The sequence below is a fragment of the Aquimarina megaterium XH134 genome (genome assembly GCF_000520975.1).
GTDB lineage: Bacteria > Bacteroidota > Bacteroidia > Flavobacteriales > Flavobacteriaceae > Aquimarina > Aquimarina megaterium.
On record NZ_JACB01000006.1, the window covers coordinates 57,672 to 115,342 of the forward strand.

The 57,671-nt window shown below is 33.3% G+C and carries 55 protein-coding genes (2 of these 55 cut by a window edge); 34 read left to right on the forward strand and 21 right to left on the reverse strand.

The window, feature by feature from the left end; all coding sequences use genetic code 11:
• From Z053_RS0107075 to Z053_RS0107090, 4 genes are all read right to left on the reverse strand, one after another.
• A protein-coding gene (locus tag Z053_RS0107075; RefSeq protein WP_025664345.1) for a universal stress protein crosses the window boundary here: on the reverse strand, positions 1-557 show its 5' portion. It extends 292 nt beyond the left edge of the window; only the first 557 of its 849 coding nucleotides appear in the window; its start codon is at positions 555-557; its stop codon lies off the left edge, out of view.
• Between the two features lie 85 nt (positions 558-642).
• Positions 643-1,497 carry a universal stress protein gene (locus tag Z053_RS0107080; RefSeq protein WP_025664346.1) on the reverse strand — a complete coding sequence of 285 codons (855 nt, stop codon included), beginning with the start codon at positions 1,495-1,497 and terminating at the stop codon, positions 643-645.
• A gap of 40 nt (positions 1,498-1,537) precedes the next feature.
• Entirely contained in the window at positions 1,538-2,389 is an 852-nt protein-coding gene (locus tag Z053_RS0107085; protein ID WP_025664347.1) for a universal stress protein, read from the reverse strand.
• 12 nt (positions 2,390-2,401) lie between these two features.
• Positions 2,402-3,250, reverse strand: a complete 849-nt coding sequence (locus tag Z053_RS0107090) for a universal stress protein (RefSeq protein WP_025664348.1) — start codon at positions 3,248-3,250, stop codon at positions 2,402-2,404.
• 140 nt (positions 3,251-3,390) lie between these two features.
• Between Z053_RS0107090 and Z053_RS0107095 the strand changes: the two genes are divergently transcribed.
• From Z053_RS0107095 to dsrP, 9 genes are all read left to right on the forward strand, one after another.
• Positions 3,391-5,787 (forward strand): heavy metal translocating P-type ATPase, encoded by a 2,397-nt coding sequence (locus Z053_RS0107095; RefSeq protein WP_025664349.1) that lies wholly within the window; start codon positions 3,391-3,393, stop codon positions 5,785-5,787.
• The gene (pdxH, locus tag Z053_RS28055; protein WP_025664350.1) at positions 5,787-6,395 is read left to right on the forward strand and encodes a pyridoxamine 5'-phosphate oxidase; all 609 of its coding nucleotides are present in this window, start codon (positions 5,787-5,789) and stop codon (positions 6,393-6,395) included. The genes Z053_RS0107095 and pdxH overlap by 1 nt, the downstream gene beginning before the upstream one ends.
• A 552-nt stretch (positions 6,396-6,947) precedes the next feature.
• Positions 6,948-8,213, forward strand: a complete 1,266-nt coding sequence (locus tag Z053_RS0107105; protein WP_025664351.1) for an alginate export family protein — start codon at positions 6,948-6,950, stop codon at positions 8,211-8,213.
• 4 nt (positions 8,214-8,217) lie between these two features.
• Positions 8,218-8,457: a hypothetical protein gene (locus Z053_RS0107110; RefSeq protein WP_025664352.1), complete on the forward strand. Its 240-nt coding sequence runs from the start codon at positions 8,218-8,220 to the stop codon at positions 8,455-8,457.
• A 4-nt stretch (positions 8,458-8,461) separates the two neighbouring features.
• Positions 8,462-10,786, forward strand: coding sequence for a molybdopterin-dependent oxidoreductase (locus Z053_RS0107115; protein ID WP_025664353.1), 2,325 nt, complete (start codon positions 8,462-8,464; stop codon positions 10,784-10,786).
• A gap of 3 nt (positions 10,787-10,789) precedes the next feature.
• A complete protein-coding gene (locus Z053_RS0107120; protein WP_025664354.1) occupies positions 10,790-11,488 on the forward strand; it encodes a nitrate reductase cytochrome c-type subunit in 699 nt (232 codons plus the stop codon).
• Positions 11,481-12,107: a cytochrome c3 family protein gene (locus Z053_RS0107125; protein WP_025664355.1), complete on the forward strand. Its 627-nt coding sequence runs from the start codon at positions 11,481-11,483 to the stop codon at positions 12,105-12,107. Before Z053_RS0107120 ends, Z053_RS0107125 begins: the two co-directional genes overlap by 8 nt.
• Before the next feature lie 44 nt (positions 12,108-12,151).
• Entirely contained in the window at positions 12,152-13,273 is a 1,122-nt protein-coding gene (locus tag Z053_RS0107130) for a 4Fe-4S dicluster domain-containing protein (RefSeq protein WP_025664356.1), read from the forward strand.
• 139 nt (positions 13,274-13,412) lie between these two features.
• Positions 13,413-14,633: a sulfate reduction electron transfer complex DsrMKJOP subunit DsrP gene (dsrP, locus tag Z053_RS0107135; protein WP_025664357.1), complete on the forward strand. Its 1,221-nt coding sequence runs from the start codon at positions 13,413-13,415 to the stop codon at positions 14,631-14,633.
• Between the two features lie 55 nt (positions 14,634-14,688).
• On the opposite strand, the gene Z053_RS32065 is transcribed toward dsrP, so the two are convergent.
• Positions 14,689-14,823, reverse strand: coding sequence for a hypothetical protein (locus Z053_RS32065; RefSeq protein WP_255518921.1), 135 nt, complete (start codon positions 14,821-14,823; stop codon positions 14,689-14,691).
• Positions 14,824-15,167: 344 nt separating this feature from the next.
• Positions 15,168-15,347, reverse strand: a complete 180-nt coding sequence (locus Z053_RS28060) for a hypothetical protein (RefSeq protein ID WP_035095421.1) — start codon at positions 15,345-15,347, stop codon at positions 15,168-15,170.
• 286 nt (positions 15,348-15,633) lie between these two features.
• On the opposite strand from Z053_RS28060, the gene ccoS reads away from it, so the two are divergent.
• From ccoS to Z053_RS0107190, 11 genes are all read left to right on the forward strand, one after another.
• The gene (gene ccoS, locus Z053_RS0107140; protein ID WP_024768150.1) at positions 15,634-15,828 is read left to right on the forward strand and encodes a cbb3-type cytochrome oxidase assembly protein CcoS; all 195 of its coding nucleotides are present in this window, start codon (positions 15,634-15,636) and stop codon (positions 15,826-15,828) included.
• A gap of 1 nt (position 15,829) precedes the next feature.
• Positions 15,830-18,031, forward strand: coding sequence for a cytochrome-c oxidase, cbb3-type subunit I (gene ccoN, locus Z053_RS0107145; RefSeq protein WP_025664358.1), 2,202 nt, complete (start codon positions 15,830-15,832; stop codon positions 18,029-18,031).
• A gap of 5 nt (positions 18,032-18,036) precedes the next feature.
• On the forward strand, positions 18,037-18,222 hold the full coding sequence (locus Z053_RS0107150) for a CcoQ/FixQ family Cbb3-type cytochrome c oxidase assembly chaperone (protein ID WP_024768152.1): 186 nt from the start codon (positions 18,037-18,039) through the stop codon (positions 18,220-18,222).
• Positions 18,219-19,109: a cbb3-type cytochrome c oxidase N-terminal domain-containing protein gene (locus Z053_RS0107155; protein WP_025664359.1), complete on the forward strand. Its 891-nt coding sequence runs from the start codon at positions 18,219-18,221 to the stop codon at positions 19,107-19,109. Before Z053_RS0107150 ends, Z053_RS0107155 begins: the two co-directional genes overlap by 4 nt.
• A 76-nt stretch (positions 19,110-19,185) precedes the next feature.
• The gene (ccoG, locus tag Z053_RS0107160; protein ID WP_025664360.1) at positions 19,186-20,607 is read left to right on the forward strand and encodes a cytochrome c oxidase accessory protein CcoG; all 1,422 of its coding nucleotides are present in this window, start codon (positions 19,186-19,188) and stop codon (positions 20,605-20,607) included.
• Between the two features lie 122 nt (positions 20,608-20,729).
• On the forward strand, positions 20,730-21,176 hold the full coding sequence (locus Z053_RS0107165; protein ID WP_025664361.1) for a FixH family protein: 447 nt from the start codon (positions 20,730-20,732) through the stop codon (positions 21,174-21,176).
• A 3-nt stretch (positions 21,177-21,179) separates the two neighbouring features.
• Positions 21,180-21,881 carry a sulfite exporter TauE/SafE family protein gene (locus Z053_RS0107170; RefSeq protein ID WP_025664362.1) on the forward strand — a complete coding sequence of 234 codons (702 nt, stop codon included), beginning with the start codon at positions 21,180-21,182 and terminating at the stop codon, positions 21,879-21,881.
• 182 nt (positions 21,882-22,063) lie between these two features.
• The gene (locus tag Z053_RS0107175; RefSeq protein WP_025664363.1) at positions 22,064-23,284 is read left to right on the forward strand and encodes a sulfite oxidase; all 1,221 of its coding nucleotides are present in this window, start codon (positions 22,064-22,066) and stop codon (positions 23,282-23,284) included.
• Positions 23,285-23,761: a hypothetical protein gene (locus Z053_RS0107180; protein ID WP_025664364.1), complete on the forward strand. Its 477-nt coding sequence runs from the start codon at positions 23,285-23,287 to the stop codon at positions 23,759-23,761. It begins immediately after the preceding gene.
• Positions 23,745-24,716 (forward strand): sulfurtransferase, encoded by a 972-nt coding sequence (locus tag Z053_RS29925; RefSeq protein WP_025664365.1) that lies wholly within the window; start codon positions 23,745-23,747, stop codon positions 24,714-24,716. The genes Z053_RS0107180 and Z053_RS29925 overlap by 17 nt, the downstream gene beginning before the upstream one ends.
• A gap of 2 nt (positions 24,717-24,718) precedes the next feature.
• Positions 24,719-25,603, forward strand: a complete 885-nt coding sequence (locus tag Z053_RS0107190; RefSeq protein WP_025664366.1) for a sterol desaturase family protein — start codon at positions 24,719-24,721, stop codon at positions 25,601-25,603.
• 21 nt (positions 25,604-25,624) lie between these two features.
• Here Z053_RS0107190 and hemN read toward each other — a convergent pair whose 3' ends face one another.
• The 4 genes from hemN to Z053_RS0107210 all read right to left on the reverse strand — a co-directional run bounded on the left by hemN (position 25,625) and on the right by Z053_RS0107210 (position 30,304).
• Positions 25,625-26,989 (reverse strand): oxygen-independent coproporphyrinogen III oxidase, encoded by a 1,365-nt coding sequence (gene hemN / locus Z053_RS0107195; protein ID WP_025664367.1) that lies wholly within the window; start codon positions 26,987-26,989, stop codon positions 25,625-25,627.
• A gap of 97 nt (positions 26,990-27,086) precedes the next feature.
• The gene (locus Z053_RS0107200; protein WP_025664368.1) at positions 27,087-27,923 is read right to left on the reverse strand and encodes a universal stress protein; all 837 of its coding nucleotides are present in this window, start codon (positions 27,921-27,923) and stop codon (positions 27,087-27,089) included.
• An 84-nt stretch (positions 27,924-28,007) separates the two neighbouring features.
• Entirely contained in the window at positions 28,008-29,072 is a 1,065-nt protein-coding gene (locus Z053_RS0107205; RefSeq protein ID WP_025664369.1) for a response regulator, read from the reverse strand.
• Entirely contained in the window at positions 29,069-30,304 is a 1,236-nt protein-coding gene (locus tag Z053_RS0107210; RefSeq protein WP_025664370.1) for a PAS domain-containing sensor histidine kinase, read from the reverse strand. Before Z053_RS0107210 ends, Z053_RS0107205 begins: the two co-directional genes overlap by 4 nt.
• Before the next feature lie 107 nt (positions 30,305-30,411).
• Between Z053_RS0107210 and Z053_RS0107215 the strand changes: the two genes are divergently transcribed.
• The 7 genes from Z053_RS0107215 (at position 30,412) to deoD (ending at position 34,830) form a co-directional block, all read left to right on the forward strand.
• The gene (locus tag Z053_RS0107215; protein ID WP_025664371.1) at positions 30,412-30,819 is read left to right on the forward strand and encodes a hypothetical protein; all 408 of its coding nucleotides are present in this window, start codon (positions 30,412-30,414) and stop codon (positions 30,817-30,819) included.
• Positions 30,820-30,837: 18 nt separating this feature from the next.
• The gene (locus Z053_RS0107220; RefSeq protein WP_025664372.1) at positions 30,838-31,722 is read left to right on the forward strand and encodes a DnaJ C-terminal domain-containing protein; all 885 of its coding nucleotides are present in this window, start codon (positions 30,838-30,840) and stop codon (positions 31,720-31,722) included.
• Between the two features lie 10 nt (positions 31,723-31,732).
• Complete coding sequence (locus Z053_RS0107225) at positions 31,733-32,026, forward strand: chaperone modulator CbpM (protein ID WP_025664373.1); 294 nt, start codon at positions 31,733-31,735, stop codon at positions 32,024-32,026.
• A gap of 204 nt (positions 32,027-32,230) precedes the next feature.
• The gene (locus Z053_RS0107230; RefSeq protein WP_025664374.1) at positions 32,231-33,118 is read left to right on the forward strand and encodes an RsiV family protein; all 888 of its coding nucleotides are present in this window, start codon (positions 32,231-32,233) and stop codon (positions 33,116-33,118) included.
• A 60-nt stretch (positions 33,119-33,178) separates the two neighbouring features.
• Positions 33,179-33,478: a thioredoxin gene (gene trxA / locus Z053_RS0107235; protein ID WP_025664375.1), complete on the forward strand. Its 300-nt coding sequence runs from the start codon at positions 33,179-33,181 to the stop codon at positions 33,476-33,478.
• A 2-nt stretch (positions 33,479-33,480) separates the two neighbouring features.
• Positions 33,481-34,125, forward strand: coding sequence for a deoxyribose-phosphate aldolase (gene deoC, locus Z053_RS0107240; RefSeq protein ID WP_025664376.1), 645 nt, complete (start codon positions 33,481-33,483; stop codon positions 34,123-34,125).
• 6 nt (positions 34,126-34,131) lie between these two features.
• The gene (gene deoD / locus Z053_RS0107245; protein ID WP_025664377.1) at positions 34,132-34,830 is read left to right on the forward strand and encodes a purine-nucleoside phosphorylase; all 699 of its coding nucleotides are present in this window, start codon (positions 34,132-34,134) and stop codon (positions 34,828-34,830) included.
• A gap of 62 nt (positions 34,831-34,892) precedes the next feature.
• Here the strand turns inward: deoD and Z053_RS0107250 are convergent, their stop codons facing one another.
• Positions 34,893-35,732 (reverse strand): universal stress protein, encoded by an 840-nt coding sequence (locus tag Z053_RS0107250; RefSeq protein ID WP_025664378.1) that lies wholly within the window; start codon positions 35,730-35,732, stop codon positions 34,893-34,895.
• A 131-nt stretch (positions 35,733-35,863) separates the two neighbouring features.
• On the opposite strand from Z053_RS0107250, the gene Z053_RS0107255 reads away from it, so the two are divergent.
• Positions 35,864-36,136 carry an acylphosphatase gene (locus Z053_RS0107255; protein ID WP_025664379.1) on the forward strand — a complete coding sequence of 91 codons (273 nt, stop codon included), beginning with the start codon at positions 35,864-35,866 and terminating at the stop codon, positions 36,134-36,136.
• A 170-nt stretch (positions 36,137-36,306) separates the two neighbouring features.
• On the opposite strand, the gene Z053_RS0107260 is transcribed toward Z053_RS0107255, so the two are convergent.
• From Z053_RS0107260 to Z053_RS0107280, 5 genes are all read right to left on the reverse strand, one after another.
• Positions 36,307-36,756, reverse strand: coding sequence for a YHS domain-containing (seleno)protein (locus Z053_RS0107260; RefSeq protein ID WP_025664380.1), 450 nt, complete (start codon positions 36,754-36,756; stop codon positions 36,307-36,309).
• 87 nt (positions 36,757-36,843) lie between these two features.
• Positions 36,844-37,362, reverse strand: a complete 519-nt coding sequence (locus Z053_RS0107265; RefSeq protein ID WP_025664381.1) for a DUF350 domain-containing protein — start codon at positions 37,360-37,362, stop codon at positions 36,844-36,846.
• 5 nt (positions 37,363-37,367) lie between these two features.
• Positions 37,368-38,387: a hypothetical protein gene (locus Z053_RS0107270; protein ID WP_025664382.1), complete on the reverse strand. Its 1,020-nt coding sequence runs from the start codon at positions 38,385-38,387 to the stop codon at positions 37,368-37,370.
• A 2-nt stretch (positions 38,388-38,389) separates the two neighbouring features.
• Positions 38,390-39,370, reverse strand: a complete 981-nt coding sequence (locus tag Z053_RS0107275; protein WP_025664384.1) for a LuxE/PaaK family acyltransferase — start codon at positions 39,368-39,370, stop codon at positions 38,390-38,392.
• 116 nt (positions 39,371-39,486) lie between these two features.
• Positions 39,487-39,834 (reverse strand): T9SS type A sorting domain-containing protein, encoded by a 348-nt coding sequence (locus Z053_RS0107280; RefSeq protein WP_025664385.1) that lies wholly within the window; start codon positions 39,832-39,834, stop codon positions 39,487-39,489.
• Positions 39,835-40,286: 452 nt separating this feature from the next.
• On the opposite strand from Z053_RS0107280, the gene Z053_RS0107285 reads away from it, so the two are divergent.
• Entirely contained in the window at positions 40,287-41,693 is a 1,407-nt protein-coding gene (locus Z053_RS0107285; protein ID WP_025664386.1) for an MATE family efflux transporter, read from the forward strand.
• 82 nt (positions 41,694-41,775) lie between these two features.
• Here the strand turns inward: Z053_RS0107285 and Z053_RS0107290 are convergent, their stop codons facing one another.
• The 5 genes from Z053_RS0107290 to Z053_RS0107310 all read right to left on the reverse strand — a co-directional run bounded on the left by Z053_RS0107290 (position 41,776) and on the right by Z053_RS0107310 (position 51,298).
• Positions 41,776-42,993, reverse strand: coding sequence for a hypothetical protein (locus tag Z053_RS0107290; protein ID WP_025664387.1), 1,218 nt, complete (start codon positions 42,991-42,993; stop codon positions 41,776-41,778).
• A gap of 135 nt (positions 42,994-43,128) precedes the next feature.
• Positions 43,129-45,894 carry a TonB-dependent receptor gene (locus tag Z053_RS0107295; protein WP_025664388.1) on the reverse strand — a complete coding sequence of 922 codons (2,766 nt, stop codon included), beginning with the start codon at positions 45,892-45,894 and terminating at the stop codon, positions 43,129-43,131.
• A 518-nt stretch (positions 45,895-46,412) separates the two neighbouring features.
• Positions 46,413-47,717: a hypothetical protein gene (locus Z053_RS0107300; RefSeq protein ID WP_025664389.1), complete on the reverse strand. Its 1,305-nt coding sequence runs from the start codon at positions 47,715-47,717 to the stop codon at positions 46,413-46,415.
• Between the two features lie 41 nt (positions 47,718-47,758).
• Positions 47,759-50,557, reverse strand: coding sequence for a TonB-dependent receptor (locus tag Z053_RS0107305; RefSeq protein WP_025664390.1), 2,799 nt, complete (start codon positions 50,555-50,557; stop codon positions 47,759-47,761).
• 381 nt (positions 50,558-50,938) lie between these two features.
• Positions 50,939-51,298 (reverse strand): toxin-antitoxin system YwqK family antitoxin, encoded by a 360-nt coding sequence (locus Z053_RS0107310; RefSeq protein ID WP_025664391.1) that lies wholly within the window; start codon positions 51,296-51,298, stop codon positions 50,939-50,941.
• Between the two features lie 270 nt (positions 51,299-51,568).
• On the opposite strand from Z053_RS0107310, the gene chrA reads away from it, so the two are divergent.
• The 5 genes from chrA to Z053_RS0107335 all read left to right on the forward strand — a co-directional run.
• Positions 51,569-52,699 (forward strand): chromate efflux transporter, encoded by a 1,131-nt coding sequence (gene chrA, locus Z053_RS0107315; protein WP_025664392.1) that lies wholly within the window; start codon positions 51,569-51,571, stop codon positions 52,697-52,699.
• Between the two features lie 283 nt (positions 52,700-52,982).
• Positions 52,983-54,182 carry a porin gene (locus tag Z053_RS0107320; protein WP_025664393.1) on the forward strand — a complete coding sequence of 400 codons (1,200 nt, stop codon included), beginning with the start codon at positions 52,983-52,985 and terminating at the stop codon, positions 54,180-54,182.
• A gap of 77 nt (positions 54,183-54,259) precedes the next feature.
• Positions 54,260-56,647 (forward strand): inorganic phosphate transporter, encoded by a 2,388-nt coding sequence (locus tag Z053_RS0107325; RefSeq protein ID WP_025664394.1) that lies wholly within the window; start codon positions 54,260-54,262, stop codon positions 56,645-56,647.
• Positions 56,648-56,873: 226 nt separating this feature from the next.
• Positions 56,874-57,557, forward strand: coding sequence for a response regulator transcription factor (locus Z053_RS0107330; RefSeq protein ID WP_025664395.1), 684 nt, complete (start codon positions 56,874-56,876; stop codon positions 57,555-57,557).
• On the forward strand, positions 57,557-57,671 hold the 5' portion of the coding sequence (locus tag Z053_RS0107335) for a sensor histidine kinase (RefSeq protein ID WP_025664396.1). 965 nt of this gene lie beyond the right edge of the window; 115 of the gene's 1,080 nt are visible here — the first part of the coding sequence; the start codon lies at positions 57,557-57,559; its stop codon lies off the right edge, out of view. Before Z053_RS0107330 ends, Z053_RS0107335 begins: the two co-directional genes overlap by 1 nt.

The window sequence follows — 57,671 nt, forward strand, 5'->3', positions numbered from 1 at the left end:
TTTGAAGAAAATACCGTAACAATATCTAGAAGAGGTTTTAGAGACTCTATGTTATAGAGGCATTTAAAATCTGTAGCAAAAGCAATCTCTGTAGGTTTTTTAAAATCAAATTCATCTGGCACCGCCAGTATCGTGCAATCCTTAATATTATTAATGACTTTAACCGTATTACTTCCTATAAGAACTTCTTTAGCACCACTGGCTCCCTTAGTTCCCATAACAACAAGATCGATATTTTTACTTTTTATGGTTTTGTTAATGGTATCGGTAAGTTTTTTGGAAACAGAAATGGTCTCAAACGTATGTTTAAAATCTTCTGTATCCCTAACTATAGAATGAAGTGTTTCGGTAAGCTTTTCTTGAGACTCATTACTTAATTCCTGATATAACAAATCTCCTTTGGTAGTATTAATTCTACTCGTTAAAACCGGAGTATCTACATCAAAAGTATTTAAAATATAGAATTGACATTCCTGATCTTGAAATAATCGGGTGGCATAAAAAAGTGCACCATAGGCATTATTAGAAAAATCTGTGGGAACAAGTATCCTTTTCATTTCTTTTCAGTTTTACAAATTATATCATAAAACTAGCTTTATAATAGCAAGAATACTATGACAAATCTCATGTCTGTACAAACTCTTAAATCGCAGTATCAGCCGGGATCACTAAAAAAGGAATTATAGTATTAAATGTCATTTTTTTGATGATCGGTTCTTTTATTATTCTTTCTACAAAACTATGCTCATAATTAATCATTACCAGAATATCGATTTCTAGTTCTTCAATAAATTCCTGAATAGCATGTTCTACAGTTGAAAAATCAGGCATGACATGAAAATCATATTTTACACGTTTAAAATAATGTTCTAATGAACTAGAATTATAATGTTGAGAAGGATCTAATTCGGGTTTATCATATATATGAATCATCCTTACAGTTGCATTCTGACTTTTGGCAAATTCTAGTATTGGAGCGATCTCTGCCTTATGATACATTCGCTCAAAATCTGTTGCAAAAGCTATTGCCGAAATTTCTTTAAAATATGAATCATCAGGAATGATAAGGATAGGACAATGCGATACATTCTTAACTACTTTCTGCGTGGTACTCCCCAAAAAAAGATTTTTACTCCCGGTTGTTCCTTTGGTACCAATAATGATCATTCCAAAAGTGCTATCTTCTAAAAGCTTGTTCATGTTTTGAACCAAAGATCCTTTCTTACTTATGGTTTTAAAAGTATGATGCAACCCCGGTTTAGAGTTATGGATATCTTCTAAAGTCATTTTCAGTCCTTGCTCAGATTCCATCTTAATCGCTTCATAAAGATGACCAATACGCTGAGAACTCACGACACTTATAAGTTGTATTGGTTCTAGATCATACGTGTTTAACAAATAAAACTCACAAGGAACATTTCTATATAACTCTATAGCATACAATATAGTATTCCAAGCATTATCAGAAAAATCTGTTGGGATTAGAATTTGTTTCATTTGTCTATATTTATCAGACCGGCAAGGTCTAGAGTTAATATCACGCTATCCTTTCTATAGAAGGGATTACCAAAAAAGGAATATTGGTATGATAGGCTACTTGATTAATTACTGGTTTGAATAAAAGATTTTCAAAGAAAGAGTGTTTATTGTGAATCATGATCAATAAATCGATCTTGTACTTTTTCTGAAAATCTTCTACAGCTTCTAGTACATCCACTCCTTCTGCAATGTGAAAAATATGAGTGATATTTTTAAAATACTTATCCAATTCTTCCTTAACCTTATGTTGTTCAGGCCCTAAAGCAACTCCATAATAAGCATTTAAAATATTAAGTCTACAAATATATTTATCACAAATTTCTTTTACTAAAGGTAAATATTTATTATCAATACTAAGATTATAATCTGTTGGGAACAAAACATCTTTTGGTTTTTCAAATTCAAAACCGGAAGGAACTGCAATAACAGGACAATTCACTTTTTTTATCGTATACATAGTATGTGTCCCAATAAAAACTTCTTTGGCACCAGTAGCTCCTTTGGTACCCATTACTATGAGATCAATATTGTATTTTTCGACAACCGATTTGATTTCTCCTATCAGAGTATTAAAAACTGATAATCTAACAAAACTGTGTTTCGGGTTATCAAATTCTTCTTTGATTTTTTCTTCTGTTCGTTCGATATCACGTTTAGAATTTATCATTGCAATATCTTCCATGCCATACGGTGCAGGGTTCTCGATAAGATACCCTGTGTGATAGGATACTGGCGTAAATGTATTGAGTAAATAAAAAGTAGTTTCTTCCTCTCTAAACAAATTTAAAGCATATCTAATCGCATTAAATGCATTATCAGAGAAATCGGTAGGTAATAAAATTCGTTTCATCTCTATATAATTTTAATATCGTTGTAAGTTTTGCATCACTAAAAAAGGAATCCTAATATGTAGTCCTATTTTATCAATTGTAGATCGATCTAAAAGATTTTCTAAATAAGAGCGCCTTGAGTTTACCATTACCAAAAAGTCTATTTCATTACGTTCTATAAACTGATTTATAGCATGGGTAAGATCCTCTGCTATCTCTTGATGAAATATTAATTCTGCATTAGGTAATGATTCTTTTAAGAAATGCTTATTATCTTCTTGTCTGATAGAAAGTTTGTCAAAGTTCGAGATATATAAAAAATTAATAATAGATCTGAAGCTTTTAGTTAATGTACTAAACAATTTTAGTTCTCTTCGCTTAAATGGCAATTGATAATTTGTAGGAAATAGAATATTTTTTGGCGAATTGTAACTACAATCACTTGGGATTGCCAATACAGGACATTTTACATATTTAAGAACCTGTAGGGTATTGCTCCCAAAGGTAAGCTTTCGATCATTAGTTTCTCCTCTTGTTCCCATAATCAGAATATCCATATTTTCTTTATCTACCAGATCATTAGCCTCATCGGTTAGACTCCCAAACATGGATAGTAATTTATACTCATGTCTAGGATTAGGTGAAATATTCTTTATTTCTGAAAGCACTTTCTCTAGTGCCATATTAGAGCTTTTGTATACTTTTTCTTTTAGTTCATCAAAAATTTCGCGAGAAACTACGGTGTTATGATCGTATACCTCATCGGCATAAGCATGTAGAATAAAGAAATCACACCGCTCATATTTAAAAAGTTCAACAGCATATCGTAAAGCATTCATGGCATTTTCTGAAAAATCTGTAGGAATCAATATTTTTCTCATCGTTTGCTTTTTTTGATATGTTATACTCAAAACTAGGTAATTGCAGATGCAAAAACTATGATTTTTGTCAGTTGAAGAATCATGACATTTGTCATATTATATAAATGCATACTTTTTCATATTTGTAGCAAACAAATTCTATGTCAGAGCATACTTGTTTTCACTGTGGAGATGATTGTAGTAAGACGGTAATCAAATTTGATCAAAAAACATTCTGCTGTAATGGGTGCAAAACTGTATTTGAAATTTTTTCGACTCATGATTTATCCTGTTATTATGACTTACAGTCTGCTCCTGGCGCCATTCCTGAAGAAATTCAAGGAAAATACGATTATCTCGACACTCCTTCTATTGCTGAAAAACTAATAGAATTTAATGATGGTAATACTCAAATCATCACACTATATATTCCACACATGCATTGTAGTTCCTGCATTTGGATATTAGAAAATCTACATAAGCTTCAACCAGCGATTACAGCATCTCAGGTTAATTTCCCTAAAAAAACAGTTCGTATTACCTTTAATAGTGATCGTGTTTCCCTCAAGGCATTGGTCATTTTACTTAATTCTATAGGCTATGAACCCTATATTAGCCTGGATGACTACTCTACAGGAGAGACACAAATAAATCGAAGTTTGATTTATAAACTTGGTATTGCTGGTTTTGCTTTCGGAAATGTAATGTTTTTATCGTTTCCAGAATATTTTGAAGTGTCAGAATACTGGTTAGAACAATACAAACACGTTTTTCGTTGGTTAATGTTTACTTTTTCATTGCCCGTTGTATTTTATGCTGCACAAGACTACTTTATTTCTGCCTATAAAGGATTACGGTCTAAAATATTAAATATTGATATTCCCATCGCTTTGGGGATTCTGGTTCTTTTTTTAAGAAGTACTACAGAAATAATTTTTGATTGGGGTACTGGTTTCTTTGACAGCCTCACCGGACTGGTATTTTTTCTGTTGCTAGGAAAATTTTTCCAGCAAAAAACCTATTCCTTTTTATCTTTCGAAAGAGATTATAAATCTTATTTCCCAATTGCGGTAACAAGAATTGCCTTTACACAACACAAAAAAGAAAGAAAAGAAGAAAATATACAAGTTTACGATATTAAAAAAGGTGATCGACTATTGATCAGAAATGGCGAATTAATCCCTGTAGATGCAATTCTTATCGAAGGTGATGCTCAAATTGATTACAGTTTTGTAACTGGCGAAAGTGAATCGGTTACCAAACAATCGGGCGATACTCTTTTTGCCGGAGGCAGACAACTTTATGGAGCTATAGAAATCGAAGTTTTAAAATCTGTAGAACAAAGCTATCTTACCCAATTATGGAGTAATGATGTATTTAATAAAGATAAAACAGCTTCATTTACCAATCTTACCGATGCAATAAGTAAATATTTCACGATTACAATCCTATGTATTGCCGTACTCGCTACTTCTTTTTGGTTATTTGTTGATCCCTCAAAAGCAGCACAGGTATTCACAGCTGTACTTATTATCGCTTGTCCATGTGCATTAGCATTAGCAAGACCGTTTGCCTTGGGTAATATCCTTCGCATCTTCGGAAAAAACAAATTCTATCTTAAAAATGCAGATGTTATAGAACGATTAGCCAGGGTAGATACCATGATTTTTGACAAAACCGGTACCATAACTACTACAATTACAAGCGAAGTGACTTATGAAGGAATGAAACTAACACCCGAAGAAGAATCCTTGCTTAAAAACACCTTACGAGCATCAAATCACCCTCTTAGCAGAACACTTTATAATATATTAGCAGAACACGATATTCTAACCTTAGATGAATATCATGAACATATCGGAAAAGGAATTGAGGGTAAACTTGAAGAAGACACTATCAAAATAGGGTCTGCAAATTTTGTAGGACAGGACATTAATTCTGAAATCACAAACACTACGGTTCATATTAGTACTAATGAACAATATAAAGGCCATTACGTTTTTCACAATCAATATAGAAAGGGAGTTAAAAAAGTATTTGATCAATTATCTAAAGATTACAAACTCGCTATTTTATCAGGAGACAATAAAGGAGAAAAAGAGTATTTAAAAAAACTACTCCCTAAAAACACTTCTTTACTTTTTGATCAAAAACCAAACGATAAGCTAAACTATATCAAATCATTACAACAACATAATCAAAACGTCATCATGGTTGGAGATGGATTAAATGATGCCGGAGCTTTAGCCCAAAGTGATGTAGGTATTGCTGTTTCAGAAAATGTAAATGTATTTTCTCCTGCATGTGATGCCATTCTTGATGCTTCAAAATTTGATACTATATCCGTTTATCTTAACCTATCAAAAAAAGCGATTGCGATTATTAAATCAAGTTTCGTTCTATCATTTTTATATAATATTATAGGTCTATACTTTGCTGTTACCGGTCAACTCTCTCCTGTTATAGCAGCAATACTAATGCCATTAAGTTCTATCTCTATTGTTGCATATGTTACCTTGCTTACAAACTGGTCCGGAAGAAAATTAATATCAAAATAATGATGAATACTTCTGATGACCATAATCCAATTCAACATTTTCAGCAATGGTTTTATGAGGTAGATAAAGCTCATCCCGAGGATGAAGCTAATGCAATGTTACTCTCCACCATCGGGGTAGATGGTTTTCCCAAAAGTAGAATTGTATTATTAAAACGCTTCACCTGGGAGGGTTTTATCTTTTTTACTAACTATAACAGTGAGAAAGGAAAGGCCATAGCGCAAAACAATAAAGTTTCTATCGCCTTTAATTGGACAGCAGCAAAAAAGAAAGTCTTAATTGAAGGAGAAACAGAAAAAATTGCCAGCAACTTATCAGAAGGATATTTCGAATCACGACCAGAAGGTAGTAAATTAGGAGCCTGGGCTTCTGATCAAAGTAAAGTAGTTTCTTCGCGCAAAATACTTGAAGACCAACTAAAACACTACGAAACCAAATTCAAGAATCAAATTATTCCAAAGCCAGAACATTGGGGAGGATACTTAATTAGACCCAATAGGTTTAAATTTATAGAATATAATCAGATAGAAAGGTTTATCCATACCACAACATATAAACTTCTACCAGATTATAAGTGGTTTAAGGATATAGGATACACTCATAAATAGATATTAGTAGTCGTTCATTATAATCATATTAGAAATATAAACTTCTGAGTGTTTCACTTTAATTTCCAAAAAATTGAATCTATACAACCACTATTTTGGAAAATATCTAATGCCAAAATTAATTTTTCTAACAAAGTCTGTTTTACATAAAACCATCTATAATTAAACGACTTTTTTAGCTATAATATTAGTTCACCGCAAATTAGACGTGCTTTCAAAAAAGAAAGAAGTTCATCCTCTAAATTCTATTCTTATTTAGATTGAATTAATATATAAGCTTTATGACAATTATCATGCTTTAAGATCCTATTTGAGAATAGTTTTATCCGTATATTATAAGGTGAAAAAAGACATCTAACTATTTGTTTATTCTCTAATCTTAGAAAAATAAATAGCATTACTCAGAGTATTTAAAAATGAGAATGATGGTTGATTTTGAGCCTTGTATTTAATCAGTTTTTACATTAAAAAAACTAAACCTGATTGATATCATTGCATGCAATAATAAATGAACCAATATTTACCGTAGTTAATTTATAATCAAATCTTACTATGAAACTCGTTAAACTTAGTACCCTCATTTTTTTCACATTATTTATTACAACTATTAATGCTCAATTAAAAATCGATGCCGAAGTACGACCACGATTCGAATACAGGCATGGATTTAAAACACTATTCCCAGATGATGCAGATCCCGCAGCATTTGTATCTCAGCGTACACGATTAAATGCTGGATATAAAATGGAGAAATTAAATTTTTATGTAAGCCTGCAGGATGTAAGGGTATGGGGAGATGTACCCCAACTCAACACAGCAGATAAAAATGGTTTTAGTGTTCAACAGGCTTGGGGAGAAATTCTTTTCAATCCTAACATTTCATTAAAATTAGGTCGCCAGGAAATTGCATATGACGATCAGCGTATTTTTGGAAATGTTGGTTGGGCACAGCAAGCTAGAAGCCATGATGCTGCTCTTATAAGATACAATAAAGATAGTTTTAAGTTTGATCTGGGTTTTGCATTTAACCAGGGAGAAGAATCCCTAACAGAAACTACACTTACAACACCAAATACGTATAAAAGTATCCAATACGCTTGGTTGCACAAAGATTGGGAAAATTTTTCGGGAAGCTTTCTTTTTCTTAACAACGGATTACAGTATACAGATGCTACCAATTCAGATAATAATGAAACTAGGTACAGTCAAACTGTAGGAACTCATTTAAAATACAAAAAAGGAAAATTTGGTCTTACTTCTAATCTTTATTATCAATTCGGAAATGATTTGGGTGATAATGACCTAAGCGCATATTTATTAGGGCTAGAGGCAGATTATAAAGTATCAGAACAATGGAAAATAGTACTTGGTGGAGAACTACAAAGTGGTAATGATAATGGAGCACCTGCAAACGGAGATAATGAAGCTTTTACCCCTTTTTATGGTACCAATCACAAGTTTAATGGATTAATGGATTATTTCTATGTTGGAAACCATATCGGAAATGTAGGGCTAATCGACTTGTATCTAAAAGCTAATGTGAAATTTAATCAAAAATCTACATTAAATGTGGCTGCTCACAATTTTATGGCTGCCGCAGATTTACCCGCAGATGAATCTAAACAACTGGGTACAGAAATAGACCTGGTATATTCATATAATTTACAAAAAAATGTAAATATCAAAGCTGGATATTCTCATCTCTTTGCTTCAGACGGAATGGAGATACTGAAAAATAATTTTGATGGGAATACCAATAATTGGGGATGGGTCATGGTGACAATTAAACCAACTCTATTCACAACCAACAAACAATAAAACTATGCCAATTAAGAGTTATTTAGCCCATCCGCAAAAAGGAGAAAAAAATGAGCTTATCAATGCACTATCTTCAATAGAGCAATGTGAAGTCATGCCAGCCAATAATAAGGATGTACTCATCTTAATTACAGAAACCGAAAATGAAACCGAAGAAGCAATTCTAAAAGAAAAACTAGATACTATAGAAAGTCTAAAATTATTGGCTATGGTTTCTGGATTTAATACACCACAAAACAATTAGTATTATGTATACCTCTCTCACAAATAGAAGAAAATTCATAAAAAAGATGGCTATGTTGTCTGCGATGACTGCCGCAGCAACTATGTTTCCGGGAATCTTATTTGCAGACGAACAGGAAAAAGGGTTACCAAGTGGTGATATCAATTGGACAAAGGCTCCATGTAGATTTTGTGGTGTAGGATGCGGAGTGCTTATAGGAACAGAAAACGGAAAAGCTGTAGCTGTAAAAGGAGACCCTAAGAGCAGTGTTAATAAAGGGCTACTTTGTGTAAAAGGATATCATCAAATCATGTGTATTCAATCAAAAGATAGACTAACTCATGCTTTGGTAAAGAAAAACGGTCAATACGTTAAAACTCCAATCAATGAAGCTTTAGACATTGTTGCCAACAAGATGAAGGACACTATTAAAAAGCATGGTAAAGATAGTGTAGCCATGTACACTTCTGGTCAATCTACAATTCCTGAAGGATATGTTGCTTCAAAATTAATGAAAGGTGCGATTGGCACAAATAACTTAGATTGTAATGCTCGTTTATGTATGGCGAGTGCAGTAGCTGGTTTTTTAACCACTTTTGGTGCTGATGAACCTATGGGCTGTTATGAAGATATCGATCATGCCGACTATTTTATTACATGGGGTAATAATATGGCAGAAATGCATCCGGTATTGTTCTCCAGAATGCTAGAACAAAAAAATAGAAGAGGCGCTAAGATTATTGATTTTGCAACACGTACAACACGTTCTAGTACTGCATCTGATAGATCTATATTATTTGAGCCTCAAACCGACTTGGCCGTTGCCAATGCGATTTGTTATGAAATTATCAATAATGGATGGGTAAATAAATCTTTTGTAGAAAAACATTGCAATTTTAGCAAAGGACTAACCAATATGGGATATGGTCTGGAAGATAATTACAAATTTAAAGATAAGCCACAAAAAATAGATTTTGAAGCTTATAAAAAATTCCTGAACGATTATACTCCAGAAAAAGTAGCTAAGTATTCAAAAGTATCTGCAAAAGATATTAAGTATTTAGCCTCTATTTATGGAGATCCAAATAAAAAGGTAGTTTCTTATTGGTGCATGGGAATGAACCAGCATACAAGAGGAACGTGGATGAACAACTTAGTCTATAACATCCATTTACTTACCGGAAAAATTTCACAACCAGGAAATGGCCCATTTTCGCTAACCGGACAACCATCTGCCTGTGGTACTGCAAGAGAAGTAGGTACTTTTACTCATAAATTGCCTAAAGGAGTCGTGACGAATGAAAAACATAGACGTCTGGCTGCAAAAATTTGGAAAGTGCCTTATGAACGTATACCTTCTAAACCAACCTATCACGCTACAGAAATGTTTAGAGCAATTGATCGTGGGGATATTAAATTTATTTGGACACAAGTAACTAATCCATTGGTTTCAATGCCAAAAACAAGCAGGTATCGACCAGGTATGGAGAAAGACTCCTGTTTTGTTGTCGTTTCTGATGTTTTTCCTACACCAACATCTGATGTAGCAGATGTAATTCTACCAGCATCATGGCATATAGAAAAAAGTGGATTGTATGGAAACTCTGAACGAAGAACGCAACATTGGGATAAAATGGTAGACGGTCCCGGAGAAACCACTCCTGATGCATGGATGACTATTGAAATTGCAAAACGATTGGGGTATGGTGACTTATTTCCGTATAGTGAAGAAAATCATGTCGAGGAAATTTATAATGAATATCGGCAGTTTCATGAAGGAGCAAAACATGGGATGGCGCCTTTAGAAGTTCTGAAAAAAGAATCTGGTGTAATATGGCCATATGTAAACGGAAAATCTACACAATGGCGTTTCAATTCAAAATATGATCCAGCTTGTTCTAATGGTGAAGATTTTCATTTTTATGGAAAACCAGACGGAAAAGCAATTATATGGCAACGTCCTTATGAACCGGCTCCAGAAGAACCCGATAATGAATATCCATTTTGGTTAAATACCGGAAGAGTTGTTGAGCATTGGCATACAGGCTCTATGACACGCAGGATTCCTGTTTTACATAAAGCGATGCCAAGTGCCTATGTAGAGTTTCATCCAGAAGATGCAAAAGCATTAGGAATTAAGGATGGTGAAAATATAAAAGTAACATCACGTAGAGGTTCGTGTATATTACCTGCATCGATAAATAAAAGAGGGTTGCCTACCAAAGGCCAGGTCTTTGTGCCATTTTTTGATGAAAATATGCTAATTAATGACGTTACTTTGGATGCTTTTTGCCCGATTTCTAAAGAACCTGACTATAAAAAATGTGCCGTTAAAGTTGAAAAAGCATAGGCTATGAAAAAGAGACTCGGAATCATATCACTTTTTTTAGTATTGTTCATAGCCTTTATTACTATTTGGAATTATAGTTATCAAGAAGGTTTGGAAGAAAGTTATATCCCTATTGAGGAAAGCTCGACCGAAACATTTATTCCGTTAGAGAGTGGTGTGTTCAAACGTTCTGGATTGGCATTAGAGTATGCAAATATGCCTGTCGATGAAGAACATCAAAGATCACTAGACACTTATTATGATAATAGGGCATATCCTGGGGCACCACCCAGTATCCCACATCCTGTTAAGGAAGAAATGAGCTTAGGAGCAAATACCTGTTTGCAATGTCATGAAAATGGAGGTTTCGTTACCAAATTTAATGCATATGCACCAGTTACACCCCATCCAGAAATGGTTAATTGCAGGCAATGCCATGTAGTACAAAACACCAAAACTCTCTTTACCGAAAATGGTTTTGCAAAGGCTCATGCCCCAAAAGTTGGGATAAATAATGCTTTACCTGGGAGTCCGCCAATGATCCCGCATCAAATACAAATGAGAGAAAATTGTTTGTCTTGTCATGCCGGACCCGCAGCTCCAAAAGAGATCAGAGTATCTCATCCCGAGCGTATAAATTGTAGGCAATGTCATGTTTCTAAAGATAAAACAGTAACAGATATTGAAGTTTTCACAAGAGCTAATAGTATTGAAAATGAATAGATATAATAACATACATATTCTGATGTATACTTTCCTTACCGTTATATTATTTTCTTGTAAACACGGTGAAGGTGAATACCATAATATTACGGATAAAATAGAAGCCAAGAGCAAAAATTATCACGGTACTTCTATTTCTTCAGAACAGTATTTAGAAGGTATAAAAACAATCAAAGTCACAGAAGGAGAACACACATTTTTGATTCCTGAACGTAAAAGCGAAATCAAATCATACGCCTGTACAGAATGTCATACCAAACCACTAGAAGAATTAAAAAGTGAAAATCCTTCAAAAAAAGCGCATTGGGATATTAAGCTGGCTCATGCAGATCTAAATACTATGAACTGTATTACTTGCCATAACGGTAATGATATGGACAACTTAACTAGTTTAACAGGTACAGACATTGATTTTAACAGGAGTTATACATTATGTAGCCAATGCCATAACAAACAGTTTAAAGATTGGAAAGGTGGTGCGCATGGTAAAAAACTAGGAGGATGGGCTCCTCCCAGAGCATCAATGACCTGTGTAAATTGCCATAACCCACACAAGCCAGGTTTTGAAACCAGGTGGCCTGCAGGGTATAATACTCAAAAAGTAAAAGAACGAGAATAGTTTAGCTATCACACTTTCATGTAATACCTCTTAACAATTTAACAATGAGCGACAATACTAAAAAATGGTTTTCTCTAAACCTAAATAGCAAAAAGAAACAAAATACAGGTTCTTGCGGTTGTGGAAAAACATCTGGTGGATGCGGCTCTCATACTAAAGATCAAATTAGTGATAAAGAATTTGATGCTGCGGTAGATGCAGCTATTGGTGACGAACGCAAAAAAGATGGTTTTGACCAGGTTTTTGATGTACAAATGGATCGTCGAACTGCTTTTAGGAAATTAACCGCTAGTCTAGTTATCGGGGCCGGAGCAGTAAGTACATCTTGTAATCTGACTTCTGGAGAAGAAACCAAAGAAAAAGCACAAATCGATTGGGAAGAACAGTTTAAAGGCAATTACAAATTAATGACCGATGAGGAAAAAAAAGCCACTGTTGACCGATTAGTACGTTCCTATCAATTACGAAAAGGGAAAAATATAAGTATGTCTTCTAAAAATGCCGAGAAAGATGTGCTTTTTGGATATGCTTTTAACATCTCTAAATGCCAAGGGTACATGGATTGTGTAAGTGCATGCGTTGAGGAAAATAATCAGGATCGAAATTCGCAGATGGAGTATATTCGAATTCATGAAATGAAAGACGGAAAAGGTCTTAAGTTTGATGAAGCCGATGACAATTATTACCATGAAGTCCCGGCAGAAGGCCATTTTTATATGGGAACACAATGTTTTCATTGTGACAATCCCCCATGTGTAGAAGTTTGCCCTGTGCAAGCTACATGGCGTGAAGAAGATGGATTAGTAGTTGTAGATTATGACTGGTGTGTGGGCTGTAGGTATTGTATGGCAGCTTGCCCATATGATGGTCGACGATTTAACTGGAGTACTCCCGAAGTTCCCGAAAATGAGATTAACAAAAATCAACATTACTTAGGAAATCGTATGCGTAAAAAAGGGGTTATGGAAAAATGTACTTTCTGTGTACAACGTTCACGAGCTGGTAAAAATCCCGCTTGTGTAGAAGCTTGCCCAACAGGAGCACGAATTTTTGGAAACTTATTAGACCCTGACAGCACAATACGATGGGTTCTCAATAATAAAAAAGTATTTAGACTAAAAGAAGATCTTGGGACAGAACCTAAGTTCTGGTATTTTATGGATTAATAAAATTGCGTGAGGGATTGAAACGGCATCCTTTTCTGTTACTTCGAGTTGTCATTCGGAGCTTGCCGAAGGACGAGAAGTAAGTTAGAAAAGATATAGTGAAAAGCCCGACCCTATGGGCACGCCAAAAAAACAACACATGAAACGACTTAAAGTTTTTGGAAGTTTAGTTAAAGATAGCTTAGATACTACTACTCAAGGCTCAAAAAAATACCACATCTGGATGGCATTTTTGACTTTTGTTATGCTCATTGGGATGTATTGTTATTCTTTACAAATAGAACACGGCCTAAGTGTCACAGGAATGAACGACAGAGTAAGTTGGGGGCTGTATATTTCTAATTTTACATTTCTGGTTGGTGTTGCTGCAGCTGCAGTAATGCTGGTTATGCCAACTTACGTACTAAAAGATATTGATTTTAAACAAGCTGTACTTATTGGCGAGGGACTGGCCGTAGCTGCATTGATTATGTGCTTGGCTTTTGTTGTAGCCGATATGGGTGGGCCATCTGTATTGTGGCATATGATACCGGGAATCGGAGTCTTTAATTTTCCAGCTTCGATGTTAACCTGGGATGTTATTGTACTTAACGGATATTTATTTTTAAATATCTCGATCCCGTTTTACATTTTGTTCACACGCTATCAAGGAAAAGTGCCTAATCCAAAAATCTATGTGCCAGGAGCAATTTTATCTGTATTTTGGGCGGTAGCTATTCATTTGGTAACTGCATTTCTATATCAAGGCTTACAAGCTCGTCCTTTTTGGAATAATGCATTATTAGGGCCTCGATTCCTGGCATCTGCCTTTGCTGCCGGACCTGCCTTGATTATCCTTGTTTTGGCAATCATTAGAACATTTACCGAATTTAAAATAGAAGATAAAACAATCAAAAAAATTGGTATGATTGTTACTGTAGCAGCCCAAATCAACCTGATCATGTTAGTGTCTGAGTTGTTTAAAGAATTTTATGCCCCAACACATCATAGTGAAAGTGCATATTATCTATTCTTTGGTTTACACGGTAAAACAGCATTATTACCTTGGATATGGACAGCGATTCCTCTAAATGTTTTAGCAACTGTATTGCTAACTTTTGGTAAACTGCGTAACAATTTAAAGGTGTTATATTTTTGTTGTTTTATTCTCTTTATAGCCATCTGGATAGAAAAAGGGTTCGGTTTGATCGTTCCTGGTTTTATCCCAGGACCTTATGGAAAAATTTCGGAATATACTCCTACAGGAATAGAAATTGGAGTAACTCTTGGCATTTGGGCTTTAGGAGCTTTCATTTTTACCATACTTGCAAAAACTGCAATCAAAATAGAAACAGGGAAATTACAGTTTAGGAAAAAATAAATAAGGCCGAATTTTTAATAAAAATTCGGCCTTTTAGCATCTAATAACTCGTAGTTTAATGTGCGTAGCGCCTAACTCCGGTGAACAAAGTATCTTCATAATTATAAAGCTTTGGTACACAATCCAAAAACATATTTTGTTTTTGTGTTGCTATTTTTAGTTGTTTTCTAATATTTCGTAAAGTTCTCATGATGATTAGTTTTTGATCCCAAGGTATTGGGATGGATTGATAAATATATGTTATCTATATCGCCTTTTTGAATTCCAGGTATATCCGATAGGAGCGTTTAATTTTCTTGTGATTCTGTTACTGTTTATAGTTCTCATGATTTTTGTTTTTTGATTGATGTATAAATTGTTATATTTTTCTAATAGTTGTGCTTAAAATTATCTGTATCGTCTTTTCGAATTCCAGGTATATCCAATAGGAGCGTTTAATTTTCTTGTGATTCTGTTACTGTCTATAGTTCTCATGATTTTTGTTTTTTGATTGATGTATAAATTGTTATATTTTTCTAATAGTTGTATTTAAAATTATCTGTATCGTCTTTTCGAATTCCAGGTATATCCAATTGGTGCATTTAATTTTCTTGTGATTCTGTTACTGTCTATAGTTCTCATAATTTCTGTTTTTTTTGATTGATGTATAAATTGTTGATTTTTTAAATAATTGTGCTTAAAATTATCTGTAACGTCTTTTTGAATTCCAAACATAACCTTTGGTTGCTGTTAATTTTTTAGTGATTTGATTGTTGTCTAAAGTTCTCATAATTTCTGTTTTTATAATTGATGTATACCTACTAGACGTCGATAAATCATTTTTGTTACAGTACTATGTATAAAAAGGTACTATTTTAACAATTATTAACATTATAGAGCCATAAAAGCACTAATAAATTGGATATTCTCGCTAAGAATAGCCTTAATTAATAAAACCTGATAAATGTCATTTTTTTAGAAAATGTTCGCGCATACTTTTGACTCATAATCAAAAGTAAGTATGGGTGTAATCTATATACTCTTAACGATTAGTATTATCGTTGCCATCGTCTTTTTTATTAGCTTCATTATATCGGTCAGAAATGGTCAGTATGATGATGTCTATACTCCTTCTGTTAGGATGCTTTTTGATGATGAACTTATAAAGGAAAGTAAAGAAAAATCTTCGGAATCCACTAAAACTAAACAATCTTAATATGGAAATGGAACAATTCTATTACGATAATAAAATCGTAAAAAAATTCTTATATGCCACTCTATTATGGGGTATTGTTGGGATGTCTGTAGGCTTACTACTGGCGTTTCTATTTTTATTCCCTAATCTAACAGATGGAATCTCATGGTTAAGCTTTGGGAGATTAAGACCATTGCATACCAATGCTGTTATTTTTGCATTTGTTGGTAATGCTATTTTTGCAGGAGTATACTACTCTACCCAACGTTTGCTAAAAACCCGTATGTTTAATGATACACTTAGTAACGTTAACTTTTGGGCATGGCAATTGATCATTGTTGGTGCGGCTATTACACTTCCATTAGGGTATACCACTTCAAAAGAATATGCCGAGTTAGAATGGCCTTTTGATATTGCCATAGCTATTGTTTGGGTAGCTTTTGGATGGAATCTTATTGGAACCATTTTAAAAAGAAGACAACGCCATATGTATGTTGCAATATGGTTTTACCTGGCCACTTTTGTTACGGTTGCTGTTCTTCATATTTTTAATAGTCTTGAGTTACCGGTAAGTGCCTTAAAAAGTTATTCGGTATATGCAGGTGTTCAGGATGCTTTAGTACAATGGTGGTATGGTCATAATGCAGTTGCATTCTTTCTTACTACTCCTTTTTTAGGGTTGATGTACTATTTTATTCCAAAAGCTGCTAATAGGCCTGTGTATTCCTATCGATTATCTATTGTTCACTTTTGGTCTTTAATATTTATCTATATCTGGGCAGGACCTCATCACCTTTTATATTCGTCTTTACCAGATTGGGCACAGAATCTTGGTGTAGCATTTTCTGTTATGCTAATTGCTCCATCCTGGGGAGGTATGATTAATGGATTATTAACATTAAGAGGTGCCTGGGATAAGGTACGTACCGATCCTGTATTAAAATTTATGGTAGTTGCCATTACTGGTTATGGTATGGCCACTTTTGAAGGACCAATGCTATCTCTAAAAAATGTAAACGCCATTGCGCATTTTAGTGATTGGATTATTGCTCACGTTCATGTTGGTGCATTAGCCTGGAATGGGTTCTTAACCTTTGGGATGGCGTATTGGTTAATCCCAAGATTATTCAAAACCAAATTGTGGTCAACAGGATTGGCTAATGCTCATTTCTGGATTGGTACTCTGGGGATCATCATGTATGCATTACCGATGTATGTTGCCGGATTTGTACAAGCTTCTATGTGGAAACAATTTAATCCAGACGGAACACTTACTTACGGTAATTTCTTAGAAACTGTAAATGAAATCATCCCAATGTACTGGATGCGTGCCATAGGTGGAAGTTTATTCATCTTCGGAATGTTTATCATGTTATACAACGTTATTAAAACTATAAAAAATGGTAGTACTGTGACAGACGAGCTTGCAGAAGCTGCTCCGCTTACCAAAGTAACTAAACACAGAACCGCTAAAGAAGGATATCACACCTGGCTAGAAAGAAGACCTGTAAAACTAACCATTTTTGCTACTATCGCCATCTTAATTGGGGGTATCGTACAAATAGTCCCTACTTTAATGGTAGAATCTAATATCCCTACGATTACTAGTGTAAAACCATATACTCCTCTTGAGTTAGAAGGAAGAGATATTTACATTAGAGAAAGTTGTGTATCCTGTCATTCGCAGATGATCAGACCTTTCCGTAGTGAAGTAGAACGATATGGCGAATACTCTAAAGCTGGTGAATATGTCTATGATCATCCTTTCTTATGGGGAAGTAAACGTACAGGACCTGATTTAATGAGGATTGGAGGGAAATATTCTGATAACTGGCACTTAAATCATTTTTATGATCCGCAAACAACCTCATCGGGATCTATTATGCCAAGCTATAAATGGTTGATCAAAAACAAACTTGATCGTTCTCAAACTGAGGATAAAATGAATGCTATGGTGACTTTAGGTGTTCCTTATACTCCAGAAGAAATAGCCAGAGCACAACAATGGATGGATGAACAAGCAACTACAATAGAGAAAAATTTGTATACCGATCCTGATTTTGTAAAAACTTATGAAGCCGATAAAAAATATGCACAGGAAAACGGATTGGATTTTATCGAGATGCGAGATAGAGAAGTTGTAGCCTTAATTGCCTATATCCAAAGGTTAGGAACCGATATAAAAGTTAAAAACAAAGAAACCGTAGTTCAAACTAAAGAATAAACGCCATGCTAAAATTTATAAAAGGCCATATGGAAAGTATTGAAGGTATTGAAATCTATCCAATGATTTCACTTCTTATCTTTTTCATCTTCTTTGCTGCATTATTCTGGTGGGTTTTCACCGCAAAAAAAGAGCATATAAAAGAAGTAAGTCAAATTCCATTAGAAACTGAAAACGAAAACGTGTTATGAGAAGTACTGCATCCTATATAAGAATTATTACTTTTCTATTCCTAGCATACCTATTAATAGAATTAACTGTAGAATCAGGAGAACAATCTGCATTTATAGCACAACCTCTCACCTGGTTAGTATTAGGAATGGTTTTACTGTTTATTATAGCAATAGAAATTAGTTTAGAAGCATTAAGAAGTATCCTCTTTCGTTCTTTAAAACCTGATGCGCAAGAACGTTACATTCTGGCAGAAAAAGCTAAAAAAGAAAAACAATTTAAATGGATTAAAAGCATCTATTTAAAACTCCTCGATAGTAAGCCTGTAGAAAGTGAAGAAGAAATCATTTTGGATCACAACTATGATGGGATTAAAGAGCTCGATAATAATTTACCACCATGGTGGGTTTATATGTTTTATGCTACAATTATATTTGGTATAGTTTATTTGGTACGCTTTCATGTATACAATGATTATACTCAGGCAGAAGAATATGAAACTGAAGTAGCCGAAGCTAAAATTGCAATTGAAAAATACAAAAAAACGGCTAAAGATTTGGTAGATGTAAATACGGTTACATTACTAACAGATGCTTCTGATATTAATGCAGGAAAAGCAGTCTATACAACCAATTGTGTCGCTTGTCATAAGGCAGATGGCGGTGGAGGTATTGGCCCTAATCTTACTGATGAGTATTGGATTCTGGGAGGCGGAATTAAAAATGTATTCAGAACAATTTCTGAAGGAGGAAGAGATGGAAAAGGAATGGTTGCCTGGAAACAAACTCTAAAACCTGTTGAAATGGCACAAGTAGCGAGTTACATCATTACATTAGGAGGCACAACTCCCGCCGAACCAAAAGAAGCACAGGGAGAAATTTGGACTGATCCAGATGCGCAGAAATAAAAAAGTAGAAGGAAGAAATTCCTGAGTCTGTTTCGGATTTAACAACTGTAGTACTGAACGAATAAAATCAAAACCATTGGAAACACCCGAAAACGAAAGATTTAGAGATTCTATCGGCACCATAAACGAAGAAGGTAAACGTGCATGGGTGTATCCTAAGAAGCCTAGTGGTAAATATTACGATTATCGTAAATGGGTAAGTTATGGCTTACTAATATTTCTATTTGCTGCTCCTTTTGTCAAGATTAACGGCAATCAGTTTTTATTATTTAATGTCCTCGAACGTCGTTTTAATATTTTTGGAGCACCATTTTGGCCACAGGATTTTCATTTATTTGTCATCTCTATGTTAATAGGGGTTATATTCATTACCCTATTTACAGTCGCTTTTGGTAGATTATTTTGCGGTTGGGTTTGCCCGCAAACTATCTTTATGGAAATGGTTTTTCGTAGAATAGAATACTGGATCGAAGGTGATCGCGGAAAACAAATTCGCCTGAACAAACAACCCTGGAATGCAGAAAAGATTCGAAAACGCACTCTTAAATGGATTATATTTTTTATCATTTCGTTCTTAATTGCTAATATATTTTTAGCTTATTTGATCGGAAGCGATGTATTATTACGATATATCATTGATGGGCCATTACAACATATAAGTACCTTAATCTCCTTACTTATATTTACTGCTGTCTTCTATTTTGTATTTGCATGGTTTAGAGAACAGGTTTGTATTATTGCTTGTCCTTACGGGCGATTGCAAGGAGTACTACTCGATTCTAAATCAATTGTAGTTGCATACGACTATAAACGTGGAGAAAAAGAAGCAGGAAGAGCTAAGTTTAAGAAAAACGAAGATCGCATTTCTACCGGAAAAGGAGATTGTATTGATTGTTTTCAATGTGTGCATGTTTGCCCAACAGGAATCGATATCCGTAACGGCACACAACTAGAATGTGTAAACTGTACTGCCTGTATTGATGCCTGTGACCATATGATGGAAAAGGTAAACCTTCCGAAAGGATTAATACGATATGCCAGTGAAGATAACATTGCCAAAAAAGCAAAATTTAAATTCACCCCAAGATTAAAAGGATATAGTGCTGTTTTAATAATTCTAACCGGTGTTTTACTAGGAATGTCATTTTTAAGAAACGACGTAGAAGCAAATATCTTACGACTACCAGGGCAATTATACGAGAGAAAAGAGAATAATATCATTAGTAACGTGTACACCTATAAGTTGGTTAATAAAACTACGGCAGAAATTGAAGATGTTCGTTTTGAATTGATGTCCCATAAAGGAAAAATAGAACTGGTCACTCACAAAAATTTTAATGTCCCTAAGCAAGGAATTGCTGAAGGTACTTTATTTATTGAAATTAACGGTGCAGCGCTAAAAGGGGATAGTGACCGATTAAAAATCGGAGTATATAGCAACGACAAATTAATTGAAACGACAACTACCGCATTTTTAGGACCTAGAAGTTATAGATGATGAAAAGTATAAATTATAGTGGATTGTAGCCTTTGCCTGAATGACAAGTGTATTTTGATATTTTGTTCCTTTTTATCATTCTGGCATAGGCCCAACCCATAATCGAACTAAAGAAAAATATTATGAAAATAAACTGGGGAACCGCCATCGTATTAGTATTTATAGGGTTTATCTCTTTTATCCTATATTTTGTTGTGAAAATGAATACCAATACAAATTATGAGCACGATTTGGTAACAGAAGATTATTACAAACAAGAACTCGCTTTTCAGAATGAAATCGATGCTGAAGAAAACTCAAAAAACCTACTAAAAGACGTTATCGTAGAAAAAACAGCCAACGGTCTGGTAATTTCATTTCCAGAAGACAAAAACTATAGTGATATTTCTGGAACCATATCCTTATACAGACCATCGAATAAAAAGCTGGATTTCGAAATTCCTATTTCGCTCTCTGCTTCAGAAGTAATTATTGAAGATAAGGATCTATTAGAAGGACGTTGGAACATCACTGTCGATTGGAAATACGAAAACATTTCATATTTGTTTAAAAAATCATTTACATATTAAAAAATGCTTATCTCTGCATTCATACTTGGTCTATTAGGTAGTTTTCACTGTGTGGGAATGTGTGGTCCTATTGCCTTTATGTTGCCAGTAAATAAGTCTAATACTACTCAAAAATTCTTTCAAGTATTTTTATATCATTTTGGGCGATTATTATCCTATAGCATCATTGGATTATTCTTCGGAATCATAGGAAAGAGTTTAAATCTTTTCGGGCTACAGCAAAAATTATCTATTGCAGTTGGGGTTTTGATGATCATAATTGTAATGATCCCTTATCAAACTTTTTCTAAATATAATTTCTCAAAACCGATCTATAAAATTATCTCCAAAGTCAAAAATGCTCTGGGCGTAGCCTTAAAAAAGAAAACACCAGATACTTTTCTTTCTATTGGTTTCTTAAATGGTTTTTTGCCCTGTGGTTTGGTGTATATGGCTGTTTTTGGAGCTATTGCCTCTGGCCATATCCTTAAAGGTAGTTTATACATGACTTTTTTTGGGTTAGGAACCATACCCTTAATGACAATGGCTGTATATGCGGGGAATTTTTTAACCCGAAAAGCCCGACAACACGTTCAAAAAGTTATTCCGGTGTTTGTAGTCATAATTGGGCTATTATTTATCATACGAGGTCTTGGATTAGGCATACCATATCTTTCTCCCAAACCTGTAACCGAAATAGTTTCTGCAAATTTTGAGTGCCACTAACTACAGATTTTAGTAGATTATATTTTAATTATAATAGCACATTTAAGATCTGTATTTTATAGTACAATGACCTTAACAGAATACCCTTCTCTACTTGCCAAAACACATATTGTGACCTTTGTTACCGAAACAAAGAATGAAAAACGTTAAATTTATGAGGTAAAACAATAAGTGTTTGCCAAATGAAAAGACGAAACTTTGTTAAAAAAGCGGTATTAAGTTCTATGGTAACAGTCATAGGGTATGATATTGTTTTCGGGACTATAATGCCCAAGGGGTACAAACCACTGGGATTGCAAGGTTCAGATCCTTACAAAATGTTTAAAATGGATAAAGAAATGGTAATCTTAAATGATAAACCATGGAACATTGAGGCTAAAGCTCATTTATTGGATGATAAAGTGACTCCTAATAAATATATGTTTATTCGAAACAATGGTCTAATTCCTAATACTATAAATACCAAAAATTGGACATTAACTATTGATGGAGAATCTGTAGTCCAAAAGAAAGTATATACACTTGCCGAATTAAAATCAAAATTTAATCAATATACTTACCAACTAACTTTAGAATGCGGTGGTAACGGTCGTAGTGAATTTGACCCTCCCGCAAAAGGCAATCAATGGACTGTTGGAGCCGTATCTTGTGCAAAATGGACAGGCATTAGGTTACGAGATCTTCTTGAAGATGCCGGTATAAAGGACAATGCAGTGTATATTGGCTATCATGCTATCGACACTCACTTAAGTATGGACCCCAATAAAGAACCTATATCCCGAGGAGTTCCAGTAGCAAAAGCTTTTCAAGATGAAACATTATTAGCCTTTAAAATGAACGGAGAAGATATCCCATTGGCTCATGGGTATCCTTTACGTTTAATTGCTGGAGGATGGCCCGCTTCTGTTTCTGGTAAATGGATCAACAGAATAAGTTTACGTAACAAAGTGCATGATGGTACCAAAATGAAAGGGACTGCATATCGAGTACCTTGTGAACCAATATCACCTGGCAAAAAAGTAAGTGATGAAGATATGTGTATCATAGAATCGATGCCTATAAAATCTCTGATTACGTATCCCAAATCAGGAGCAATGATTAATGAAGGAAAAAAATTAAATATCAGAGGGCATGCCTGGGCCGGCGAATTGGAAGTCGGTAAAATGGAATATTCGATTGATTTTGGATCAACATGGGAAAAATGTTCAATAGAAAAACCTGTAAATCGACTTGCCTGGCAACATTTTTATGCGACTATTGATTTCCCGAAAAAAGGATACTATGAAATCTGGGCACGTGCCACAGACACACAAGGTGTTAGCCAACCCATGATTCTCCCAGGTTGGAATCCTAAGGGATACTTAAATAATGCTTGTCATCGTATTGCAGTAAAAATCATATAAATGGAGCAACAAAAACAGTTTAAATACTATGTAAAAGCCATTTATCGTCTTATGATGATACTATTCATTATGGTTGGTATAATCACTATTGGAGGGATTTATCTTCTTATTGATCCAACGTTATCTGTTTTAAAAAAAAACGAATCTAATTCGACATACCTTACAACTGCTGAAGGCAATGAAGATAAAATTGAAAATGGAATTCACCTAAGAACCGGCCTAGTTGAAGCCAAAGGGTTAATGGAAGTAATAAATAATTGTACTAATTGTCATTCGTCTAAGCTCATTATACAAAACAGGATGACTACAGAACGATGGGTAACAACGATACGGTGGATGCAGAAAACTCAAAACTTATGGGATTTAGGAACCAATGAAGAAATCATTATAAACTACCTTGTTACTAATTATCCTCCCAAGAAAAAAGGAAGGCGTGAAATATTAACAAATATTGAGTGGTATGATTTACAGGATTAGCAGCATCATAATTTTGGGAATACTTTTTTTTTCCTGTACAAAATCTAAGAATAAAGTAAAGGATGTGATTTCTAAAGAAACCAAAATAGATACAAAAACGTATTATAGTTCTAAACATCTAATAGAGGCCGAAGAATTAGTATCTCTTTCTAAACAACAACATATAAAAATAATAGATTTTAGAAAAGCAAAAGACTATGCCAAAAATCATATTAATGGGGCGATAAATATCTGGCGTACAGATATAGAAGATTCTTCATATCCGTATAAAGGGATGATGGCTAAAAAAGAAAGAATTGAGCAATTATTTAGTAGATTAGGTATTAAAAATAACGATACCTTAATAGTATATGATGATCGAGGATCTTGTGATGCTGCTCGCTTTTGGTGGGTACTTAAAAATTATGATTTTAAATCTGTGAAAATATTAAACGGAGGATTAATCTCTTGGAAAAAAGTAGGAGGCTTGATTAATAATCATACTGTATTAATTACTCCATCAACTTTTACACTTCCTAATAATAATACTTTTGAACTATATATTAGAAAAGAAGAAATCATTAAAGCCATAAACTCTAGTAAACAAGTCGTCATTCTAGATACCAGAAATATTGATGAATTTAGCGGTAAAAGACAAAAACAAGGAGCTTTTAAAGCAGGAAGAATTCCTAAAAGTATACTAATCGATTGGGCAGAAACCATAGATCATCAAGGAACACACAAATTTAAATCTTATGATAATTTAAATATGATTTACAGTAGAATGAGAGCTTCAAAAACAGATACTATCATCACATATTGTCATAGTGGAGTGCGCTCAGCACATACTGCCTTTATACTAACAGAGCTATTAGGTTACAAAAATGTAAAAAATTATGATGGTTCCTGGATAGAATGGAGTTATTTTGATGTTCTTCCATTTGAGCAAGATAGTACGACAACAATAAAGAATTAATTATGGAAAAATATATAAACGCATTTACCGACTCTTTTATAGGTAATGTACAATGGACCTGGAGATCAATACTATTTGAGGTTCCCTGGTACATGAATTATTTCTGGGGCCTTATTATTATATCACTAGTAGTATGGGGGTTAGAAATTGTTTTTCCGTGGAGAAAAAATCAATCCATTTTTAGAAAAGATTTTTGGCTAGATGGCTTCTATATGTTTTTTAATTTTTTCCTTTTTGCCATTGCCATAAGTGGTTTTTATAAGCTACTCGAAGTAGTTTTTATAGACATAGGGATTTCTGCAAAAACATTAACCATAATTGATGTTTCTAATCTTTCTACGTGGGTACAACTTCTATTGTTTTTTATTGTACTCGACTTTGTACAATGGTTTACTCATATTCTACTTCATAAGTATCCTTTTCTATGGAAATTTCATAAAATACATCACTCTGTTAAAGAAATGGGATTTGCAGCCCATCTAAGATATCACTGGATGGAAAACATTTTTTATAAACCGCTTAAAACTATTGGTGTAATGATCTTAGGTGGTTTTGAACCAGAGCAGGCTTATATTGTACATTTTTTGGCCATTACAATCGGTCATTTTAATCATTCGAATATAAAGATTACCTGGGGACCACTTAAATACATCCTCAATAACCCTGTCATGCATTTATATCATCACTCTTATGAATTACCAAAAGGCTCTTATGGTGTAAATTTTGGGATTAGTTTAAGCCTTTGGGATTATATCTTTAAGACCAATTATATTCCCGAAGATAGCGGCACAATAGCATTAGGATTTCCCGGGGATGAAAAAATCCCAAAAAATTTCATTGGTCAAATCATCTATGGTTTTAGAGCATCAAAACAGAAAAAAGAATAGTTTTTCAAGTTCTTAAGATAATTAAACGGTCATCGAAAACAACATAGTCTCTGGTATTTTGCGTTGTAATCTAAGGTCAAAAGCCATGCAAATATTACGAACAAAAGGTCTGCCTTTTTCTGTAACACTTATATGAGAATCATTAATTGTTAATAATTGATCTGCTTCTAATTCTTTTAAGTTCCGTAAAACCTCTGGTAGTTCTTTAAAATACATATGATCATCCTCCCATTTGGTATAAAAATGACACATCAAATTAAGAATATGTTTGCGTATGATCTGATCTTCTATGGTTAAAATATGTCCTCGATAGACAGGAATAATACCTTCTCTTACCAAATGTTGATATTCTTCTACTCCTTTTACATTTTGGGCAAAACCATACCAACTATCACTAATTGCAGATACTCCTAAACCAATCATTGCATGTGTTTTGGAAGCAGTATACCCCATAAAATTGCGATGTAGAGTTTGATTTTTCATAGATTGATATAGCGAATCATTTTTTAAGGCAAAATGATCCATTCCGATTTCTACATAACCTACTTCTGATAGTAACTTTTTCCCTACCTCATATTGTTTTCGTTTTTGCTCTCCTGTTGGGAGGTCTGATTCGTTAAAACCACGTTGCCCATTACCTTTCTGCCATGGCACATGTGCATAACTGTAGAATGCCAACCGATCGGGCAGTAGCTCTTTTGTCTTTAGGATAGTATGAACAACTGCTTCCTGAGTTTGAAAAGGCAGCCCAAAAATGATATCATGTCCTACCGAAGTAAAACCAATTTCTCTCGCAGTCTCTGTCACATATTTTACATTCTCAAAAGGTTGAATTCTATGAATTGCTCTCTGTACCGTTTCATTATAATCCTGAACTCCAAAACTTACTCTTCTAAAACCAACATCATACAGCGCTTGCAAATGTTCTCGAGTTGTATTATTGGGATGCCCTTCAAAACTTAATTCACAATCTTTTGCTTGTTCTACTCCCGAGAAAATACCATTAATTAAATATTGTAAATTATCTGGTGAAAAAAATGTAGGTGTGCCTCCTCCCAGGTGTAATTCTTTTATTCTAGGTTTAGTCTCAAAAATCTTAAGGTACAATTGCCACTCTTTTAAGATTGTATTTATATAAGGTTCTTCTACATCATGCCGTTTTGTAATACGTTTATTGCATCCGCAAAATGTGCACATACTTTCACAAAATGGCAGGTGGATATATAAACTAATCCCTTCTTCTTCATTACTTTCTACAAATGATCGTTGTATAGATGTTGTCCATTTTTTTAATGAAAAAGTATCTATATCCCAATAAGGAACAGTAGGGTAACTTGTATATCGAGGTCCCGGAATATTATATTTATGAATTAAATTTGCACACATTTTTTTTGTTTTTTGAACTATTCTTAGTTGTCAAGATGGTCAGCTTCAACTTAATTGGTTATATAAACCGACTATTTCTTCTTTCTTCATTTATAAGTCACTCATGCAATACCAAAAAAGGAATAGTAATGTGATAACTTATTTTTTCGACTGTAGGGTGAAATAAAATACGCTGGAAGAAATTGAGGTTTTTGGCAATCATAGTAATCATATCGATGTCTCTGCTTTCAACAAAACATTGTATAGCTTCTTCGATATTGGGGTTAGACAGGAAGTGAAAGCTATGCTCTATTTCATCAATAGAATCATCTAGAAAGTCTTTATTTTTTCTTTGACGATCGGTTAATTCTTGTTCTTTTTTGGCAACATGCAAAACCCGTAAAGCGGCTTCATTTAGCGTAAGAGTATCCATAATCGTATTTAACACTCTACTTTTGTATAACATATTATAATCTGTGGGAAATGCAATTTCTTTAGGTTTGGTATACTTGGCTTTTTCGGGTATTACCAAGACAGGGCACTTTACTTTTGTGATTACATCTCCTGTATTACTACCAATGGTTTTTTCTTTAATCCCCGAGGCTCCTTTGGTTCCCATTACAATAAAATCAATATTCTTTTCCTTGACCTGTTTTCTAATTGCATCTACAAAAAAGATATATTCATTAATTGTGAAAAAGCTATGTTTTGTATTTAAAGGTAGTTTCTCTATTCTCTTAAGCAATAATTGCATTTGCTCTGTATCACTTTGGGTACTTTTTTCTAAGACTGTTTTTTTTGAACCATACAAAGAATCTCCTCCTATCATTTCTTCAAAAGGAGAGACATGTAACAAATAAAAATTACATTTCACCCTTTTAAAAAATGATAATGCGTATGTAATCGCATTCCACGAATTTTCAGAAAAATCTGTAGGGATCAGGATGTTCTTCATTTTTAATACTTTCTAATACAACAAATGTATTAGGATGTACTCATGAAAAATATGACAAAAATCAGTTTGGGTGCTTTTGTATTTTTATTCTACTAACTGAAGGCCAGGTAAATCCAAAATTTTTATGTTACGTCCTTCAATTTCAATCAATCCATCTTTTTTAAAACTGGACAGTGTGCGTATCAAACTTTCTGTCGCAATCCCAGCAACACTAGCCAAATCATTTCTGGATATTTTTATACTATCTTCAGGTTTTTTATTCAATACATCGGCAAATTGAAGTATCGTTTGAGCTGTTTTTTTACGTACCGAACTATAGGCCATTTGTAATAATTGTTCTTTGATATCAGAAAGATTATCGGTAAGTAACTCCATTAATTCAAGAGAAATATTTTTACTCTTTTCTAATATCTCTTTTAGGTTATTTTTTGATATTCCTGCTAATTCTGAATCTTCGACTGCTGTTGCCGATTCTAGATATGGAGTATTATCTATAAACGAAGTGAACCCCAGAAAATCATCGGTTTTGTATAAAGTAGTGATTAATTCTTTACCATTCTCATCCATTTTATGGCTTTTAACAACTCCTTTTAAAATCAAATATATGTTATTAGAATGTTCTCCTTCTTCATAGATTACTTCTCCTTTTTTAAATTCAGAAATCTCACCATGATCATCAAAAAAATTCTTAAGCTCGTGTAAATTTCTAAGTCCGCTATCTTCAGAAGTATTTGTTGCTGATGTAGAAAATTCTTGGTCTTTAACAATTTTAGAGAGTAATGCTGCTTTTGCAAGACGACTTTCGATTGCACTCAATAGTTCTTCTTCTTCAAAAGGTTTGGTTAGATAATCATCTGCTCCCAGATCCATTCCTTTTCGAATCTCTTTATGTTCTGTTTTTGCAGACAAAAATATAAAAGGAATATGATTGGTTGCTATATCATAGGATAGTGCCTCAAGTACTCCATATCCATCAACTTCTGGCATCATGATATCACAAACAATGATGTCTGGCTTTTCTTCTTTTGCTTTGGTAATACCTACTTTTCCATTAGGAGATGTGATTACTTTATAATCCGAAAGCTCCAACAGTTCTGCGGTATTTTCTCTAAGTGCCGTATCATCTTCGATTAAAAGAATAGTTTTCATGATTCGTGGATATTGGTTGTAGGTATGGTAACAATGAATGTAGACCCTTGGTTTTCCTTACTTGTAAAAGTAATACTACCTCCCAGGTTTTCCAAATGACTTTTCACAATATTTAACCCAATACCTGTTCCTTGATCTAATAAGGCATTTTCTGCCCTAAAATATCGTTTAAAAATAAAGTCCTGTTCTTTTTTAGGAATACCAATCCCTTGATCAATAATCTTAAATGTAAGGATATCATCCTCGAAACATACCTGCAAATCAATTACAGTGTGTTCTCCAGAATATTTGATAGCATTATTAATTAAATTTGTAAGCACGAGTTCTAAAATCTTTTCATCAAACTCTATAACATAATCATCAATATCCTTAGGGTAATTTATTCTCTGTCCATCTTTAAGTAGCATATTAGCATCATAAACCACTTCATTGACCACTTTACTAAGTGGAAACTGGCTATACTTATAAGTTACTTTTCCTGTTTCGAGACGTTCGATAGATAAAAAATCATTAAGGATATTATCCAGGTATTTCACTTTATTTTTTATGGTATCGAGATGTTTTTCTCTTTTTTCTTGTTGCTCTGTTTTAGTATATTTTCCGGTAAGTGTGGCCGAAGTAAGAATACCACTTAGCGGTGTTTTAAACTCATGCGAAACAAGTGAAAGAAATTTTGTTTTTAACTCACTTAAATCTCTTTCCTTTTTTAAAGATTCTTTAGTTTGAGCTTCGGCTTCCATACGAAGTTTTACTTCTTCTTTTAATTCTTGTATGGTATGATGCAGTTCTTCTGTACGTTCTTCTATTTTTTGCTCTAGCTTAACATTTAAATCTTGTATTTGCTGTTCTTGTTGTTTTCGAAGTGTAATATCGATAACAAGAGCCATTACATAATTATTACCATAAATTGCAAATGGGTTTAAGCCTGCTTCTACAGGAAATACCGAACCGTCTTTTCGTATCCCAAAAAGATCTCGTCCTGCACCCATATTACGTTTTTCACTATGTTCTACAAAGCCTTCAAAATGCTTTTTATGACCGTGATGGTATTTTTTTGGTATCAGTGTATTAAGGTGTTTTCCTATCAACTCATCGGTCTCATAACCAAAAATAGTATTAGCAGATCCGTTAGTTGCCACTATTGTTTGTTTCTCATTCACCACAATGATACCTTCTGAAATGGCCTCAGAAAGTAATTTGAAAATGTTATTGTCTTTTTCGAAAACTTTCATGCTTCAAAAGTAATCATTTTGATTTGTTACCAGAACTGATTTATGTCATAAAAAATATGACTCAGTCTGATTACATTTATATTCATTAACCTATAATTTTTTATGATATGAATACTGCTCAAAATATAGGAATTACATTTTATCAAAACCTTGGCAAGCTATTTTATGCAATTGCTGCGTCGGATAAAATAGTTCGTAAATCAGAATATGATTCTTTACGAAAAATTGTAAAAACAGAATGGTTAAAAGTAGATGATATTGAAGATGAGTTTGGTGTCGATGCTTCTTTTCAAATTGAAATCGTTTTTGACTGGCTTGATTATGAAGAATTGAGTGCAGAAGAGTGTTTTATTCAATTCGAAACCTTTTTTAAAGAGCACCAATCTCGTTTTACCGATAAACTAAAACAATTAATCTGGAGTACAGCTAATGCTATTGCGGGCGCGTTTTCTGGTAAAAATAAATCTGAATTAATGATGCTTGGGCGATTGAAATTAATCTTTGAAAAACAGTAACTAATTTTTGATTAGCATATGGAGTTTATTGATTACTATAAAATATTAGGGATTTCAAAAAATGCTTCAGATAGTGACATCAAAAAGGCATATAGAAAATTGGCCAGAAAATATCATCCTGATTTAAATCCTAATGATAAAGAGGCTGAAAGAAAGTTTAAAGAGATTAATGAAGCCAATGAAGTATTAAGTAATCCCGAAAACCGAAAAAAATACGATCAATACGGTAAAGATTGGAAACATGCTGAAGAGTTTGAAAAAGCTAAACAATCAAAGCATCAACACAAAAGTACCGGGCAACAACATTACAGAAATTATTCAGAAAGTGATTTTTCTGACTTTTTTGAATCTATGTTTGGAGGCTCAAGAAGAAGTGCAACATATGGCAGAACCCGATATAGAGGTGAAGACTACAATGCAGAGCTACATCTTAATTTAATCGACGTTTATAAAACACATAAAAGAACGCTCACTGTTAACAAAAAAAATATTCGAATCACAATTCCTGCAGGAGTTGAAAACGGACAAACTATAAAAATCAAAAACCATGGAGGCCCAGGAATCCAAGGTGGGCCTAATGGTGACCTATATATCACTTTTGTTATCGATAACAAAACTCCTTTTAAACGCGACAAAGGCGACCTTTATTTGCATGCTGATATTGATCTATATACAGCAGTCTTAGGGGGTGAAATTATGATTGAAACTCTTGACGGAAAAGTAAAACTAAATGTAAAACCTGAAACTCAGAATGGTACCAAAATAAAACTAAAAGGAAAAGGATTTCCTATATATAAAAAAGAAGGACAATTTGGAGATCTCTTTATTACATATACTATCAAGATCCCAAAAAACCTGTCAGAACAACAAAAAGAATTATTTAGAACATTATCCAAGCTTTAAATGTATTATAATGACCAAAGGACATCTTATACCAGTATTAGAATTCTGCACACGCCACGAGATAGAATTCTCTTTCGTAAACTCACTACATGAGTTTGGATTAATTGAAATTATTACGATTCGGCAAACTGCATTTTTAAATTCTGATGAATTACCCAGAATCGAACAAATTATACTATTCAATAAAGAATTGGAAATTAACCTCGAAGGTGTTGAAGTTATTATGCGTTTATTAGAACGAGTTCATCAAATTCAAAACGAAATGAATATACTTAAAAACAAATTAGGACTATACGAAAATTAGCTTTCATAGCGGTTCAAAAACTTAATCTGTATAGATCAACTTTTTTAAAAAGTAGCTTAATTACAGGTTTTTTTAATTACACACTACATAACAAAAGGGTGGGTTTCATTCGAAACTCACCTTTTTATTCGTCAACCAAGCTGATCAATATCATATTTTTTAATGGTTCGCTATCTTACTTTTATATGAATTAAAAACTTTCGTATGAAAACTCTTATCGCTTGTATTGTTTTTTTAAGTTTCATCGCTTGTAAAAAACAAACGCCTATTCAAAAACCATCAGAGCAAAAAGAAACTGAACAACAACATACAGAACAAAAAGCAGAAGATACTGTATCTGTTTTTTCTGAAGAAAGCCTGGAGCTAGATCAGGAAAAAACAAAAGCTATAAAAAGAGAACGATTAATCACTGCCAGAGACGATAAAACTCAATTACAAGAATTAGTAGTTTCTAAAAGCTTCTTAAAAGAAGAGGATCTTTATGTCTTAGATTATCAATACCCCTACCTAAATGAAAAAATTGATCCTTCATATTCGGTATTTAATGATTTTATTTCAGAAAACTATCTGAATATTGAAAAAACCGAAAATCAAATTCTTGAAGACAAAGAGTTACTTTGTGATACTTTAAAAATCAATAGGTTTAGAGATAAAAGAATTATTGATTATAAAATCTATAGTGTAAAAAGTGATCGTATTAGTGTTGTCCTTTACAAAGAGAACTATTATTCTGGAATGCTATATTCTACATATCTCTTTGATTGTATAAACTTTGACCTTAAGAAACATAATTTCATTTATTTTGATGATTTCTTTGAAACTGGCACAGAAGAAGAAGTGTTTACTACTATAAATACAATTATAAAGGACGGTATTAGCTCTGGAGAATTGTATTATGATTGTTGGGAGCTTTCAAAAGGGGATTTTAAAGCTTATAAAAACAATTTTGTGGTAAATGATGATACCGTAGAATTTTATTTTGATGATTGCGTTATTTGTCCTTCCTATACGGGAACATATTCTATAGAAATCCCAATTAAAGACATAATGCATCTTATCAAAAAATATAATGACCGTCCGATAGTAAGTTAATTTCTTTAATTAAAAATTTTCTCGGCTCATTATTATAACTTAGCAAGTAAAAGAGAATAGATGAAAAGTAGTTTTAACAATATCATAGAATCAAAAACACCTGTATTAGTAGATTTTTTTGCAGATTGGTGCGGCCCCTGTAAAATGCTTGCTCCTATTCTTAAAGAGGTTAAAGATGAACTAGGAGATGCCATCAAGATTGTAAAGATAGATGTAGATAAAAATCAACCTTTGGCATCAAAATATCAGGTTCGTGGTGTTCCTACAATGATTTTGTTTAAAGATGGTAAACAACTTTGGAGACAATCCGGAGTATTGCAAAAAAATGATTTGCTTGGCATAATAAATTCACACCAATAACCATGGCACTCAATACATATATAGATCACACATTATTAAAAGCCAATGCTACAGTTGACGATATTAAAAAACTCTGTGCAGAAGCAAAAGAACATCATTTTTATGCAGTTTGTGTGAACAGTTATTATGTTGGTTTGGCAGAGAGTGAATTAATGCACACAGACGTTAATATAGCTGCTGTAATAGGTTTTCCTTTAGGAGCCACCATCACCAAAGCAAAAGTATACGAAGCCCAACAATGTATTGATGAGGGTGCAAATGAAATTGATATGGTACTTAATATCGGACTATTAAAATCTGGATATTATAAAATCGTAGAAGAAGAAATAAAAGCAATAAAAAAAGCGATTGGAAAGCATGTTTTAAAGGTAATTTTTGAAAACTGCTATCTCACAGACGAAGAAAAGAAAATCGCCTGCCAATTATCCCTTAATGCTGGGGCAGATTTTATAAAAACATCAACAGGTTTTGGCACTGGTGGTGCCACTATAGAAGATGTACAACTTATGAAAAATGAAGTAAAAAATGCAATGCAAATAAAAGCTTCTGGAGGAATCAGGGATGCAGAAACAGCAAAACAATATATTGATTTAGGTGTATCCAGAATAGGAACCTCATCTGGGATCACTATAGTAACTTCAAAATAAAACAAGATGAGTTTACATATTGCAGCACAACCGGGAAACATAGCAGAAACCGTCTTATTACCAGGAGATCCTATGCGTGCAAAATGGATTGCACAAACCTTTCTCGACAATCCGATCTGTTATAACGAAGTTAGAGGAATGCTAGGGTATACCGGAAGTTACAAAGGTAAATCTGTCTCTGTACAAGGAACCGGAATGGGGATTCCCTCTGCTCTTATCTACAGTCATGAGCTTATTAATGACTACGGGGTTAAGAATTTAATTCGCGTAGGCTCTGCAGGTTCATATCAAAAAGATATTAAGCTTAAAGATATTGTTATTGCAATGGCAGCTTCTTCTACTTCGAATATCAATACTGCCCGATTTATAAATTCAGACTACTCTCCTACTGTAGATTTTGAATTATTTATGAAAGCAATACAATATGCAAAAGATAACAACATTCCTATTAAAGCGGGAAATGTATTATCCTCTGATGAATTCTACGAAGATGATCCTGATTCATATAAGCGTTGGGCAGAATTTGGAGTGCTTTGTGTCGAAATGGAAACAGCCGGATTGTATACTATTGCAGCAAAACATAATGTTAAAGCCTTAGCCATTTTAACGATATCTGATTCATTAGTCACAGGAGAAAAAACTTCTTCGGAAGAAAGAGCAACTACTTTTAATAAAATGGTTGAAATTGCTCTAGGCACTCTTTAAAACACCTTGTAATATAGTAATAGTTACCCCACAGGCTTAAAAGCCTGCGAGGTTTTTTTGATTTATATTTTAAATGTGATCACGGGCTTGTTTGCATGGTTTGCTATATCCTCGCCTATACTTCCATTAAAGAAATGTGCCAAACCACGACGACCATGGGTCGGAATCGCAATGATATCTGCATTAATCTTTTTACTATAATTAAAAACTCCACTTTCTACACTGTAATCATTAAAGTAGGTTACCTTATCATACATATCCAGATTACCAGAATCTGCTTTAAAAAGAAATTCTTTTACTCTTTCTTCTATTTGATCCGAACTTCTAAATTGTTCTCCCGGTAGATTAACATATAGCAAATGTATATTAGCATCCAGAGCATTAAATAACTTGATCGCATTATGATATGCTTTAATATTTTCTATCTTAAAATCACAGGCAAATACAACTTCATTTAAAGCAAAATTATCTACAGGATTCTTTATTACTAATACAGGGATGTCGGATGTACGTACTACTTTTTCTGTATTTGATCCTATAAACACCTCTTCTCGTAAACCGCTAACACCATGAGACCCCATAACAATTAGGTCTGCTTCATTTTCATGGGCAACTTCATTAATTTCGCTAAAAATCTTATAGTTTTGTACAGTCTCTGTAACCTGAATACCTTTTAGGTATTCTTTGTCTAGAAAAGTGCTAAACCTTTTTTCGGCAAGTTTCATATAATACATTGCTTCATTTGCCTCCTGAGTTTCATTTTTAATCAATACAGCTTCAGACAATCCCAGCATATGCAATACTATGATTTCAGCATTTTGTTGTTTCGCTAATAGTGCTGCAACCTGTAATGCGTATTCTGAATATTCTGAAAAGTCTATGGGTACAAGAATTTTTTTCATAATTAACTGTTTTTATACAATCAAAATTAAGCGATGTTAATGCTAATTAAAATGATAATTATCATATCAATACAATACATAACATGTCTTAAAAATATTTTTTATAGTATCTTTAAATATTACTACACACAATGCAAAAACATTATAATATTACAGTAAAAGGAAAGGTGCAAGGAGTCTGGTATAGAAAAAGCACACAAGAAAAAGCCATAGCGCTGAAAATTGCAGGAAACGTAAGAAATCTTCCTAACGGAAATGTTTACATAGAAGCCGAAGGAGATAAAAACCAACTTAACCTCTTATTAGAATGGTGTGCTATAGGTCCGGAATTTGCAAAAGTGGATGCTATATCTTTTGAAGAAGGTGACTTGCAATTTTTTAAAAACTTTGATATTTTGCGTTAGGTAAGTTTACAATTCTTCATTAGGAATATTTTTTATTTACCATAAATAGGGTCAATTCCAAAATGTATAAAACAACAAAGCCTACCAGAGTCTCCTCCTAGCAGGCTTTGTCAACTAACCAATCAATTATTGAAAAAACTTAGCATTACATGCAGCTCAATAGGACTGCATTACTTTTTTATTTTAATTTTTTGCCAATTCATATCTGCTTTCTTTTGCAACTTTGGAGCATCTTCTTTTATCCATTTATCCAATGTGTTAATTCCCCATGCATTATAAAACAGGTATAACTTACCATCTCTTACTTCAAAGGTTTTAGGGTTTATATCTACTTTTTCACTATTTACTGCTACCGCATAGGCGCAATATCCTCCATACTGTGGAACATATCTATCTGGATTATTTTTAAACTTTTTTAGATTTTCCTGATTTGCAAATTTGTAGTTTACTTTATCATGAGTTGCTATAAATTTACTATTCCCTTTAACTGCTTTGTTATTAAAGTATTCTGTTACATCATATCCCTCTGCTACAAAATCTTTATTCGTATTATAATCTACTTGTTGAGCACTTACAGTTGCTATAAAAACAAAGAATAGTATGGTTATGTATGGTTTCATGTATTCGTTTTATTACACTCTCACACATTAAGTCGTAAAAAAACTTAATCATTACACTTTTAACATAATTATAAGGTAATTAAGCTATTATAGCAGAAAATTAGTAGTTTCTGGATATGGTATAAGAGCACTAATCAATAGACTAATGCTATCTTTTGCTATTAAGGTAATGGATAACAATGTAGCAGTAACTACTACAGCAGAAGCTACATTATTTTGTTGAATATCTTTAAACTCATTTACTCCTTTGGTAAGGGCAGAAAAAAGTAAAAAAACCGAAGTATTAATAAGCAGGGCAAATATAAATCCGATACATAGATACAAGCCAGAATATTGAATAATTTCTCCGAGCATGATTTCATTTTCTCCAGACATCGATAGTCGAATCATATTGGTTATCGATGGGATAATCTCCCCCAGAATCATACCTATCGACAAAATAATTCCTGCAGCAAAAACAGAAAAAGCCATATTATCTTCTCTAAAGGAAATATTCTTAAAAAACACTCTTTGCAGGATTTTAAAAGAAATAAACAATATGAGTACAGAAACGACAATAGCAAGTACTATTTCTATAAAAGCAAGGGTTAATAGTTTCGTTTGCATGAGTTTTAGGTGTTAGTTAGTACAATATACCAATGATTTATGTTACCAAAATTTTTGGGTAATGTGCCAATGGTAAAATGTTTATTTGTGGTCTCCCACAAATAATATCGTTTCCCATTTTGCATTTTATATATTCCTTTTGCCGGGATATGTAACCCAAGAACAGAGTGCTTATAATAATCGCTATTAAGAATAGCTACATCATATCCAAAATGACTAAGAATAGCATAAATAATTACAGTTCTGGTATCACAATCTCCTTTTAGGTTTCCCATAAAACTTACAGGGTTTTGGATTCCGAAAGGAATATTACCAATACAACAATCAGAGCATTCTTCTAATATCACCCGAATAGATTCTTCATATTTTTCTGGAGATTCACAATCATTTTCAAAAACAAAAGAATACGGAATATCTTGTATAAAAGTCACTACCATTTCTGCAAACTCAAATTGATTTAGTTTGTTTGAGTTTTTAATAGTAGTAAGTTCTTTCAGAATTAAATCTAGTCTCGGCGTATCAGAAGTTGCAAGATATTGATACAACTTACCCCAGGATTGCTGTTTATGTTTTTGTACAGTATTAAAATATTCTTTTCTAGAAGAAAAATAATCCTTTTCCCGAATCGAAAACTTTCCTTTAAAAGTGTTACCATAATTATCTGTCCATTGTCGGTTCTGTCGTAATAGTACTATAGAATCTCCTTCTTCCAGAGCTTTCTCTCGATAAATATATTCTGAAATATCAGATTTTTGGCTTTCTATAGATATCGGAATAGCATCCAACATATGTCGTAATCCTAGTATAGATCCCAAAACAAAAGTACTGTACAATACATAACGCCATTGAAATCTTTTTTGATTACCATCTAATTTCCCTAATAACCACGAAAGTAATAATAGCACTAATGCAAAGGCCCAGAATAAAGAAATAGAGAAAAAAGATTGTACAACACTACTGCACACCAAAGAGATTAATATGATCGCGGGAAACGAAAAACAACCTAATTTCTTTTTAATTGCCATATTTATAATGCCATTAAATTACAGCCTCTGATATCACTATGATCAAATCTACCAATAATTTCGAAACTTCCATCGGGATACGTTTTACCTAAATCCTGAGTAGCGATAAAAGAACATGAATTTATATTTGCCAGATCTATAACATTTATACCTCCTGTTTTATTAACTTCTAATTGAGTTAAAGCATCTTCAGGGTTTCTGATGGAAATTTTCATCCAGGGAGGGCAGTAAAAAAGTCCATCTTTTTTAGAATAGGCTTGCGATAATAATTCTGTCATCCCATATTCGCTATGAATTTGAGAAACTCCAAAACCATTTTTAAGAACCTTATGTAATTCTTCACGAATCATTTCTTTTCTGCGACCTTTCATACCACCGGTTTCCATAATTATCGATGCCTCGTTTAATAGTACATCATAATTCTCAACAAGATCCAATAAAGCAAACGAAACTCCCAGAAGTAGTATTTTTTTATCTTCTGCAATAAGTTGTCGAAGGGTTTCTACCAATTTTTTAGTATCATGTAAATAAAATCCACTTTGGGGATGATTACTATCATTGATCAATTTTTCGGCCATATATACCAAAGAAGAGCCATCTCTTTCTAAATAAGAAGGTAGTAGTGCTAATACTATATAATCCGTAATATCACCATAGAAATGTTGAAACCCTTTTCTAAAACTTCTTTCATACACTGTAAGATCACTAACATGATGTTTGCTAGTCACATTACCTGTTGTACCACTACTGGTAAAAACTTTATGTATTGAAGCTTTAGTGCTTACAATTTTCTCTTGTTTAAAGAATTGGATTGGCAAATATGGAATATCATCAATACATTTTACCGAAGTTTTTGCTATTCCTAAAAGATTACAAAACCTCTGATATGTTAAATTGTTGCTGTATTGATGTCTAAAAACATGTAGGGCCGATCTCTCAAAATCTGTGTTGTTTTGAATAGAAAAAATAGTATCAGCCTGCATAAGATTTGTTCAACAAATTTTGTAGAACAAAGGTATAAAAAAGAGCGCCTTTTTAGTCTTGTTTTTTTAGATTATAAAAAACAAGAGGACTCAAAAGAAAGTATTTTAATCAAAAATTATTTAATAATAAGTTTCTTAGTAGCTTTTAAATCACCTTCGGTAACTTTAATTACATATACACCAGGGTTTAAATGGGTAATATCTAATTCTCTACCAATTAAAACTTTAAAAAGCACTTTTTCTCCTAAAACTGTAAAAATTGAAACTGTTTTTGTGAGGTTTTTAGTAGAGGTAATGTATAATACACTTCCAGCAGGTGCTGGATTGGGGAACAAACGCAATCCTTCGATTTTTATGCTCTTCGAATCTTGTGTTTCGGCTATATCAGACTGTGCTTGGATTCCTGGAGCAAAGGAAAAGCAGATGAGACTAATACATGTAAGCAGCAAGTAGATTTTTTTCATACAAAAATTTATTTTGGGGCAATAAATATACAACATAAAAATTAAAAACATTACAAATTATTAGCATACTTGTGTATAAAACCCAGATTTAATGGTAGTTCTGTACACAAATTACGGTTTTCACTTACTAAGCATCTTGATTTTATTCTTACCATCAAAATTATCATTTCTATCCTTAATTTTATCTTTTTTATACTGCAGCTATACAATACTTTTTCAAAAAGACATCATCATAGATTTGATGAATTTAAAATTCTTACTAGCAAAAAAATCAAAATGAATTCAAATTTAAATTTTGTAAATCAAAAATAATGCCTGATATTTGTTTCATTATGAAGTTATAAAAGAATTATGTACATAATTGTGCGCATAGAGACCACTCGATTTAAAAGCTAAGGATTCCTTCTTTAGCACTTCTTTATTTATATTTTCAATTCGTAATTCTTATTATAATGACTCAAAAAAAACTTACACTTACCCGTATATTTTCATATTTCAAAATTGCACTAACTGGTAAAGAACAAGAATTCACTTCGGGGAGTATTCGCAGAGCAGTTTTCATGCTTTCTGTACCTATGGTTCTGGAAATGATGATGGAATCTATCTTTTTTCTTGTAGATGCATACTATGTTTCTAGTCTTGGGGCAAATGCTATTGCTACAGTAGGATTAACAGAATCTGTACTTACCCTGGTATATGCTATTGCTATTGGACTTAGTATGGGGGTTACTGCAATTGTTGCTCGCAGAGTGGGTGAAAAAGATATTAGTGGTGCCTCTCAGACAGCAATACAATCTATCCTTTTAGGGATAGTAATTGCCACTATAATTAGTGGTATAGGTATCATTTTTCCGAAAGAAATACTTGGACTTATGGGGGCCGAACCAGATCTCATCGCAGATGGATATGGCTACACTCAAGTATTATTAGGCGGAAACGTGACTATCATGCTTCTGTTTTTAATCAATGCCGTATTTAGAGGTGCAGGTGATGCTTCTGTAGCAATGCGAGTATTAATCTTTTCTAATCTATTAAATATCATTCTAGATCCGGTTTTTATTTTCGGGTTTGGTCCTGTTCCTGCTTTTGGTGTACAAGGAGCAGCAATTGCTACAACTATAGGTAGAGGTAGTGCCGTAATATTTCAGTTGCTAATTCTTTTTTATGGTTGGAGTAAGATCAAGGTGGCTTTTAAAGATATTGTTTTTAGAGCAGGAATTATGCTTAATCTTGTTAAGGTCTCTTTGGGAGGGATTGGACAATTTATTATCGGAACATCTAGCTGGGTATTCTTGATGCGAATTATGGCTGAATTTGGTAGTGAAGTACTGGCGGGGTATACTATAGCTATTAGAGTATTAATGTTTACACTTATGCCTTCTTGGGGAATGAGCAATGCTGCGGCTACATTAGTAGGTCAAAACTTAGGTGCTGCAAAGCCAGAACGTGCCGAGCAATCGGTTTGGAAAACAGGAAAATACAATGCCTATTTTATGGCTATTGTATCCATATTTTATCTCTTATTTGCAGAAGCAATTATAAGAATCTTTAGCGATGAAGCGTTAATCATAGAATATGGAGCTTTAAGTTTACGTGTAATTGCTGCTGGCTATGTATTCTATGCTTATGGAATGGTGATCATACAATCTTTTAACGGAGCAGGTGATACCAAAACTCCTACTGTCATTAATTTCTTTTGTTTTTGGGTATTTCAGTTACCTTTTGCTTACCTGGCAGCTTTAACCCTAAATTGGGGGGCAATGGGTGTATTTCTTGCGATTACCTTTGCCGAAGTTTTAATCGCAGTGATTGGAATTATCTGGTTTAAAAAAGGAAAATGGAAAGAAGTAAAAGTATAGTACTCTTCCTTAATTTAACAATAAAAAAACACCCTCATGTTTTTGAGGGTGTTTCTATAATGTGGCTAATCTATTGTAATTATTATTCTTTTACAGTATAGTTGGTCCAAGCAAATTTTGAGAAATCTGCACCAACTCCAGCTTTTACTGTTACAGTACCATCGGCAGCTACAGTAATAGCATCGTTATCTGTAGTAAAAGTACCTGTAATCGTACCTCCAACTTTATCATCACCTACATCACCTTGTTGTATAGCATTTGTAAAAGTAACTGAACCATTTCCTTTCTTATCATCTGTATCTACTCTGTTTCCAAAAGAAGCTTTACCAACTGTTCCAAAGAAAGCGTTATTAATAGTAGCTTCTGTACCTCTTCTTATTTCTGCTCCAGCTTTTAATGGAGTTATTTCAGAAAGGTTTAATACAGTAACTTTTTCGAAAGTAGGTTTAGAAACCGGAGTTGCAGCATTGTTAGAACCATTACTATCAAATTCTATACCTCTTGGATCCTCGGTAGCGTCATTAAATCCGTTTTCTCTAACTCCAAATAGATTGGTTAAAGTACCTGTGTATCCTTCTGTACCATCAAACATATCATCTTTGATATTTACACAAAGAACATTCTCTACACTTACAGTTCCACCAAAGAACTCAATACCATCATCTGCACCGTTGAAAATAGCAATGTTATTGATTGTTGTTCCGGTACCTACAGTATATAAAGAAATTCCATTAAACTCCTGATCTCCATTAATTTTGGCTCCTGTATATTCTGCAATTACATAAGTAAGAGTTCCTGAGTTATCTGCGTTATCAGTACCTCCATAGTTAAGTCCTGCAACTTCAGACTCAGCAGTTGCTCCTTTGTTAGTTGGAGTTTTTCCTGCAATTACTATTCCTCCCCAGTCACCCGGTCTTGGATTAGCTGCATCTGAAGTAAATTTTATAGGAGCAGCCGCAGTACCTTTGGCTTCAATTTTTGCTCCTTGCTCAACAGCTAAGTATACGTCAGTACCTCCGGCTTTTGCTTTTACAGTTGTTCCTGCTTCTATAGTTAAAGTCTGCCCCGATTTTACAGTTAATGGACCCGAAAGAACCCAAGATTTACTTGCCGCCAGAGTAATATCACCTGTAATATTACCTTTTAAGTCTGCTTCATCTAAATCTGGATCATCCTGAGAAGCTATCGTACCATCTTTTGTGGGTTCAGAAGGAGTCGGTGCAGGAGAATCATCATCGCTAGAACAAGAAAATATTGTTGCTGCTATTACTAATATTGGTAAAAACCTTAATTTTTTCATTTTGTTTGTTTTTGAGTTATTATTTCATTCTTAACAAAGAACCCTATAGAATCTAAATTCAGAGTAAAGGGTTCATTATGTATATGTTATATATCTTACTTTAATTTTATCTTAAGGTAAAATGCTTTTTATATGTTAAAATTTATAGTTAAGTCCTAGTGAAAAATTTATTCCTCTTTGATAAGATCTCATAACAAATTCTTGAGGTACATCCCTTATTTGTTCAATTTTGGGATTTAAGAGGTTAGTGGCTTTGAATTTAATTCCTATTTGATCATTAAACTTTCGTTCCATAATAAAATCGAGATTGGCTACAGCTTTTTGAACAATATTATTATTGAAGTTTGACCCAATACTAAATACTTTATCGGTTTGATATGCAAATACCAAGGTTGCCAAAAACTCTTTCTTGTCATTAACACTTCTATACGTGATATCACTATTGATTAAAAGCGGTGCCGCTCCTTCTAATTCAGAGTCTTTACCGGTAATAAGAATCCCCTGATCTTCAAGCTTATCTGTGTCTTTGAATTCTAAATTCGTATACATATATGTAGCATTTCCTCCAACACTTAATTTTTGAGATTTATCATCATCTGTTTCATTTTTATATATGTTCTTTTTAACCTCAATTTCAATTCCTGCTATGGTAGCATCTCCCAAATTAGCATATGTGAAGTTCCTGTCGGCTGCAGATATTCGTTCTATTCTGTTGATTGCATCGTTAACCTGTTTACCAAATACCGAAGCAGATATCAATTCATCACTTTGTGGGTATATTTCCCATTTTAAATCGATATTATAGTTATCAGATGGTTTCAATTCGGGGTTTCCAGATTCTAAATAATCAATCCCTTCATATACAAATGGTGCCACTTCCTTAAACTGAGGATATGTATAGGTCTGACTTGCTGAAAGGCGAAGTATATTTTTTTCGTTGATATTATATTTCAGATTAAGAGAAGGAAGAAAATAAGTTTCATCTATATTTAATGGTCCTCCATTATCTCTATCTGAATTTGTAAGATTGGTAAACCATTCTACCTCCATTTTTACATCTTCAAATCTTCCTCCTACACTGGCGTAAAACTTTTCAGAAAACTTGTAATCGACACCTAACGCAGCAATGTTCATAGCCTTATTAGCATCATATGTAAATGGGTCGAGAGCATTTTCTCCAAAACCAAAACCAGTTGTAAACCTAAAGACATCATTATCTAGTGCTGCCTGGTTTAAAGTAGCTTCAAGATTATTAGGGTCAATAACTATAGTACTAGGTAAATTATAATCGAAATAAATAGCTTCGAAATCCCTTGTTGTATTTCTAAAATTATACGCAAGAGTTATTTTTCCTTTATTTTCATCTTTCGCTCTTCCTCCAAAATACCTTGTTATTGTTGCTTTGGCATTAAGATCATCTTCTTTAAGGTTATGATAATAACGACTATTATTTCTCGGTGTACCAGATGCCAAGCGAGTTACATCCTCATCGGTATTAATGATAAAAATATTTCTTTTTCTATTAGGCTCATCATTCTTTACCAAGTTATAAGACACTCCCAAATCAATATCAAAAGATTTCCCTATTTCATGTTTTGAAATAAGTTGATTAACATACAATAGGTTTTGATTCTGAGTTTGCTGTACTACTCGTGCAAGTTCGCCATCGGTATCTGCAACATCTGGTTTTGTTCCTAAATAATCCTGAACTTTTTGACTATTTGAGTGTACCAAAAAGGTGTTGTAAGATATGTCATTGGATAAATTTATTTTATATTTAAAATTACCCATTGCCACCTTGGTATTAGAGTAGTCAAATTCTTCGGCACTTGTATAACTACTTCCAAAAGTACCATCGTTGTTAAAGTTTATTGAACTACCATCTTTATAGTTATATCCATTACTAAAAGAACCAACTAAGAACATAGATAGCGAGCTTTCGTCTCCAAAATTATATTTCTTTCCCCAATCTAAAGAAACACCAAGATTTAAGGGTACAATTCCAGATTTATTTGGTGCCAGATTATCATCAAAAGCATATACTGTTAAGTCTGTTAATTTTGGATCTGTATGGTCGGCTATTCCAATCCAATTAGCACCATCTATTGTTTTAAAGTCTTTATTTTCTACAGCTTGAGAATTTACTCCGCTGGATACACTTACTTTAAAACCACTTTTACCTTCAAAAACCTTACTGTTAATATTTATATTCGCGCCTCCAACGTCTCCATTCTGGTTATTAGAAAAAGCCTTACTTACTCCTAAATTCTGTATAATATCTGTAGGAAATAAGTCTAAAGAAATATTTTTATATCTAGGATCGTTTGACGGTAACGGAAGATTATTTAGGGTTGTGCTATTATATCTGTCGCCAAGTCCTCTAACATATACCTTATTAGATCCTTCTTGTTTTGCTACTCCTGATATTTTGGCAGCTGCGGCTGTTGCGTCGCTTACTCCTTTTCGCGAAAGCTCTTCTGCACCAATTTTTTGTTCTATTTGAATCGCGTTTTTCTGTTCTAAAAGCAACGCTTCTTCGCGTTCGCGATTAGTAACTACTTTTATCACAACTTCTTCTAATGCTGCTGCTGTAGCTCCCATAGTAGCATCTACCACGGCTACTTTATCTGCTTCTACTACTACATTGGGTATTTCTACTGTCTGATACCCTGTAAAACTAAATAATAGCGTATATGTCCCTACAGGAACTCCCGTAATCTCATATAATCCATCAAAATCTGTAGACGCTCCTTTAGCTGTTCCTCCTACAATTACATTAGCAAAAGGAAGAGGTTGATTGTTTGATTCTTTATCTAATAATTTTCCGGCAATAGTCCCGGTTTCTTGTGCAAAAATAGCGCCTATAAAAAATAGTGCCAGTACTGTAAATGTTTTTCTCATTATGTGTTTTCAAAATCTGATACAAATAAATACGGTTTTACAGTAATTGGCTTTACCCCACTATTATGCTTAGTTTAAGGGATTGTGATGTAGGAAAAATGAATAAAAAGGCGAAATCTGTAAGATTTTCAGGGAATTTTACGTCTAAAATTTTATACTATTAAACTACCCATAAACTATTGAATTATAAGGTTTACCCGCATCAATCGAGAGCTATTTAGCTATACTATTTTTTGGGTATCGAATATCGACAAGTATACAAAATCTGTTTTTTACAAATTATTAGAGAATTGTTATGAAGATGTTAAACCAGATAAATTCATAGAATCTGCCTTAACAATAAGATAAAATACGGTAACAGAATATAAGATAACAACGTAAGTTTTCTTTATGCTTTTAATCTTTTAATTTGATTATTAATAATTTACAAATAATCTATTCTAAAATAAACTAAAAAAAAGAAGCCTGGCTATTAGCCAAGCTTCTACAATTCAAATACTTAAATATGGGATATTATATTATTGACGAGTCCAATCTGATGTCCAGGTATCACTCTCTTGTAATGCTCCTGCATAGTTAGCAGCGTCAAAAAATGCTCCTAGTGTAGAAGGATCAAAATTATCTACACCATCTACAGCAGTAGTATACGAATAAGTTCCTCTAAAACCACTTATTTCAAAAGCACTGGGAACATCTGTTCCTGAAGGATCTTTAGAATAATTGTTAAAAGTTGCAAAATCAGCCAAATCTACTGTTGCAGTACCTGCGCTTAACTCAAAAGATGTTGAATTATCAATAACTGAGTTACGAATAGTAAGCTCATTATTATCTAAATTCGTAAATGTCTGACTATCATTTAGCTCTACTCCTTTAGAAAAACCTTTAATAATCATATTATAAATAGAAACTTTCGTTCCTCTTCTAAATAAGATAGCTTCATTTTTTCCATCTCCATCTTCTGCACCGATTAGCGTAATATTAGATAAGGTAGGATTAGAGAATGGTGTAGCAGCATTATTAGATTTTAGATTATCGCCTTCAATTCCATGATCTCCTTCTCTAGTAGATTGTTGTACAATCCAAAACTGTCCGTTTCCTACCCATCCATCGGTCCAGTCAAAAGAATCATCAGCAGCACCAGTTACTACTGCGTATTTTAAATTTACAGTTCCTCCAAAAAACTCAATTCCATCATCATTACCATTAAAAGCCTGGATATATTCTAAAGTAGTTCCACTACCCACACCATATAATGAAAGTCCATTATACTCAGAATCCGCATTAATTTTCCCTCCAGTATATTCTAAACGTACATAACGTAGTATTCCTGAGTCATCTGCTGGATCGGTTCCTCCATAGGTAAGGTTTGCAACTTCTGTTGTTGCTGTAGTACCTCTGTTGATAGGGGCTTTACCCGCTAATAATAATCCTCCCCAATCTCCAGGGTTAGGAGTAGATTTATTAGAAGTAAATACAATAGGTTGTGCTGCAGTACCTTCGGCTATAATTTTTGCTCCTTGCTCGATAGCTAGGTATGCAAACACACCACCAGTATTTCCTCCTATAATCTTTGTTCCTGGTTCTATTGTTAATGTAACTCCATCTACCACAGATACCCCCCCTCTTAGCTCGTATACTTCGCTTGATTTTAAGGTGAGATTTTCTTTAATTTCACCTTCTAATATTTCTGTTCCAGAAGTATCACCACCAGAACCTCCCTGGTTGATTGTGATATCTCCGATATTATCTTCTTGTATGGTACAAGCACTAAATAAAACTGCTGTTCCGATTACTATTCCCGTAAGTAAATTTTTAGTTTTCATTTTATATAATGATTAATTTTAGTTGTGTTTTCTGTTTATAATTAAAGTTTAAAAGTAACGCCAAGGCTAAAGTTGATTCCGTTATCAAATTTATAGGTAGTAAACTCCTGACCTAAGTCTTCCTGATCCTGGTATCGTTCTATCGATGGGTTTAATAAGTTTTTAGCTTTAAGGCTTATTTCTACATGTTTTCCAATCTCATCTTTGAAATTAAAGTTTAATACTCCAAATCCTTTTTCGAAAATATCTCCTACTCCATTTCCTCCTGCAGAATACACTCTATCTCCAAAGATGTTGAAATCTATTCCTGAAGTTATTTTATGATTATCAAAAGTCTTAGAATATGATAAATCTGTATTAACAAGAAAAGGAGAAGCTCCTTGTAATTGTCTTTCTACATTAGTTGGTGCGATATTAGAACCATTAAATGTGGTAATCGTTGGGTCAATTTCTACCTGTGTATACATTATTGTAGTATTAACACCAAAATTTAAGTTGTTCCAGATGGTTTCTTCTGTATTAAAAAGATTACCCAGATTCTTTTTAAATTCTAATTCTGCTCCAAAAATGATCGCATTATTAGAATTAATAAATGTATTTACATTTGAGGCTGAGGCTACAAATACTTTTTCGATTGGGTTTTCGATATACTTACCAAAAAGTGTAGCTGCAAGTAATTCGCCAGATTGTTCTGGAAAATGTTCCCACTTGATATCTATATTATAATTATCAGAGTTTTTTAGTATCGGATTTCCTAAAGTTGCTTCAGTAACATCTTCATCTAAGAAAGGTGCTATTTCTGTAAATTTTGGTAATGTAACTGTTTTACTAGCTGCAAAACGAAGGTTTGATGTTGAGTTTAATTCATACTTCAAGCTTATACTAGGCAGAATAAAAGTTTCATCAATTTTTCTAGTTCTAAAAGGAGATGTTTCTAAGTCTTGTTGTTCTCTATAAAACACATTTTGTTCAAACAATTCTGCTCGAACACCTCCATTGAAGGTTAGTTTCTCTGTTAATGCATATTGTAAGTTAACATACCCAGCAATGGTCGATAAATCTGCCTCATAAATTCTTGTTGGATTAAGGTTTTCTAAAACAATGTATGCTCCGTTAAGAAAATTGGTTTCATTTAATAATGCATCTGGATTATTAAAATCTACATTACTATTTCTCAAACTATTAAGGCTGTAGTTTAATTGATTAGATTCAAAATCTCTATCTTTTGATCTTCCTGCTACTCCAAAAGTTAATTTGTTTTTAAAGTTATCATCTTCATCTTTTCCAAAATTGATATCAAAATCAATTTTTCCAGAATAATCATTTTCATTTAGTTCCTGGTAAAAACGTTGGTTATTTGCTAAATCAGGACTTGTTCTGTCACCAAGCAAAAGAACACCTTCGTCAATTTCTGTAAATACCAATTGACGTCTATCGGGTATTAAGCCTTTTGCTTTGTTATAAGCAACTCCCCAACTTAATTTATACTTACTTTCTTTAAATCTATGTTCTCCCGTAAGTTGTTGTGTAAACAGGTTATTTTGTTCATACGTTCCTCTTCTGGCATAAATTGTAATATCTGCTGCTTCACTACCTATACCAATAAATTCTCTTAATTCGTCTTGAGTATCGTTTACAAATAAGGTAGTTGCCAATATTTTGTTATTAGTATTCCAGCGATACCCTAAACTTCCCAATATAGTAGTATTGGTACTATATTGATATCGATCAGTATTGTCGAAATTTGTAATTACTCCTCCTTGAGAGTTAAAAGAAGCTTCTGTTCCATCAAGTGCGGTTTTATGATCCTGACTAAAAGATGCAGTAACCAATACATCTAATTTCTGATCTTCTGCTATCGTAAAGGTTTTACCACCAGTTATACTCATACCACCATCAGGAGCATTAAATCGTTTTACCGGATTAAAAGAAGTATCAAAAGGATAGTAATCTATCTCTGTACTATTATAATTGTAATTCGGAATATCTAAGAAAACAGGAACTCTTCTAGATCCATCATCTAATCCCCATTCATCGTATTGCCCACCATTAAGTAAGAAAAAATCATTACTAACAGCATTAGAATTTACTCCCGAACTAAAACCAACTTCTAAAAAGCCTTTCCCCGGGCGATCTTTGGTATCGATATTTACACTTGCTCCAGCAAAATCACCATAAATATTAGGAGAATATGTTTTATAAATCCCTAAATTCTCAACTATATCGGTCGGAAAAATCCCAAGATCAATAAGTTTTAACTTTGGATTTAATGACGGGATAGGCAGTCCATTTAAATAGGCATTGTTATAACGATCTCCTAATCCACGAACATATAGTTTATCACTCTGTCTAGAAATACCAGTTGCTTTAGTTAAACCTGTAGCAACATCACTTACTCCTTTTTTAGAAAGTTCTTGCGCTCCTATCTTTTGTTGAATAGTCACCGCATTTTTTTGTTCTAATAAAATAGCTGCTTCAGATTCCTTTTTAGTAGTAGTTTTAATTACAACCTCATCTAGTGCAGCTGCACTTGCTGCCATTGCAGTATTAACAGTAGTAGCTTCATTTGACTTTACGATTACATCTTTAATGTCTAAAGTTTCATATCCTACAAAACTAAACTCTAGTACATATGTCCCTGGCTCCAGATTTTCAATAGTATATAAACCATCAAAATCTGTAGTCGTTCCTTTTGTTGTTCCTTTAATTAATACATTAGCAAAAGGTAAAGGTTGATTATTAGATTCCTTGTCTAATAATGTTCCGGTAATCGAACCGGTTTCTTGCGCGAAGAGTATTCCTACAAAAAATAACGCAAAAAGTGTAACAATTTTTCTCATTTAACTTGTTCTGAAATTCCCGGCAAAGAACGACAGGTAGTGTTAAATGTGTGTTATTCAAAAATTAATTATGTGTCATATTAATGTTAGGTAAATGTTATCAGTCCATGTTTATAGCATGTTTTCTTAACATTAATAATTTGTTAGAGGTGACTGTAAAGGATTGAGAATAAAAAAACAATGAGAATTTCTCTCTTCGACAAAAACTTACTTAATTGTTAAGAAAAGCCTCTGTTATATAGGGAATGTAAAAAAATATTAAAAATTTTCTAAGAGTAAAAAGTCAAATTGTAGAAGTAGTGTTGTTATTTTTTGAAGATTTTACCTACAAAAAAGACTTCCAAATTGGAAGTCTTTTTTGTGTATTTTTTGTAGTAAAATCTAGTTTTTATAATTCACAACTACATTGTCTTTACCCGACCAAGTTGTTACATCAGCAATTTGATTTTTATCATAATTTACTTCAGATAATTTATCTGCATTCCAGAAAAACCATTTTCCTGTTTTTACTCCATTATCATATTGCCCCATGGCAATTTTCTTTCCAGTAGCATCATATGATTTCCACTCTCCATGAAGCTTACCTTCTTTATTATAGAAACCTTGTTGTCTTACTGTTCCATCTTCAAAATAAAATGTACCTTTAATCTGATCTCCTTGCTTTTCAAAAGTAGGTTTTACATCCTGAGCCATTACAGTCGCCGAAAATAAAATGGCCATTGCTACTATTATCTTTTTCATGATTTTAAATGTTTTATTATTATTTGGGATGTCGACTTATATTATAAAAGTAATATTTATTTTACATTTAAACAACATTTCGGTAACATTAAATTAACATTAATCCCATAATCCACTCATCTTCACTTGTTTAGCTTGCTAAAAAACTCTCCTTTGTAATATTTAAAATTATCAATCCAGTCTTATTTTTATTATCATGACCAGTATTATATTTATACTTTTGATGACGTTAAATTATTCTGTGTCATTTTATAGGTTTATTATATTTAAATGAATAACAAGAAAAGACTTATTGAGGTTGCTATTGTTTTTTTTAAACTAGGTTGTTTTGCTTTTGGTGGTCCGGCAGCACATATTGCCATGATGGAAAATGAAGTAGTAGATAAAAGAAAATGGATGGATAAACAACATTTTCTGGATCTTATCGGAGCCACTAATCTAATTCCTGGTCCCAATTCTACCGAAATGACCATGCATTGTGGGCATGAGCGTGCAGGAACTGCTGGTCTATTTGTTGCCGGAGCCTGTTTTGTTTTTCCCGCAGTAGTTATTACAGGAGTGTTGGCCTGGTTTTATACTTCTTATGGACAGCTACCCGAGGTAACTCCTTTTATTTTTGGTATCAAACCCGCCGTACTTGCTATTATTTTATCGGCAATTCTAAAATTAGGAAAAAAAGCATTAAAAAACTGGGAACTAGGCATAATAGGAGCTTTAGTACTAGTTATTAGCTTATTGGGAGTAAATGAAGTTATTGCATTGTTAAGCGCAGGTCTTTTTGGAACACTATATTTTTATTCTAAATCCAAACTAAATACCTCACCCAAATCCATTGCCCCATTCTTCATATTTAAAATTTCTACATTTACTTTTATTAAACTTTCTTCTATAAAAGTTCTTTGGACATTTTTTAAAGTTGGCGCTATATTATATGGTAGTGGTTATGTTTTATTTGCATATCTAGATGCAGAATTAGTTACAAAAGGCTGGTTAACAAGATCAGAATTGATAGATGCCATTGCAGTTGGTCAATTTACACCAGGTCCTGTTTTATCTACCGCAACCTTTATTGGTTATCAATTAGCTGGATTTTGGGGAGCCATAGCAGCTACACTAGGAATCTTTCTTCCTTCTTTTCTTTTTGTATTACTTCTTAATCCATTAGTACCCAAAATGAGAAAATCCAAAATACTTAGCTATTTTCTCGACACTGTCAATATTGCTGCAGTTTCTATCATGTTATCGGTATTGTTTACAATGTCTTTAGATACCTTAATCGACTGGAAAGCAATACTTATTGCTTTGATAGGTGTTATTATGATTTTTGGGTTTAAGAAAGTAAATCCCATGTGGATTGTACTTGGAGGATCACTTTTGGGGTACGTGTTAAGTCTTATATAGAGCCACTTTTAACGATAGCTTAAAGTTTTGGTAACATAAAAACTCGCCAAATAAAATATTTTTGGCGAGTCGTAAGACGACATTTGTAGTTTCAAAAAATCATATTAGTTTTTGTCGACTTAGATTTTTGAAATACAGGGCTAACCGAAAACGGTTAGCCTTTTTCGTTTTTGCATAAATACTTAAAAAAAAACATCTTAATATAATCATTATAAAACATTAAGTTAACATTAACTTAACATTGGTACAGGTTCTTTGCAAGCGACAAAAACTAGTATCGATTATGAAATTAAAGAATACACTAACAGCGTTAGTTCTATTTACGCTTTGTTTTGTAAATGCTCAGGAAACTACTGAGACCAAATTTGGAAAAGGAATCTTAAATGTCGTTGCCAAAGATAGCTCGTGGAGCATGAAATTTGCAACCAGATTTCAATTACTTTCTACTACCGGTTGGGATATTAACGATAATAATTATAGTAAACCTGAAACCAACTTTCTCGTAAGAAGAGCACGTTTAAAATTTAGCGGTTTTGCTTATAGCCCAAAAATTAAATATAAAATAGAATTGGGGGTATCTAATAGAGATATTTCTGGAGCTTCAGAATTCACTAGCAATGCTCCACGTTATATTCTAGATGCTGTTATAAAGTGGAATTTCTATAAAAACTTTACACTTTGGGCCGGACAAACAAAATTGCCAGGGAACGTAGAACGTGTTATTTCTTCGGCAAACTTGCAATTAGTAGATCGTTCTAGGTTAAATAGTCGTTTTAATATAGATCGTGATTTAGGAATACAGTTAAGACATCATTTTAAATTATCAGATAAATTCATCATTAGAGAAATTTTTGCAGTTTCCCAGGGAGAAGGAAGAAATATTACCAGTGGAAATTTAGGCGGTCATCAATATACAGGAAGGCTAGAATTGTTACCTTTTGGCAAATTTAAAAGTAAAGGAGATTATAAAGGAGGAGATCTTAAGAGAGAACAAACTCCTAAATTAATGCTGGCAGCTACTTATGACTTTAATGCCGATGCTGTAAAAAACAGAAGTAATCAAGGATCTTATATGCAAACCAGTACTGGTTTTTACGAGACTAATATCTCTACCATATTTGTAGATGCTATGTTTAAGTACAAAGGGTTTTCTTTTATGGGAGAGTTTGCCGATAGAGAAGCTGATGAAGCAATTGCAGTAGAAGAAGATGGAACACCAACTGGAGATATAGTTCAGGTTGGTAATGCGATAAATCTTCAAGCTGGATATTTGTTTAAAAGTAATTGGGAAATAGCAGGACGCTATACCAATCTTAATTATGATGCAATTGTTGGAAAAAATCTTGAAGAACAATATACCCTTGGGGTATCAAAATATGTAGCTGGTCATAACTTAAAAGTTCAATCCGATATAAGTTATACCACTGAAGATGGTAATGGTAGTGGGTTAATGTATAGATTACAATTTGATATACATTTCTAAATCACAAGCTAATACATAACAGTTTGGTAACATTAAGCTGAGAATTGATTATAATATTTGCACCTTAAACAAAAAGTATGGATAATATTTATTTATTAATGGTAGTCGCGCTAGCAATATTAGCGGTTGCCGACCTTATTGTGGGAGTTAGTAATGATGCTGTTAACTTCTTAAATTCTGCTATTGGTTCTAAAGCAGTTTCTTTTAGAACGATAATGATTGTTGCCAGTATTGGTATTGCAGCTGGAGCCGTTTTCTCTAGTGGATTAATGGAAGTAGCGAGAAAAGGAATTTTTAATCCTGGTGAATTCTATTTTGATGAAATCATGATCATTTTTATGGCAGTTATGATTACCGACATTCTCCTTCTCGATTTTTTTAACACGCTGGGGATGCCAACTTCGACAACGGTATCTATTGTATTTAATCTTTTAGGAGCAGCAGTATCTATTGCACTAATTAAAATTGGAGCGGATCAAGGGTTAGCTTTTTCTGATTTAGGAAATTACATTAACACCAAGACAGCAACAAAAATTATTAGTGGTATTTTGCTCTCGGTAGTGATAGCATTCTCGGTAGGTGCTATTGTACAATTTATAACTCGTTTATTACTATCCTATAATTTTGAAAAGAAAGCTAAATGGGTTGGTGCTTTATTCGGAGGAATTGCATTAACTGCATTATTGTATTTCATTTTCATGAAAGGAATTAAAGGAACCAATTACGCCAAAGCTATAGTTGATGTTGTATATAATGGAGGTCCTGAAGGGCTATTAGATTGGGCCAATACTTATTTTGGTAGTACGTATGAAAATGTAAAGGAACTGGCAAAAGCTCAGAAAAACCTTTTCAAGATAGATGGTGATGCAGGAACAATCAAAATGACTTTAAGAGGATATTTAGAAACCTATGTATTTCAGATCGTAGCTGCCGGTTTTGTATTGTGGTCAGTATTATCTTACCTACTTATTAATTTCTTTAAAGTAAATATCTATAAGCTTATCATTATTGTAGGTACATTTGGATTAGCATTAGCTTTTTCGGGTAACGATTTGGTAAACTTTATTGGGGTACCTATAGCGGGCTGGCAATCTTATGAAGCCTGGGTAGCTTCTGGTATTCCTGCTACAGAGTTTTCTATGGATGTTTTAGCCAAAAAAGTAGACACTCCAACTTTACTACTATTTGGTTCAGGAATAATAATGGTACTTACATTATGGTTTTCAAAAAAAGCTCGATACGTTGCCGATACCGAAATTAACCTTTCTAGAGAAGGAGAAGCCAAAGAACGTTTTAAGCCAAATTTTCTATCAAGAGGTGTTGTAAGAAGTACCGTTTTGATATCTCAGGGACTAGGTATTATTACACCAAAACCTGCAATGGAGTTTATAGAAAAAAGATTTACCAAACCCGTTATAGACTTACCAAAGAATAAAAGCTACGAAATGCCTGCATTTGATATGGTAAGAGCTGCAGTAAATCTTATGGTTGCCGGAGTCTTAATTTCTATTGCAACTTCTATGGGATTACCACTTTCTACAACCTATGTTACTTTTATGGTTGCAATGGGTACCTCATTAGCAGATAGAGCTTGGGGAACAGAGAGTGCAGTATATCGTGTAGCAGGAGTGCTTAACGTAATTGGCGGATGGTTCTTTACTGCTATAAGTGCATTTGTCGCAGCTGCAACAGTAGCGTTTTTGATTAATCTTGGTGGCCCTATAATGGTTGCAGTATTATTACTTATTGCTGTATTGCTTTTGGTAAGAAACACTATTAATTATAGAAAGAGAGTTAAAGCAGAGAAAGCAGAAGATAGTCTTAAAAATTCTGAGAGCAGCTCTGTTCAAGGAGTTATCGAAGAAAGTGCAGATAATATCAAATCCTTTGTAAACAGAGGAAATAAAATTTACACAAGCACAATAGAAAGCCTTGTGAAATATGATTTAATCGCCTTAAAGAAAAGTAAAAAAGGAATTGCTAAACTAGATGAGGAAGTTGAAGAACTAAGAGACAATATTTTTTACTTTATCAAGAATCTGGATGAGTCTAGTGTAGGTGCCAGTAATTTTTATATTAATATTTTAGGGTATCTACAAGATATGTCTCAGTCTTTAGAATATATCACTAAAGCAAGTCACAAACATGTAAACAACAATCATAAAAAACTTCGATTTAATCAGATTAAAGATTTAAAAGAAATCGAAGAACAATTAAATGAGTTGTTCGGGCAAATCAAAAAAGCATTTAGTGATAGAGACTTTGATCATATTGATACCATTATTAATGAAAAACAAGAACTCTTTAATAAGGTAAATCAAAAAATTGATAAACAAGTTGCTAGAACGAGAACTGAAGAAAATAGCCCAAAAAACACCACCTTGTATTTTGGATTACTATTAGAAACCAAAGATCTTATTACCGCAACAATGAACTTGTTAGAGACCTATAGAGAACACAAATAGTAGATCTCACCACTAATAAAAATTGTAAAAAAGGCTAAATATATTGATGTTTAGCCTTTTTTATTTTTAACTTCACTATATGGATTTGGCACAAAAAATCATCACGTTAAGCAAATGTTATCTACTCACATGACAAATGTTAGCTTATCGTTACCAAATCTATATAAATATGTATACTTCGTATTAAGTGGTATATTTATCCAATGTTATGTAATGCTATACTATAATGAACAAAAAAGATATTACGATACTATTAGTTGATGATGAACCCGATATTTTAGAAATTGTTGGGTATAACCTTACTGCAGAAGGATATACAGTAATAACTGCAGAAAATGGTGTTGAAGCTGTAAAAGCTGCAAAAAAGAAAAAACCACATCTAATTATTCTTGATGTAATGATGCCAGAAATGGATGGTATAGAAGCCTGTGAGCATATAAGAAAGTTACCAGACTTGCAAAATACAATCATTACCTTCCTTACAGCACGTGGCGAAGACTATTCTCAAGTTGCTGGTTTTGATGCCGGAGCAGATGATTATATCACAAAACCCATTCGCCCAAAAGTTTTAGTAAGTAAAGTAAAAGCTCTATTAAGAAGACTTAAAGAAGAAGAGTCTTCAGACAATGTTGTTAAAATAGGAAATTTGGTCATTAACAGAGATGAATACAAAATTGTTAAAGACAAAAAAGAAATTGTATTACCAAGAAAAGAATTCGAATTACTATCTTTATTGGCCTCTAAGCCTGGCAAGGTTTTTAAGCGAGAAGATATTCTTGATAAGGTTTGGGGCAATGAAGTCATTGTAGGCGGTCGTACAATTGATGTGCACATTAGAAAATTAAGAGAGAAAATCGGCGATAATAGTTTTAAAACTATTAAAGGAGTAGGATATAAGTTTGTAGTTTAATGGCAGAAAACTTTAAAAAGTCGTATAGATTTGCATATCTATCTTCTTTATATATAACCATATTATTAACGCTCGCATTGAGCGTTTTTTTATACATTCAATCACTGTTTAATC

What these genes read in the sequence shown, in the direction of transcription:
- Z053_RS0107190 (WP_025664366.1), top strand. Translation starts at nt 24,719, where the DNA reads ATGGAAAAATATATAAACGCATTTACCGACTCTTTTATAGGTAATGTA.
- Z053_RS0107270 (WP_025664382.1), bottom strand. Translation starts at nt 38,387, where the DNA reads ATGGCAATTAAAAAGAAATTAGGTTGTTTTTCGTTTCCCGCGATCATA.
- Z053_RS0107290 (WP_025664387.1), bottom strand. Translation starts at nt 42,993, where the DNA reads ATGAAAAAATTAAGGTTTTTACCAATATTAGTAATAGCAGCAACAATA.
- hemN (WP_025664367.1), bottom strand. Translation starts at nt 26,989, where the DNA reads ATGTGTGCAAATTTAATTCATAAATATAATATTCCGGGACCTCGATAT.
- Z053_RS0107110 (WP_025664352.1), top strand. Translation starts at nt 8,218, where the DNA reads ATGCCAATTAAGAGTTATTTAGCCCATCCGCAAAAAGGAGAAAAAAAT.
- Z053_RS0107170 (WP_025664362.1), top strand. Translation starts at nt 21,180, where the DNA reads ATGCTTATCTCTGCATTCATACTTGGTCTATTAGGTAGTTTTCACTGT.
- Z053_RS0107250 (WP_025664378.1), bottom strand. Translation starts at nt 35,732, where the DNA reads ATGAAAAAAATTCTTGTACCCATAGACTTTTCAGAATATTCAGAATAC.
- Z053_RS0107085 (WP_025664347.1), bottom strand. Translation starts at nt 2,389, where the DNA reads ATGAAACGAATTTTATTACCTACCGATTTCTCTGATAATGCATTTAAT.
- Z053_RS0107090 (WP_025664348.1), bottom strand. Translation starts at nt 3,250, where the DNA reads ATGAGAAAAATATTGATTCCTACAGATTTTTCAGAAAATGCCATGAAT.
- Z053_RS0107295 (WP_025664388.1), bottom strand. Translation starts at nt 45,894, where the DNA reads ATGAGAAAAACATTTACAGTACTGGCACTATTTTTTATAGGCGCTATT.
- Z053_RS0107215 (WP_025664371.1), top strand. Translation starts at nt 30,412, where the DNA reads ATGAATACTGCTCAAAATATAGGAATTACATTTTATCAAAACCTTGGC.
- Z053_RS0107255 (WP_025664379.1), top strand. Translation starts at nt 35,864, where the DNA reads ATGCAAAAACATTATAATATTACAGTAAAAGGAAAGGTGCAAGGAGTC.
- Z053_RS0107320 (WP_025664393.1), top strand. Translation starts at nt 52,983, where the DNA reads ATGAAATTAAAGAATACACTAACAGCGTTAGTTCTATTTACGCTTTGT.
- Z053_RS0107325 (WP_025664394.1), top strand. Translation starts at nt 54,260, where the DNA reads ATGGATAATATTTATTTATTAATGGTAGTCGCGCTAGCAATATTAGCG.
- Z053_RS0107200 (WP_025664368.1), bottom strand. Translation starts at nt 27,923, where the DNA reads ATGAAGAACATCCTGATCCCTACAGATTTTTCTGAAAATTCGTGGAAT.
- Z053_RS0107165 (WP_025664361.1), top strand. Translation starts at nt 20,730, where the DNA reads ATGAAAATAAACTGGGGAACCGCCATCGTATTAGTATTTATAGGGTTT.
- Z053_RS0107275 (WP_025664384.1), bottom strand. Translation starts at nt 39,370, where the DNA reads ATGCAGGCTGATACTATTTTTTCTATTCAAAACAACACAGATTTTGAG.
- Z053_RS0107230 (WP_025664374.1), top strand. Translation starts at nt 32,231, where the DNA reads ATGAAAACTCTTATCGCTTGTATTGTTTTTTTAAGTTTCATCGCTTGT.
- Z053_RS0107150 (WP_024768152.1), top strand. Translation starts at nt 18,037, where the DNA reads ATGCTAAAATTTATAAAAGGCCATATGGAAAGTATTGAAGGTATTGAA.
- Z053_RS32065 (WP_255518921.1), bottom strand. Translation starts at nt 14,823, where the DNA reads ATGAGAACTTTACGAAATATTAGAAAACAACTAAAAATAGCAACACAA.
- Z053_RS0107285 (WP_025664386.1), top strand. Translation starts at nt 40,287, where the DNA reads ATGACTCAAAAAAAACTTACACTTACCCGTATATTTTCATATTTCAAA.
- Z053_RS0107310 (WP_025664391.1), bottom strand. Translation starts at nt 51,298, where the DNA reads ATGAAAAAGATAATAGTAGCAATGGCCATTTTATTTTCGGCGACTGTA.
- Z053_RS0107265 (WP_025664381.1), bottom strand. Translation starts at nt 37,362, where the DNA reads ATGCAAACGAAACTATTAACCCTTGCTTTTATAGAAATAGTACTTGCT.
- Z053_RS0107205 (WP_025664369.1), bottom strand. Translation starts at nt 29,072, where the DNA reads ATGAAAACTATTCTTTTAATCGAAGATGATACGGCACTTAGAGAAAAT.
- Z053_RS0107300 (WP_025664389.1), bottom strand. Translation starts at nt 47,717, where the DNA reads ATGAAAACTAAAAATTTACTTACGGGAATAGTAATCGGAACAGCAGTT.
- Z053_RS0107180 (WP_025664364.1), top strand. Translation starts at nt 23,285, where the DNA reads ATGGAGCAACAAAAACAGTTTAAATACTATGTAAAAGCCATTTATCGT.
- Z053_RS0107125 (WP_025664355.1), top strand. Translation starts at nt 11,481, where the DNA reads ATGAATAGATATAATAACATACATATTCTGATGTATACTTTCCTTACC.
- Z053_RS0107225 (WP_025664373.1), top strand. Translation starts at nt 31,733, where the DNA reads ATGACCAAAGGACATCTTATACCAGTATTAGAATTCTGCACACGCCAC.
- Z053_RS0107210 (WP_025664370.1), bottom strand. Translation starts at nt 30,304, where the DNA reads ATGAAAGTTTTCGAAAAAGACAATAACATTTTCAAATTACTTTCTGAG.
- deoD (WP_025664377.1), top strand. Translation starts at nt 34,132, where the DNA reads ATGAGTTTACATATTGCAGCACAACCGGGAAACATAGCAGAAACCGTC.
- Z053_RS0107155 (WP_025664359.1), top strand. Translation starts at nt 18,219, where the DNA reads ATGAGAAGTACTGCATCCTATATAAGAATTATTACTTTTCTATTCCTA.
- Z053_RS0107105 (WP_025664351.1), top strand. Translation starts at nt 6,948, where the DNA reads ATGAAACTCGTTAAACTTAGTACCCTCATTTTTTTCACATTATTTATT.
- Z053_RS0107080 (WP_025664346.1), bottom strand. Translation starts at nt 1,497, where the DNA reads ATGAAACAAATTCTAATCCCAACAGATTTTTCTGATAATGCTTGGAAT.
- Z053_RS0107260 (WP_025664380.1), bottom strand. Translation starts at nt 36,756, where the DNA reads ATGAAACCATACATAACCATACTATTCTTTGTTTTTATAGCAACTGTA.
- chrA (WP_025664392.1), top strand. Translation starts at nt 51,569, where the DNA reads ATGAATAACAAGAAAAGACTTATTGAGGTTGCTATTGTTTTTTTTAAA.
- Z053_RS0107175 (WP_025664363.1), top strand. Translation starts at nt 22,064, where the DNA reads ATGAAAAGACGAAACTTTGTTAAAAAAGCGGTATTAAGTTCTATGGTA.
- Z053_RS0107280 (WP_025664385.1), bottom strand. Translation starts at nt 39,834, where the DNA reads ATGAAAAAAATCTACTTGCTGCTTACATGTATTAGTCTCATCTGCTTT.
- dsrP (WP_025664357.1), top strand. Translation starts at nt 13,413, where the DNA reads ATGAAACGACTTAAAGTTTTTGGAAGTTTAGTTAAAGATAGCTTAGAT.
- deoC (WP_025664376.1), top strand. Translation starts at nt 33,481, where the DNA reads ATGGCACTCAATACATATATAGATCACACATTATTAAAAGCCAATGCT.
- ccoS (WP_024768150.1), top strand. Translation starts at nt 15,634, where the DNA reads ATGGGTGTAATCTATATACTCTTAACGATTAGTATTATCGTTGCCATC.
- Z053_RS0107095 (WP_025664349.1), top strand. Translation starts at nt 3,391, where the DNA reads ATGTCAGAGCATACTTGTTTTCACTGTGGAGATGATTGTAGTAAGACG.
- Z053_RS0107120 (WP_025664354.1), top strand. Translation starts at nt 10,790, where the DNA reads ATGAAAAAGAGACTCGGAATCATATCACTTTTTTTAGTATTGTTCATA.
- ccoN (WP_025664358.1), top strand. Translation starts at nt 15,830, where the DNA reads ATGGAAATGGAACAATTCTATTACGATAATAAAATCGTAAAAAAATTC.
- Z053_RS0107115 (WP_025664353.1), top strand. Translation starts at nt 8,462, where the DNA reads ATGTATACCTCTCTCACAAATAGAAGAAAATTCATAAAAAAGATGGCT.
- pdxH (WP_025664350.1), top strand. Translation starts at nt 5,787, where the DNA reads ATGATGAATACTTCTGATGACCATAATCCAATTCAACATTTTCAGCAA.
- Z053_RS29925 (WP_025664365.1), top strand. Translation starts at nt 23,745, where the DNA reads ATGATTTACAGGATTAGCAGCATCATAATTTTGGGAATACTTTTTTTT.
- Z053_RS0107220 (WP_025664372.1), top strand. Translation starts at nt 30,838, where the DNA reads ATGGAGTTTATTGATTACTATAAAATATTAGGGATTTCAAAAAATGCT.
- Z053_RS28060 (WP_035095421.1), bottom strand. Translation starts at nt 15,347, where the DNA reads ATGTTTGGAATTCAAAAAGACGTTACAGATAATTTTAAGCACAATTAT.
- trxA (WP_025664375.1), top strand. Translation starts at nt 33,179, where the DNA reads ATGAAAAGTAGTTTTAACAATATCATAGAATCAAAAACACCTGTATTA.
- Z053_RS0107330 (WP_025664395.1), top strand. Translation starts at nt 56,874, where the DNA reads ATGAACAAAAAAGATATTACGATACTATTAGTTGATGATGAACCCGAT.
- Z053_RS0107305 (WP_025664390.1), bottom strand. Translation starts at nt 50,557, where the DNA reads ATGAGAAAAATTGTTACACTTTTTGCGTTATTTTTTGTAGGAATACTC.
- Z053_RS0107130 (WP_025664356.1), top strand. Translation starts at nt 12,152, where the DNA reads ATGAGCGACAATACTAAAAAATGGTTTTCTCTAAACCTAAATAGCAAA.